General features: G+C 42.0%; 47 protein-coding genes (1 of these 47 running past the window's edge). 41 read left to right on the forward strand and 6 right to left on the reverse strand.

All coding sequences use genetic code 11. The annotated features are described in order from the left end of the window. From JOC33_RS17795 to deoC, 11 genes are all read left to right on the forward strand, one after another. A protein-coding gene (locus tag JOC33_RS17795; RefSeq protein ID WP_205093896.1) for a DUF3679 domain-containing protein crosses the window boundary here: on the forward strand, positions 1–51 show its final stretch. The gene continues 300 nt to the left of window position 1, outside the view; the window shows 51 of its 351 coding nt (coding positions 301–351); its start codon lies beyond the left edge, outside the window; the stop codon is at positions 49–51. A 127-nt stretch (positions 52–178) separates the two neighbouring features. Further along, complete coding sequence (lepA, locus tag JOC33_RS17800; protein WP_205093897.1) at positions 179–1,996, forward strand: translation elongation factor 4; 1,818 nt, start codon at positions 179–181, stop codon at positions 1,994–1,996. Positions 1,997–2,053: 57 nt separating this feature from the next. After that, entirely contained in the window at positions 2,054–3,193 is a 1,140-nt protein-coding gene (gene hemW, locus JOC33_RS17805; RefSeq protein WP_205093898.1) for a radical SAM family heme chaperone HemW, read from the forward strand. Positions 3,194–3,298: 105 nt separating this feature from the next. Next, complete coding sequence (gene hrcA, locus JOC33_RS17810) at positions 3,299–4,327, forward strand: heat-inducible transcriptional repressor HrcA (RefSeq protein WP_205093899.1); 1,029 nt, start codon at positions 3,299–3,301, stop codon at positions 4,325–4,327. A 131-nt stretch (positions 4,328–4,458) separates the two neighbouring features. Beyond that, the gene (gene grpE, locus JOC33_RS17815) at positions 4,459–5,031 is read left to right on the forward strand and encodes a nucleotide exchange factor GrpE (protein ID WP_205093900.1); all 573 of its coding nucleotides are present in this window, start codon (positions 4,459–4,461) and stop codon (positions 5,029–5,031) included. A gap of 104 nt (positions 5,032–5,135) precedes the next feature. Beyond that, complete coding sequence (gene dnaK / locus JOC33_RS17820) at positions 5,136–6,968, forward strand: molecular chaperone DnaK (protein WP_205093901.1); 1,833 nt, start codon at positions 5,136–5,138, stop codon at positions 6,966–6,968. 141 nt (positions 6,969–7,109) lie between these two features. Beyond that, the gene (gene dnaJ / locus JOC33_RS17825; protein ID WP_205093902.1) at positions 7,110–8,237 is read left to right on the forward strand and encodes a molecular chaperone DnaJ; all 1,128 of its coding nucleotides are present in this window, start codon (positions 7,110–7,112) and stop codon (positions 8,235–8,237) included. Positions 8,238–8,319: 82 nt separating this feature from the next. Then, entirely contained in the window at positions 8,320–9,261 is a 942-nt protein-coding gene (gene prmA, locus JOC33_RS17830; protein WP_205093903.1) for a 50S ribosomal protein L11 methyltransferase, read from the forward strand. A gap of 18 nt (positions 9,262–9,279) precedes the next feature. Further along, a complete protein-coding gene (locus tag JOC33_RS17835) occupies positions 9,280–10,032 on the forward strand; it encodes a 16S rRNA (uracil(1498)-N(3))-methyltransferase (RefSeq protein WP_205093904.1) in 753 nt (250 codons plus the stop codon). A 5-nt stretch (positions 10,033–10,037) separates the two neighbouring features. Next, positions 10,038–11,387, forward strand: a complete 1,350-nt coding sequence (gene mtaB, locus JOC33_RS17840; protein WP_205093905.1) for a tRNA (N(6)-L-threonylcarbamoyladenosine(37)-C(2))-methylthiotransferase MtaB — start codon at positions 10,038–10,040, stop codon at positions 11,385–11,387. Between the two features lie 157 nt (positions 11,388–11,544). Beyond that, on the forward strand, positions 11,545–12,216 hold the full coding sequence (gene deoC, locus JOC33_RS17845) for a deoxyribose-phosphate aldolase (protein WP_205093906.1): 672 nt from the start codon (positions 11,545–11,547) through the stop codon (positions 12,214–12,216). Between the two features lie 123 nt (positions 12,217–12,339). On the opposite strand, the gene JOC33_RS17850 is transcribed toward deoC, so the two are convergent. Then, positions 12,340–13,272: a Na/Pi symporter gene (locus JOC33_RS17850; protein WP_205093907.1), complete on the reverse strand. Its 933-nt coding sequence runs from the start codon at positions 13,270–13,272 to the stop codon at positions 12,340–12,342. Between the two features lie 232 nt (positions 13,273–13,504). Here JOC33_RS17850 and rpsU point away from each other — a divergent pair, with 232 nt between their 5' ends. The 24 genes from rpsU (at position 13,505) to JOC33_RS17970 (ending at position 36,549) form a co-directional block, all read left to right on the forward strand. Continuing rightward, positions 13,505–13,681: a 30S ribosomal protein S21 gene (gene rpsU, locus JOC33_RS17855; RefSeq protein WP_028783259.1), complete on the forward strand. Its 177-nt coding sequence runs from the start codon at positions 13,505–13,507 to the stop codon at positions 13,679–13,681. A 21-nt stretch (positions 13,682–13,702) separates the two neighbouring features. Continuing rightward, positions 13,703–14,149, forward strand: coding sequence for a GatB/YqeY domain-containing protein (locus JOC33_RS17860; protein WP_205093908.1), 447 nt, complete (start codon positions 13,703–13,705; stop codon positions 14,147–14,149). A gap of 217 nt (positions 14,150–14,366) precedes the next feature. Then, the gene (locus JOC33_RS17865; RefSeq protein ID WP_205093909.1) at positions 14,367–15,716 is read left to right on the forward strand and encodes an NfeD family protein; all 1,350 of its coding nucleotides are present in this window, start codon (positions 14,367–14,369) and stop codon (positions 15,714–15,716) included. Positions 15,717–15,718: 2 nt separating this feature from the next. Further along, positions 15,719–16,714: a flotillin-like protein FloA gene (gene floA, locus JOC33_RS17870; RefSeq protein WP_205093910.1), complete on the forward strand. Its 996-nt coding sequence runs from the start codon at positions 15,719–15,721 to the stop codon at positions 16,712–16,714. A gap of 28 nt (positions 16,715–16,742) precedes the next feature. Then, positions 16,743–17,240, forward strand: coding sequence for a hypothetical protein (locus JOC33_RS17875; RefSeq protein WP_205093911.1), 498 nt, complete (start codon positions 16,743–16,745; stop codon positions 17,238–17,240). Between the two features lie 75 nt (positions 17,241–17,315). Next, complete coding sequence (gene yqfC / locus JOC33_RS17880) at positions 17,316–17,597, forward strand: sporulation protein YqfC (protein ID WP_205093912.1); 282 nt, start codon at positions 17,316–17,318, stop codon at positions 17,595–17,597. A 25-nt stretch (positions 17,598–17,622) separates the two neighbouring features. Beyond that, complete coding sequence (gene yqfD / locus JOC33_RS17885; RefSeq protein ID WP_205093913.1) at positions 17,623–18,807, forward strand: sporulation protein YqfD; 1,185 nt, start codon at positions 17,623–17,625, stop codon at positions 18,805–18,807. A gap of 2 nt (positions 18,808–18,809) precedes the next feature. Beyond that, positions 18,810–19,787, forward strand: coding sequence for a PhoH family protein (locus JOC33_RS17890; RefSeq protein WP_205093914.1), 978 nt, complete (start codon positions 18,810–18,812; stop codon positions 19,785–19,787). A gap of 61 nt (positions 19,788–19,848) precedes the next feature. Beyond that, positions 19,849–21,987, forward strand: a complete 2,139-nt coding sequence (locus JOC33_RS17895) for an HD family phosphohydrolase (protein ID WP_239534287.1) — start codon at positions 19,849–19,851, stop codon at positions 21,985–21,987. 2 nt (positions 21,988–21,989) lie between these two features. Further along, entirely contained in the window at positions 21,990–22,457 is a 468-nt protein-coding gene (gene ybeY / locus JOC33_RS17900; protein ID WP_205093947.1) for an rRNA maturation RNase YbeY, read from the forward strand. After that, positions 22,432–22,812: a diacylglycerol kinase family protein gene (locus tag JOC33_RS17905; RefSeq protein ID WP_205093915.1), complete on the forward strand. Its 381-nt coding sequence runs from the start codon at positions 22,432–22,434 to the stop codon at positions 22,810–22,812. The genes ybeY and JOC33_RS17905 overlap by 26 nt, the downstream gene beginning before the upstream one ends. An 82-nt stretch (positions 22,813–22,894) precedes the next feature. Next, on the forward strand, positions 22,895–23,800 hold the full coding sequence (era, locus tag JOC33_RS17910; protein ID WP_239534288.1) for a GTPase Era: 906 nt from the start codon (positions 22,895–22,897) through the stop codon (positions 23,798–23,800). 92 nt (positions 23,801–23,892) lie between these two features. Further along, the gene (locus JOC33_RS17915; RefSeq protein WP_205093916.1) at positions 23,893–24,039 is read left to right on the forward strand and encodes a YqzL family protein; all 147 of its coding nucleotides are present in this window, start codon (positions 23,893–23,895) and stop codon (positions 24,037–24,039) included. 21 nt (positions 24,040–24,060) lie between these two features. Next, complete coding sequence (recO, locus tag JOC33_RS17920) at positions 24,061–24,813, forward strand: DNA repair protein RecO (protein WP_205093917.1); 753 nt, start codon at positions 24,061–24,063, stop codon at positions 24,811–24,813. Between the two features lie 451 nt (positions 24,814–25,264). Beyond that, complete coding sequence (glyQ, locus tag JOC33_RS17925) at positions 25,265–26,155, forward strand: glycine--tRNA ligase subunit alpha (RefSeq protein WP_205093918.1); 891 nt, start codon at positions 25,265–25,267, stop codon at positions 26,153–26,155. Then, positions 26,148–28,235, forward strand: coding sequence for a glycine--tRNA ligase subunit beta (glyS, locus tag JOC33_RS17930; RefSeq protein ID WP_205093919.1), 2,088 nt, complete (start codon positions 26,148–26,150; stop codon positions 28,233–28,235). The genes glyQ and glyS overlap by 8 nt, the downstream gene beginning before the upstream one ends. Before the next feature lie 82 nt (positions 28,236–28,317). Beyond that, complete coding sequence (gene ccpN / locus JOC33_RS17935) at positions 28,318–28,947, forward strand: transcriptional regulator CcpN (protein ID WP_205093920.1); 630 nt, start codon at positions 28,318–28,320, stop codon at positions 28,945–28,947. 31 nt (positions 28,948–28,978) lie between these two features. Continuing rightward, entirely contained in the window at positions 28,979–29,797 is an 819-nt protein-coding gene (locus JOC33_RS17940) for a pyruvate, water dikinase regulatory protein (protein ID WP_205093921.1), read from the forward strand. A gap of 416 nt (positions 29,798–30,213) precedes the next feature. Continuing rightward, the gene (locus JOC33_RS17945) at positions 30,214–30,678 is read left to right on the forward strand and encodes a YaiI/YqxD family protein (protein ID WP_205093922.1); all 465 of its coding nucleotides are present in this window, start codon (positions 30,214–30,216) and stop codon (positions 30,676–30,678) included. A gap of 35 nt (positions 30,679–30,713) precedes the next feature. Next, positions 30,714–32,534 carry a DNA primase gene (gene dnaG / locus JOC33_RS17950; protein ID WP_205093923.1) on the forward strand — a complete coding sequence of 607 codons (1,821 nt, stop codon included), beginning with the start codon at positions 30,714–30,716 and terminating at the stop codon, positions 32,532–32,534. Between the two features lie 36 nt (positions 32,535–32,570). Beyond that, complete coding sequence (gene rpoD, locus JOC33_RS17955; protein ID WP_205093924.1) at positions 32,571–33,689, forward strand: RNA polymerase sigma factor RpoD; 1,119 nt, start codon at positions 32,571–32,573, stop codon at positions 33,687–33,689. 420 nt (positions 33,690–34,109) lie between these two features. Next, positions 34,110–34,472 (forward strand): cytochrome c550, encoded by a 363-nt coding sequence (cccA, locus tag JOC33_RS17960; protein ID WP_205093925.1) that lies wholly within the window; start codon positions 34,110–34,112, stop codon positions 34,470–34,472. Positions 34,473–34,733: 261 nt separating this feature from the next. Continuing rightward, positions 34,734–35,438, forward strand: a complete 705-nt coding sequence (locus JOC33_RS17965) for a tRNA (adenine(22)-N(1))-methyltransferase (protein ID WP_205093926.1) — start codon at positions 34,734–34,736, stop codon at positions 35,436–35,438. Further along, positions 35,431–36,549 (forward strand): Nif3-like dinuclear metal center hexameric protein, encoded by a 1,119-nt coding sequence (locus JOC33_RS17970; protein WP_205093927.1) that lies wholly within the window; start codon positions 35,431–35,433, stop codon positions 36,547–36,549. The genes JOC33_RS17965 and JOC33_RS17970 overlap by 8 nt, the downstream gene beginning before the upstream one ends. 48 nt (positions 36,550–36,597) lie before the next feature. Here the strand turns inward: JOC33_RS17970 and JOC33_RS17975 are convergent, their stop codons facing one another. Next, a complete protein-coding gene (locus JOC33_RS17975; RefSeq protein WP_205093928.1) occupies positions 36,598–37,548 on the reverse strand; it encodes a 4-hydroxy-3-methylbut-2-enyl diphosphate reductase in 951 nt (316 codons plus the stop codon). Between the two features lie 163 nt (positions 37,549–37,711). Between JOC33_RS17975 and JOC33_RS17980 the strand changes: the two genes are divergently transcribed. Both JOC33_RS17980 and JOC33_RS17985 read left to right on the forward strand, forming a co-directional pair. Continuing rightward, positions 37,712–39,028 carry a DEAD/DEAH box helicase gene (locus JOC33_RS17980; protein WP_205093929.1) on the forward strand — a complete coding sequence of 439 codons (1,317 nt, stop codon included), beginning with the start codon at positions 37,712–37,714 and terminating at the stop codon, positions 39,026–39,028. A gap of 14 nt (positions 39,029–39,042) precedes the next feature. Next, on the forward strand, positions 39,043–39,936 hold the full coding sequence (locus JOC33_RS17985; protein ID WP_205093930.1) for a deoxyribonuclease IV: 894 nt from the start codon (positions 39,043–39,045) through the stop codon (positions 39,934–39,936). 284 nt (positions 39,937–40,220) lie between these two features. Here the strand turns inward: JOC33_RS17985 and JOC33_RS17990 are convergent, their stop codons facing one another. Next, on the reverse strand, positions 40,221–40,505 hold the full coding sequence (locus tag JOC33_RS17990; RefSeq protein WP_205093931.1) for a DUF2624 domain-containing protein: 285 nt from the start codon (positions 40,503–40,505) through the stop codon (positions 40,221–40,223). Between the two features lie 166 nt (positions 40,506–40,671). On the opposite strand from JOC33_RS17990, the gene JOC33_RS17995 reads away from it, so the two are divergent. Both JOC33_RS17995 and JOC33_RS18000 read left to right on the forward strand, forming a co-directional pair. After that, entirely contained in the window at positions 40,672–41,367 is a 696-nt protein-coding gene (locus JOC33_RS17995; protein WP_239534290.1) for a lytic transglycosylase domain-containing protein, read from the forward strand. A gap of 121 nt (positions 41,368–41,488) precedes the next feature. Next, positions 41,489–41,893 (forward strand): DUF4190 domain-containing protein, encoded by a 405-nt coding sequence (locus JOC33_RS18000; RefSeq protein WP_205093933.1) that lies wholly within the window; start codon positions 41,489–41,491, stop codon positions 41,891–41,893. 51 nt (positions 41,894–41,944) lie between these two features. Here JOC33_RS18000 and ispG read toward each other — a convergent pair whose 3' ends face one another. Together ispG and JOC33_RS18010 are read right to left on the reverse strand one after the other, a co-directional pair. Continuing rightward, positions 41,945–43,039 carry a flavodoxin-dependent (E)-4-hydroxy-3-methylbut-2-enyl-diphosphate synthase gene (gene ispG / locus JOC33_RS18005; RefSeq protein ID WP_205093949.1) on the reverse strand — a complete coding sequence of 365 codons (1,095 nt, stop codon included), beginning with the start codon at positions 43,037–43,039 and terminating at the stop codon, positions 41,945–41,947. Between the two features lie 111 nt (positions 43,040–43,150). After that, positions 43,151–43,510 (reverse strand): hypothetical protein, encoded by a 360-nt coding sequence (locus JOC33_RS18010; RefSeq protein WP_205093934.1) that lies wholly within the window; start codon positions 43,508–43,510, stop codon positions 43,151–43,153. Positions 43,511–43,637: 127 nt separating this feature from the next. On the opposite strand from JOC33_RS18010, the gene JOC33_RS18015 reads away from it, so the two are divergent. Further along, positions 43,638–44,270: an NfeD family protein gene (locus JOC33_RS18015; protein WP_205093935.1), complete on the forward strand. Its 633-nt coding sequence runs from the start codon at positions 43,638–43,640 to the stop codon at positions 44,268–44,270. Positions 44,271–44,406: 136 nt separating this feature from the next. Here JOC33_RS18015 and JOC33_RS18020 read toward each other — a convergent pair whose 3' ends face one another. Then, positions 44,407–44,898, reverse strand: coding sequence for a DUF1189 family protein (locus JOC33_RS18020; RefSeq protein WP_205093936.1), 492 nt, complete (start codon positions 44,896–44,898; stop codon positions 44,407–44,409). Positions 44,899–45,109: 211 nt separating this feature from the next. Here JOC33_RS18020 and JOC33_RS18025 point away from each other — a divergent pair, with 211 nt between their 5' ends. Continuing rightward, positions 45,110–46,741, forward strand: coding sequence for a Na/Pi cotransporter family protein (locus JOC33_RS18025; RefSeq protein WP_205093937.1), 1,632 nt, complete (start codon positions 45,110–45,112; stop codon positions 46,739–46,741). Positions 46,742–47,179: the final 438 nt, after the last annotated feature.

Here is a 47,179-nt window from a genome sequence, read left to right on the forward strand (position 1 = left end):
CTGTTCATTACCACAGTCGCTAAAATTGTAGAACCATTATTTGAAACATAATTGATCAGCTGGCCAGGTAACTTCAAATCCGGTTCCCTGGCTTTTTTGCTTTTCATTGAATAATGGGTTATCTATTGCTATAATCGAGGCTGGCTATCGTTCGTCATTATAGTAGGAGTGATTGAAATTGACTAGTAATAACAGACAGCAGCGCGTGCGAAATTTTTCGATCATCGCTCACATTGATCATGGAAAATCAACTCTCGCTGATCGTATTTTAGAAAAGACCAAGGCATTGACGCAGCGGGAAATGAAAGAACAGTTCCTTGATGCCATGGATTTGGAAAGAGAACGCGGGATTACAATTAAATTGAATGCCGTTCAATTGAACTATACACAAGATGAGGAAGATTACATTTTTCATTTGATTGATACGCCGGGGCACGTAGATTTTACATATGAAGTTTCCCGGAGCCTGGCAGCATGTGAGGGGGCAATATTGGTTGTAGATGCCGCCCAGGGAATTGAGGCTCAGACGTTGGCCAATGTTTACTTGGCATTGGAAAACGAATTGGAGATCATTCCGGTCATTAACAAAATAGACCTGCCAAGTGCTGACCCGGAACGTGTTAAACAAGAGATTGAGGACGTTATCGGCATTGATGCTTCCAATGCGATTTTGGCATCAGCCAAGGCGGGCAAAGGTATCGACGAAATCCTTGAACGGATAGTTTCAGATGTGCCTGCCCCTACCGGCGACATTGATGAACCACTTAAAGCCTTGATATTTGACTCGCTTTATGATCCGTATCGAGGTGTCATCGCTTATGTTTGTGTGAAGGAAGGCTCCGTAAAAGTTGGAGACAAAATTAAGATGATGGCGACCGGGAAAGAGTTTGAGGTGAATGAAGTAGGTGTATTCAAGCCGAAACCTTTCCCATTGGATGAGCTGACTGTAGGGGACGTCGGTTACTTAACTGCATCGATTAAAAACGTCGGTGACAGCCGTGTTGGTGATACAATCACCCTTGCGAAGAAACCGGCTGCAGAACCGCTCCCTGGTTATAAAAAACTTAATCCTATGGTTTTCTGCGGTATGTACCCTGTAGATGCCAATCGTTACAATGATTTGAGAGAAGCTTTGGAACGTCTGGAATTGAACGATTCCTCCTTGCAATATGAAGCAGAAACTTCCCAGGCACTTGGCTTCGGATTCCGTACCGGTTTTCTTGGCATGCTCCATATGGAAATCATCCAGGAGCGGATTGAACGTGAATTCGGTATTGATCTAATTACTACTGCACCGAGTGTTATTTATCAGGTCGCCATGACAGATGGAACGGAAATCCGAGTGGATAACCCATCAAAAATGCCAGACAACCAGAATCTTCAGGAAGTAAGGGAGCCATTTGTAAAAGCAACTATCATGGTGCCGAATGATTATGTCGGTCCAGTAATGGAAATCTGCCAGAAGAAAAGAGGCGATTTCAAGGACATGCAGTACATGGATGAAAATCGTGTCAATGTGGTCTATGAAATTCCGCTTTCCGAAATCGTCTATGATTTCTTCGATGCTTTGAAGTCAAAAACAAAAGGGTATGCTTCCTTTGACTATGAATTGATTGGTTATAAGCAATCAAATCTTGTGAAAATGGACATTCTGTTGAATGGGGATACCATTGATGCCTTGTCTTTCATTGTCCATCGGGACTTTGCTTATGAACGAGGCAAGCAAATCGTCGAAAAGCTGAAAAACCTTATTCCACGCCAGCAGTTTGAAGTACCTGTCCAGGCGACTATCGGCAACAAAGTAGTTGCCCGCTCAACCATCAAAGCAATGAGGAAAAACGTATTGTCCAAATGTTACGGCGGGGACATTTCGCGTAAACGTAAACTCCTCGAGAAACAAAAGGAAGGTAAAAAGCGGATGAAAATGGTAGGATCCGTGGAAGTCCCTCAGGAAGCATTCATGTCTGTATTGGAAATGGATGACGATGATAATTGATAATGGGAAACCGCAGGAATATTTCTTGCGGTTTTCGTCATGAAAGGCGGAAATAACATGCAGATTCCATCTGTATATATTCATATCCCTTTTTGTCAGCAAATTTGTCATTATTGTGATTTCACCAAGTTTTTCTATAATGACCGGCTGGCTGATGATTATTTGGAAGCACTTAGAGAAGAAATACATCACTATATTCCCGGGAACAAAGCAAAGCCTAGAACAATTTTTGTTGGAGGCGGAACTCCGACAGCCCTTAATCATGGTCAGCTGGAAAAGTTGCTTCAGATCATCAGCCAATATCATGATATTGCAGCGTGTGCGGAATATACTTTTGAAGCAAATCCTGGTGATTTGGATTTAGAAAAAGTTAAATTACTAAAATACTACGGGGTAAACCGTATTTCACTGGGAGTTCAGGTGTTCGATGATAACATGCTTGAAAAAATCGGCCGTCTGCATCGGGTGAAGGATGTCTATACTAATATTGACCGGTTGATTGGAGAGGGACTGACCAATATCAGTATAGATTTAATTTATGCTCTCCCTGGACAAACACTGACTCAATTTGAAAACACTGTGGACGAAGCACTGGCGTTTGACCTGCCCCATTATTCCTCTTATTCGTTGCAAATTGAAAAGAAAACTGTTTTTTATCAGCGGTATAAGCAGGGAAAACTTGCCAAACCTCCTGAAGAAACGGAAGCGAGGATGTACGAATTGCTTCAGGATAAAATGGAAGGAGCTGGGCTGAAGCAATACGAAATCAGTAATTTTGCCAAGCCCGGCTTTGAAAGCCAGCACAACCTGACATATTGGAATAATGATTATTATTATGGGTTTGGTGCAGGAGCCCACGGTTACCTGCCTGGCAGGCGGATTATCAATCTCCGTCCTCTTCCAGCTTATTTGAAGCAGGCGAATCAAGACGGATATCCTGTACTGCATGAAGAAGTGGTTGGACGTAAAGAGCAAATGGAAGAAGAAATGTTTCTGGGTTTAAGAAAAGCAGAGGGCGTATCGATCGACCGTTTTAAGGAAAAATTCGGGGATCCATTAGAATCGGTGTTTTCACAAGCTATCCCTCATTTGAAGGAACGTGCACTGATTGAAGAAAGAAATAGACACATCTTACTTACAGACAAAGGCAGGATGCTCGGCAATGAGGTGTTTCAGGAATTCTTGCTTGAAACATGAGGTGAAAAAAATAAATTCAAACTCGTTGACAATCAAAATCGCTTTTGATAATTTATTATTAGATTTAGCACTCGTTAGAAGAGAGTGCTAACAGAGGTGATCATCATGTTGACTGAGCGACAATTGTTAGTACTTCAAGTGATTGTTGATGAATTCATCCATACAGCACAACCAGTGGGTTCACGTTCTATTTCAAAGAAGGATGAAGTCACATTCAGTTCAGCTACAATACGAAATGAAATGGCGGATCTGGAAGAAATGGGTCTGATTGAGAAGACGCACTCCTCATCAGGAAGGGTGCCTTCTGAAAAAGGATACCGGTTCTATGTAGACCATCTGCTGTCGCCATTCAGGCTTTCTAAACAGGAAGTCAGATCTATTCAGGATGCTTTTCGTGATCAGATGCTGGAATTTGAGCGTGTCGTCCAGAAGTCAGCGGGGATCCTTTCAGAATTGACGAATTATACGTCCATCATTCTCGGTCCCGAAGTGTTCGACACGAAGCTGAAACAGCTGCAGATCGTCCCATTGACTTCGCAGACTGCTGTCGCGATTCTTGTGACAAACACGGGACATGTTGAACATCGTGCTTTTAATATCCCGGTTGAAATTGAAGCGGTGGACCTTGAGAAAATGGTGAATATCCTGAACGAACGCCTAAGTGGTGTTCCGTTAATCAAACTGCATGAGAATATTTTCCGAGAAGTCGGCGATTTGTTGAAAACACATACGCAGAACTACGAAAAAGCATTCAAGTACCTGCAGGCAGCATTGGTTGATGAGCAGCCTGCGAAACTTTATGTCGGAGGTAAGACCAACATTCTCATACAGCCAGAGTTTAAGGATCTTGAAAAAGTCCGTTCTCTATATTCCATGATGGAAAAGGAGAATGAAATCGCTCATCTTCTGAGAAGCACACATCCAGGGTTAAAGGTGCGCATCGGACATGAAAACGAAGTAGATGCCATGCAGGATTGCAGTCTGATTACAGCAAGCTATGTACTGGGCGATGATCAGGTTGGAACGATCGCTTTACTTGGCCCGACCCGAATGGAATATAATCGAGTCATTCAACTGATGCATGTCCTGTCCGGGCAAATGACAGAGACGTTCAAATCATGGTACCAGAAATAGTGAATAATTCAGGATAGAAGGATAATGGTGGGGTTTTCACTCCCATCGCTTCTTTTTGTCCTTTTACTTTTGTACGGCCGTTAAAAGTGTTATAGTCGATAACGGTGAACAGAATATAAGGGGGTGTCCACATGGCAAAGGACAACAAGCACGAACAGGAAGTAATCTTGGAAACAGAAGATAACGAACAGGAAGAAACCAGCCGGGAAGAGGAATTGGAACAGGAAGTCATCGAGGAAGAACAAGAAGGTTCGGATAGTGAACTCGAGAAGCTGAAACAGGAGAAGGATGAACTCCAGAACCGTCTGCTTCGTCTGCAGGCTGATTATGATAATTTCCGAAGACGTTCTTTGAAAGAACGGGAATCTGATCGGAAGTATAAATCCCAGGAGCTGGTCACAGAACTGGTACCCGTTCTTGACAATTTCGAACGAGCATTGAAGGTCGAAGTTTCTGGCGATTCTGCAAAGGGGTTCGTTGATGGTATGAAAATGGTCTACCAGCAGTTCAAAACTGCCCTGGAGAAAGAAGGAGTCGAAGAGATTCCTGCTGAAGGAGAAGAATTCGACCCTCACCTCCATCAGGCAGTAATGCAAGTCAGTGACCAGAGCTATGAATCCAATGTTGTTATCGAAGAGATGCAAAAAGGCTATCGCCTGAAAGATAGGGTAATCCGCCCTGCAATGGTTAAAGTGAACGAATAAAGGTTTATAAGTGGGTGCTCACCACTTGATAAAATAAAAACATTTCAATCATTGATTGTAAATGATGAAGTCCACATATAGAGAAAGAAGGAGGAATTTTTACCATGGGTAAAATCATAGGTATCGACTTAGGTACAACAAACTCTTGTGTAGCAGTTATGGAAGGCGGGGAATCAAAGGTAATTCCAAATCCGGAAGGCAACCGCACAACCCCTTCAGCTGTAGCATTCAAAAACGGCGAGCGTCAAGTAGGGGAAGTGGCAAAGCGCCAGGCAATCACTAACCCGAATACCATCCTATCCATCAAACGTCATATGGGTACTGATCATAAAGTGGAAGTGGAAGGAAAAGAATATACGCCACAGGAAGTATCTGCAATCATTTTGCAATATATCAAAGGCTATGCAGAAGACTACCTTGGCGAAACAGTCGACAAAGCGGTTATTACTGTTCCTGCTTACTTTAACGATGCCGAGCGTCAGGCTACGAAAGATGCTGGTAAAATTGCAGGCATTGAAGTAGAACGCATCATTAATGAGCCGACAGCAGCTGCTCTTGCTTATGGTATCGATAAAGAAGACCAGGACCAGACTATCCTTGTCTACGACCTTGGCGGTGGTACGTTTGATGTCTCCATCCTTGACATTGGAGAAGGAACATTTGAAGTTGTAGCAACTGCTGGTGACAACCGTCTCGGTGGTGACGACTTCGACCAGGTAATCATCGATCACATGGTTTCAGAATTCAAAAAAGAAAACGGCATCGATCTTTCTCAGGATAAAATGGCTAAGCAGCGTCTAAAAGATGCGGCGGAAAAAGCGAAGAAAGATCTTTCTGGTGTAGCCCAGACTCAAATTTCCTTACCTTTCATCACAGCAGGAGAGGCTGGTCCATTGCACCTGGAAATGAACTTGACTCGTGCCAAATTTGAAGAACTGTCTTCCGACTTGGTCGAGCGTTCCATGAAGCCGACTCGTCAAGCGTTGAAAGATGCTGGTATGTCTTCAAGCGAAATTGATAAAGTCATCCTTGTTGGTGGATCCACTCGTATACCGGCTGTACAGGAAGCCCTGAAAAAAGAAGTTGGAAAAGAACCATCCAAAGGTGTCAACCCGGATGAAGTAGTAGCTCTTGGTGCTGCAATTCAAGGTGGAGTGCTTCAAGGTGACGTAAAAGACGTTGTTCTTCTTGACGTAACCCCGTTATCTTTGGGAATCGAAACAATGGGTGGAGTAACTACAAAGCTTATCGAACGTAATACTACTATTCCAACTAGTCATTCCCAAGTATTCTCTACTGCAGCAGACAACCAGACAGCAGTAGACATTCATGTCCTTCAAGGGGAACGGGAAATGGCACAGGATAACAAAACTCTTGGCCGCTTCCAACTTACTGATATACCACCAGCACCACGTGGTGTGCCACAAATCGAAGTTTCTTTCGATATTGATGCGAACGGTATCGTTAACGTACGTGCCAAAGATCTTGGCACTAATAAAGAGCAATCCATTACTATTAAATCTTCTTCCGGGCTTTCTGAAGAGGAAGTAGATAAAATGGTAAAAGAAGCAGAAGAAAATGCGGAAGCGGACAAAAAGCGCCGTGAAGAAGTAGAATTGCGTAACGAAGCTGACCAAATGGTCTTCACTACGGAAAAAACATTGAAAGACCTTGGCGAACAGGTATCTGAAGAAGAGAAGCAACAGGCAGAATCAGCCAAAGACGAATTGAAAGAAGTACTTGAAGGTGACGATCTGGACAAAATCAGAGAAAAGAAAGAAGCCCTTCAGGAACATGTCCAAAACTTATCCGCTAAAGTATATGAGCAGGCAGCTCAACAAGCTCAAGCTCAGCAGGAAGCGCAAGGCGGAGACAGCAATGATGATGTAGTCGACGCTGATTATGAAGAAGTAAACGAAGAAGACGATAAAAAGTAAGCTGGTGTCAAAAGTCAAAGTCAGGAAACCCTTGGCTTTGGCTTTTTTCACGTAAGCTATTAAGAAAAAGCGATTTGTAACATTGCTTGAATCAATGTTATTATTAACTTTATGCAATAGTGCCGGGAGAGTGATCGTCAAGTGAGTAAGCGAGACTATTATGATGTACTTGGTGTTGGAAAAGACGCATCCAAGGAAGAAATTAAGAAGAAATATCGTAAACTTGCCCGCCAGTATCATCCTGACGTAAGTGATGAAGCTGACGCGGCAGATAAATTCAAGGAAGTAAAAGAAGCTTATGAGGTTTTGAGTGACCAGCAAAAACGCGCTCAATATGATCAGTTTGGTCATGCAGGTGCTCAAGGGCAAGGCTTTGGCGGTTTTGGTGGTGGAGCTGAAGACTTCGGCGGATTTGGGGATATCTTTGATATGTTCTTTGGCGGAGGCGGAAGACGTAGAGATCCGAATGCCCCCCGCAAAGGTGCCGATCTTCAGTATACGATGAATTTGTCCTTTGAAGATGCCATTTTCGGAAAAGATACAGATATTCAGATTCCTAAAGAAGAAGAATGCGAGACGTGTGATGGGTCTGGCGCAAAACCAGGCACCTCTCCGGAAACATGTCCTCATTGCCAGGGAAGCGGTCAGTTGAACCAGGAACAAAACACACCATTCGGCCGCGTAGTCAACCGTCGTGTATGTCACCACTGCCAAGGCAGCGGTCAGATAGTTAAAGACAAATGTAATTCTTGTGGCGGCTCAGGAAGAGTGACAAAGCGGAAGAAGATCCATGTAAATATTCCGGCTGGTATAGATGATGGTATGCAAATCCGGATAGCTGGTCAGGGCGAAGCTGGTGTAAATGGCGGTCCTGCGGGAGATTTATTTGTCGTTGTGCGGGTACAGCCGCATGAATTTTATGACCGAGAAGGCGACCATATTTTCTGTGAAATGCCAGTCACGTTTGCACAGGCAGCACTTGGAGATGAACTGGAAGTACCAACGGTTCATGGTAAGGTGAAACTTAAAGTCCCTGCAGGAACACAAACAGGGAAAACTTTCCGCCTAAAAGGTAAGGGTGCTCCTAACGTCAGAGGGCATGCTCACGGAGACCAGCATGTTAAAATTCGCGTGGTCACACCGCAGAAACTTACAGACCGACAAAAAGAATTAATTCGTGAGTTTAGTGAAATAAGCGGCAACGAATCGATCGATGAACAGCATGGTAACTTCTTTCAGAAAATGAAGCGTGCTTTCAAAGGGGAATAACCTCGTGACCACTGGACCATGTCCAGTGGTACATAGTATTGGCGTACACGGAGTCTGTTAAAAATAAATGGAGTTGATCGGTGTGAAGTGGTCAGAAATTTGTATCCATACTACGAATGAAGCGGTGGAACCTATTTCAAATATTCTGCATGAATCTGGAGCCAGTGGAGTCGTCATTGAAGATCCACAGGATATGCTGAAGGAAAGAGATTCTTTTTTTGGCGAGGTTTATGAACTTAATCCAGACGATTATCCAAAAGAAGGTGTTTATGTTAAGGCGTACCTTCCTGTTAACAGTTTTTTATCCGAAACGATCGAAGGGATCAAGCAATCGATTACTAACCTTGTGACGTATGATATTAATATTGGTACAAACAAGGTGACCATTAGTGAAGTAAATGAAGAAGACTGGTCGACTGCATGGAAAAAATATTACAAGCCGGTGAAGATTTCTGAAAAAGTTACGATTATACCGACATGGGAAGAGTATGAGCCAGTAAAATCTGATGAAGTCATCATTGAATTGGATCCTGGAATGGCATTTGGAACGGGAACGCATCCGACTACTATACTAAGCATTCAGGCAATTGAACGTCACATTCACAAAGACGATTTTGTCATTGATGTCGGTTCAGGTTCTGGTGTGCTGAGTGTAGCTTCAATACTTCTAGGGGCAAAGAAAGTATACGCTTATGATTTAGATGATATTGCGGTTAAGAGCACAGAAATAAATGCAGGGCTTAACCGGGTAGAGAATAAAGTAATCTCCAGACAGAATGATTTGCTTGACGGTGTTGCAGATCTAGAAGCGGATATGATCGTTTCAAACATACTTGCAGAAATCATTGTCCGTTTTACGGATGACGCGTATCGTTTATTGAAAAAAGGCGGGCTGTTCATTACCTCTGGAATTATCCAGGGTAAGAAGAACGAAGTAAAACAACGACTGGAAGAATCGGGTTTTACTATCGTAGAAGTGAACCAAATGGAAGACTGGGTGTCGATTATCGCTGAGAAATCGTAACTAAAGCAGGTGCATGTGATGCAACGTTATTTTGTAGACAAAGCTGATTGGCAGGGAGATAAGGTTACCATCCGAGGGGATGATGTCCATCATATTTCACGGGTAATGCGTATGGATGCAGGAGATGAAATAATCTGTACGCAATCAGGCGGGAAGGCAGCTGTCTGCAAAATAGCTGAATTGACTGCTGATGCTGTGATATGTAAGGTTGATTCCTTGATGGAAGAAAGTACTGAGCTCCCTGTAACGGTAACGATTGTCCAGGCTCTTGGCAAGGGAGATAAGCTTGAGACTGTTATACAAAAAGGTACTGAGCTTGGAGCAGATCAATTCATTCCCTACCAGGCGGACAGGTCCGTTGTAAAATGGGACAGGAAAAAAGCAGAAAAGAAAGCTCCGCGCATGCAAAAAATTGCCAAGGAAGCGAGTGAGCAGTCTCATCGCTTGAAAGTACCATCCGTATCAGGACTTCACTCCATCAATGAGATTTTAGCACTGAGCGACAACTATGATGTGAAAATTTTTGCTTACGAGGATGAAGCAAAACAGGAGGATTATCACTCTTTATCGAGTGTAATGGCAAGTATGTCTCCCGGTATGAGAATGATAGCAGTGATTGGTCCAGAAGGTGGATTTTCAGAAAAAGAAGTTCGCAAGTTCTATGAAGCCGGTTTCCAGTCAGTTCGGCTGGGACCGAGAATTTTAAGGATGGAAACAGCGCCTCTTTATTTATTGGCAAGTATTTCGTACCATTTTGAAGAATTGAGGTGAGGTAAATGCCTACCGTGGCATTTCACACATTAGGTTGTAAAGTTAATCATTATGAAACAGAAGCTGTTTGGCAGCTTTTCAAGGACCAAGGATATGAACGGGTGGATTTCAATCGTGAATCAGATGTTTACGTCATCAATACATGTACGGTAACCAACACAGGAGATAAGAAAAGCCGACAGGTCATCCGTCGTGCCATCAGGAAGAACCCTGACGGCGTCATATGCGTCACTGGCTGCTATGCCCAGACCTCCCCTGGGGAGATCATGGATATACCAGGCGTAGATATCGTAGTCGGAACTCAGAACCGAGTGAAAATGCTTGATTATATTGAACAATATAAAAAAGAACGTCAGCCGATCAATGGTGTTACAAATATCATGAAAAACAGGGTGTATGAGGAACTGGATGTTCCGTACTTCACTGATCGGACACGCGCATCACTTAAAATACAGGAGGGCTGCAATAATTTCTGCACTTTCTGCATTATACCTTGGGCCCGCGGCCTGATGCGTTCTCGTAAGCCGGAGGATGTCATCAGCCAGGCGCAGCAGCTCGTCGATGCAGGGTATAAAGAAATTGTTTTAACCGGAATCCATACCGGTGGATATGGAGAGGATATGAAAGATTATAACCTCGCCATGCTACTGCGGGAATTGGATGAAAAAGTTGTAGGCTTGAAAAGGATTCGAATTTCGTCCATTGAAGCAAGTCAGATTACAGATGAGGTCATCCAGGTTCTGAACGATTCAGATAAAATTGTCCGTCACCTTCATATTCCACTGCAGTCCGGTTCTGATACTGTATTGAAACGGATGAGACGGAAATATACGATGGAATTTTATAAAGAAAGAGTGGAACGGATCAAGGAAGCACTTCCTGATCTGGCTATCACCTCTGATATCATCGTGGGATTCCCAGGGGAAACGGAAGAAGAATTTATGGAAACTTATGAAGCTGTAAAAGAAATCGGCTATTCAGAGCTTCACGTGTTCCCGTTTTCAAAACGAACGGGAACACCTGCCGCCCGTATGAAAGAACAAGTCGATGATGAAGTCAAGCATGAACGTGTCCATCGGCTGATCGAGTTATCTGACCAGCAGGCAAAGACATATGCTTCTCGCTTTGAGAACGAAGTACTTGAGGTTATTCCGGAAGAAGAAGATAAGGATGGCCAAGAAGGTGTTTTCGTCGGTTATACAGATAATTATTTGAAGGTTAAATTCCGTGGCAGTGAGGATATGATTGGACAAATCGTCAAAGTGAAAATTACAAAAGCAGGTTATCCATATAATGAAGGCCAATTTGTCCGGATTATGGACAATCCTGATTTAAATGGAGCGACAGCAATATAAGTTCATGGAATAGGATCTGACATTTATGCAAGTTTTGCAGGGTCAGATCCTTTATTTATGGATGATGTATTGTTTGCAAGCTGGAAATAGAAGCGCCTTCATGCTATGATGAAGGAGATGTACGGACAACGTAATGTTATCAGAAAGGAAGAGCACTATGGAAAAAAATCTTGCTGAATGGATAGATCATACCCAGTTAAAACCTGATACAAAACAGAAAAAAATCGATGAGGTTTGCAGTGAAGCACGAGAATACAAGTTTGCTTCTGTCTGCGTAAATCCATACTGGGTAGAGCATTGTTATAAACAGTTAAAAGACACAGATGTTAAAGTTTGCACCGTAGTAGGGTTTCCGCTTGGAGCTACTACCACGGAAGTGAAAGCGTTCGAAACAAAGCAGGCTATTGAAAATGGCGCTACAGAAATTGATATGGTCATTAACGTAGGTGCTCTAAAATCCGGTGATCATGATTCAGTACAAAAAGATATCGAAGCAGTAGTCAGGGAAGCGGAAGGAAAAGCATTGGTGAAAGTAATTATCGAAACTTCTCTGTTGAGCGATGATGAGAAAGTCACAGCTTGTAAGCTGTCCGTCGATGCCGGAGCAGATTATGTAAAAACATCTACAGGTTTCTCCGGTGGAGGGGCAACAGTAGAAGATATCCGTCTGATGCGTAAAACGGTCGGTCCGGAGTTAGGTGTCAAGGCCTCCGGTGGCGTCAGAGATTATGAGTCGACAAAAGCGATGATTGATGCAGGCGCCACACGTATCGGAGCAAGTTCAGGCATCGAAATCATCAAAGGCGAGAAAGGTACATCTGATTATTAATGCCCAGCGGGCCTGTTCTAATTTATTAGAAACAGGCCTTTTTTTCACTTTATGAAAGTTTAACTTTGCTAAAAGATTAAAATATAAGTAAAACGGATACTTTCAGGCGACAAGCCAAGTTTTTTATGGCTTCCGGTCAAACATTTTCTTGAGGAATGTTTCAAATTGATGAATGAAGGGATAGAAAAGCGCTAAAGTAAACGTATTAAATAGAACCGCAAAATGAGCTAATTGCTGCGCAGGCTCATTTGCCAGCAGAGTGCTTATATCAGCCATGAAATCAATGAAAGGAAGCACGATTGCTACTCCGATAACGTTATACCAAAAATGACTGGAGGCCACGATACGCGCTTCTTTGTCCAAGGCAGCTCCTGCAATGGTTGCCGTGATACAAGTTCCGATATTGGCCCCTAATATTATTGCGATGGCAGAAGACATCGATATCAGCTCTTGTTGCAGCAGAGTGATTGTGATACCGAACATCGCTGAGGAAGAATGGATAAAACCTGTCCCTAACACGCCAAAACCGAATGCTGCAATAGCCGATCCATCCATATAGGCAAGCCACACTGCTGCACCTTTCCAATTTGTCAATTCATTAACCATTCCCCCAAAGTTTTCCAGGGCGAGAAAAATTACTGCAATTCCAAAAATGATGGTTCCCCATGCAAAGGATTTCTGATTTTTGATCAGTATCAATAAGACACCGATTACAAGGAAGAAAAGGTATGGGATATCCAGGGATAGACTGAGTATTTCTCCAGTTAATGTCGTACCTAAATTGGCACCAAGCATAATTCCGATCGCCTGCGACACTTTCATATGCTTGGTCGTCACCAGGCCCATTGCCAGCACGATAACGACAGAACTGCTTTGCAGGAGACAGGTTGTCATAAAGCCTGTACCAATACTGATAAGCGGGTTTTTGGAAAAATGGTATACCCACTTTTTCGTCCGGTGGTAGGATAGCTGGAACAATCCTATTTTCATGCATTGCAACCCGAATAAGAACATTAAGAGCAATACAGTTACTTTTGATATCAATTGAATGGCCATGGCAGCAACACCTCATAATACTATATGGGCATGTCCGGACAAACATGTCAGGAGTACAGAATATATCTGTAACATGCTATCTGTTCAAATTAATTCATCTTTACAGCCAGTTAATTCCACAAAAAAGTTGACCCTGATTAACCGTTATAATATAATTATCAAAGGCGTGATAGTGAAAAAGTACATGCCTGTAGAAGATACTTGCTTTATGCTTCGGAGGGAGGGAAATAGCATGTCAAAAACAACTCGCGTTCGTAAAAACGAGTCTCTTGAAGATGCTCTTCGTCGCTTCAAAAAGAGCGTATCCAAATCTGGGACGCTATCTGAATACCGTAAACGTGAACATTACGAAAAGCCTAGCGTACGCCGTAAGAAAAAATCTGAGGCCGCTAGAAAACGTAAATGGTAGAAGAAGAGGGTGCAAAGAGATATGTCATTACAAGAGCGCCTCAACCAGGATATGAAGCAGGCAATGCGAAATAAAGAAAAAGATAAATTGACAGTCATTCGCATGGTAAAGGCTGCTTTACAGAATGAAGCCATTAAGCATGGCAGAGGCGAATTATCTGAAGAAGAAGAACTTACTGTTTTAGCAAGAGAGCTGAAACAGCGGAAAGATTCCCTCCAGGAATTTAAAGAAGCTGGACGCGAAGATCTTGTAGAAAAACTTAACTTTGAAATTGAGATTTTACAAGCATATATGCCGAAACAGCTTTCAGAAGAGGAACTTGAGCAAGTCGTGCAAGAAACCATCACGGAAGTAGGTGCTTCCTCAAAGAAAGACATGGGGAAAGTGATGAATGCCATCATGCCTAAAGTGAAAGGTAAAGCCGACGGATCTCAAGTAAATAAGTTAGTTATGAAACATTTATCCTGAAGTTAAAAAATCTCCCTGGGTTCTGGGGGGATTTTTTTTAACACTTTAAGAAAGTTTAACTTTGTTAAAGTTTTAAAGTATAAGTAAAATTAAGGCTTGTCGTCATAAGGGCTGGCGACAAGCCAAGTTTTTCTAAATTATTTTGATGGTGTATGAAACTTATTACATTAACAAAACGTACATATAACAAGACGGTAAAAAAGAAAGGAGTAACCTCATGGGACGATTGCTCCGCAGTGTTTTTCTGATCTTGCTGCTGCTGGCTTCCTTAGTGCCTGTTTGGAATCATAGCGGGCAGACCTATGCAGCTGGGGAAGGGAAGCTCGTTTATATCATACCTGTGAAAGATAATGTGGAACGGGGGCTTGAGGCATTTTTAGAGAGAGCGACAACAAAGGCCAACGAAGCAGATGCAGATCATATCATCTTTGAAATTGCCACACCAGGAGGCAGGGTGGATGCTGCAGGGGCAATAGGTGAGATGTTTCAGGATTTAGATATACCGAATACGGCATTCATTACGTCAAGGGCTTTGTCAGCAGGTTCATACATAGCACTTAATGCTGACCAGATTTACATGAAGCCCAGTTCGACAATGGGTGCTTCAGGTGTAATTAATTCAGATGGTACGGCTGCTGATAAAAAAGCTCAATCTGCATGGATAGCAGCCATGACGGCAGCAGCAGAATCCAATGGACGCAATCCCCTATATGCAGAAGCCATGGCAGATCCTTCTGTCGATTTGCCGGAACTGAACGCTCCGAAAGGGAAGTTTCTGACACTGGATCCCAGTTCCGCTGTTGAAGTCGGCTATGCTGAAGGTGTCGTCTCCCATCGTACAGAATTGCTGCACGAACTTTCTCTGTCTGATGCTGAAATAGTGGAAACAAAACCTACCTTAGCTGAGAATGTTGCTAGGTTCCTGACAGATCCTGTAGTAGTTCCTATTCTTTTGTCAGTTGCCAGTCTGGGTTTGATTGTGGAATTGTATTCTCCCGGTTTTGGCATACCTGGAATAATGGGGCTGTTATCACTTATATTGTTCTTCTATGGTCATATAATTGCAGGTCTTGCAGGTTATGAAGCGATCATTTTACTTGTCTTAGGCATCATACTCGTTGTGGCGGAATTTTTCCTCCCTGGGGGTATTGCAGGAATTGCAGGAATAGCGGCAATTGTTGCGTCCTTGATGTTATCAGGTGCCGATACGGGGCATATGGCTATGAGTATTGGTATAGCCATGATTGTTTCCATTGTTGCATCCGTAATACTTTTCAAAACAATCGGGTTGGAAAAGGGGTTCTTCCGGCACATCATTTTGCAGGACGCCACCTCGACTGATAAAGGTTACGTATCTACTGTAAATCGTCTGGAACTTATTGGTCTTGAAGGAGAGACATTAACACCTCTCCGGCCATCTGGTACTGCAGTGTTTGACAATGAGCGCCTTGATGTTGTTACTGAGGGCGTTTACACCGCTGCAAAAACCCCTGTGAAGGTTATCAAGATTGAAGGATCACGCATAGTTGTGCGTGAAATCCATAAAGAAAATAATGAGGAGGAATAAAGATGGGTTTAGAACAATTAATGCCAATTATCATTATCGGTATCATCATCATCGTATTAGCAGTCTTATTTACGTTTATACCTGTTATGCTCTGGATCAGTGCACTGGCGGCAGGGGTAAAGATAAGCATTTTCACTCTTGTAGGAATGAGGCTCAGAAGAGTCATACCTTCCAGGGTTATTAATCCGTTAATCAAAGCCCATAAAGCAGGTGTGAATGTCGATACCAATCAGCTGGAAAGTCATTACCTGGCCGGTGGTAACGTAGACAGGGTCGTTAATGCTCTTATTGCAGCACAACGGGCCAATATTGAGCTGAGCTTCGAACGCTGTGCTGCCATTGACCTGGCAGGCCGTGATGTATTGGAAGCTGTTCAAATGAGCGTCAATCCCAAAGTTATTGAAACACCTTTTATTGCTGGTGTGGCCATGGATGGAATCGAAGTAAAAGCAAAAGCGCGTATAACCGTCCGGGCTAATATAGACCGTTTAGTCGGTGGCGCTGGTGAAGATACGGTTATTGCCCGTGTTGGTGAGGGGATAGTTTCTACAATCGGTAGTTCCTCCAGTCACGGTCAGGTATTGGAAAATCCTGATCGTATATCACAGAATGTACTCTCCAAAGGTCTTGATGCGGGGACAGCTTTTGAAATCCTGTCGATCGATATTGCTGATATTGATATCGGCAAAAATATTGGTGCAATCCTCCAGACTGATCAGGCGGAAGCTGATAAGAACATTGCCCAGGCAAAAGCAGAAGAACGTCGTGCGATGGCAATTGCCCAAGAACAGGAAATGCGTGCCAGAGTCCAGGAAATGCAGGCCAAGGTCGTTGAAGCAGAAGCGGACGTTCCTCAAGCTCTCGCTGATGCCCTGCGTTCAGGCAAAATGGGTGTAATGGATTACATGAATTACCAGAATATCAATGCTGACACAGAGATGCGTGGTACATTAGGGAAGTTGTCTAAAGAGGATAATGGGGAAGACGAGGACAAATAAGCGGACCACGTGTAAAGGAGGATGAGCCATGGGTGAAATCCTTGAATTAATTTTCGGTAACATCGTTATCATTGCAGCTATCATTGGAGGTATCATCAGCTGGGTGAGTAGATCAATGGGGGAAAAAAAAGAACAGAGTAAACCCTATCCTCCTTCCAATAATGCCCCTCGGCAAGCAGAGGGACAACAGAATAACGAAATGATGGAAGAAAAAGCAGAAGAACAGGCGAAGAGGTATTATGATCAGAAAGAGCGCCATATCAGAGATATAGCGGAACGAAGTATCGGGGATCCAACTGACGGATATGCGCAGAAACAAACAAAAGAAATGGACCCGCAATATTCTAACACTGAGGAAATGAAAAGATTCATTCCTGGGAAATCTTTAAATTCAGCTCCCCCTTCTCTTTCCATAGGCAAGAACCTGACCAGGAAGAAAGTGGCTGAGAGTATGGTGATGGCTGAGATTCTTGGACCGCCAAGATCAAAAAAACCTCATCGTTCCTTCTCAAGCCGGAATAATTAATGAAGCTGACGCACGGATTGTAGTGATACAATCCGTGCGTTTTTCGTATATATAAGGGAAGAGGGAGGGCGTAACATGAAAAAATGGCAACAACAGATACGAGGCTGGATGGCCAACTACTTGGAGCTTCCTTCTGATGTCATGTTGGATTTGCCCAGGGTAACGACGATTGGCGATTTTCATGTTTATATTGAGAACCATAATGGGTTGATGCATTTCTCTGAACAGGAAATACGCCTGAAGTCCCGTAAAGGGATTATTAAGCTTACTGGTGAAGGATTTGTCTTGAAATTAATGCTTTCTGAGGAAATATTGGTAGAAGGAAATGTGCAAGCAGTCCAATTCATAACCGATTGACTAGAACTAATTCAAGGAGGTTATTATGAAGCCATTGCAAGCAAGATTTTTGAAAGGGACGATTAAACTGGTCATCCTAGGCCCAAACCCTGAATTATTTATCAATAACTGTGCCAGACAAGGGGTGATCATATGGGATGTTAGGAAGCTGAAAGATGATAAACTGTCTGCATGTATATACTTGTCCGATCTGCATAAGGTAAAGCGGATAAGAAAAGGATCTCAATATAAGGTAGGCTTGAAACGTGGACAAGGACTTCCTTACGTCTTACAGGCCATTTCTAATCAAAAGCCTTTATGGCTGGCATTTTTACTTACTGCATTCCTTCTTTTTATGATATCAAATATTGTATGGTCCATTCATATAGAAGGGCTTCCACAGGAATTAGAAACGAAAGTAGAAAAACAACTGAAACAATATGGTGTAGAGCCCGGAGCCATTACTTTCCGGCTGGATGACACAGCAGCCATCCAACAGAAACTGTTAGACGATATACCGGAATTACTCTGGATCGGTGTGCAAAAGAAAGGGACAGCCTATCTGTTCGAAGGGGTGGAGAAGACATTAGTTGATAAAGAAGAAGAAAAAAGCCCTGCTCATCTTGTTGCCGCCAAAAAAGGTATGATTATTTCCATGTATATTGAAAAGGGCAAGCCGATGGTAGATATTCACGATTTCGTTAAGAAAGGGGAAATTCTTGCCTCAGGTCAGTTGGACGAACGTGATACAAAGCTTGTCCGAGCGCAGGGAAATGTCTTCGCTGAAACATGGTACCGCTTGGAAGTGTCCGTACCTATGAAGGAAACGCTGCACACCACTACCGGCAATAATGAACAACGTTATCATTTAAGAATCGGCAGTTTTGAATTTCCTGTATGGGGTTGGGGAAAAATAGAGTATTCGCTTGTTAAAAAAGAAGAAGATTCCAGCCAATTAAGTATTTTTTCGAAAGAACTACCTTTTTACTGGAAGAAGTCCACCTATTATGAAATGAATCGGCTGGAAAAGAATAGGACAAAAAAAGATTCTATCAGAATAGCCAGGCACCAGGCCAAAATGGATCTGTTAAAACGCCTTCCAGAAGATTCAAAAATCGTCCAAGAAAATATTTTGCACGAAGAAGTGGACAGTGGTAAAGTAAAATTAATCCTATTCGTTAAAGTCCACGAAAATATTGCGGTTACTAAGAATGTCAATCAAGGAGTTTGAGTATGCAGGAAGATTTGAAAACCATTGATATCCAGCTGGATAATGCTACAGAAGCACTATCATTGTTTGGGACGGAAGATAGAAATTTAAAACAAATCGAAGAATTATTACAGGTGAATATCATTACACGCGGCGAACATGTCAGCGTTTCCGGAAGAGAAGAGCGCGTCAGGCTAGTGGAAGAAATCCTCCATGCACTGCTGGCTATCATCCGAAAAGGTCTAAGTGTAACTGTCCGCGATGTGGTATATGCTGTAGAGCTTGCCAAAAAAGGCAAAATAAACCAGTTTGAAGCATTATTTGAAGATGAAATTACTCGTAATGCCAAAGGGAAATCCATCAGGGTGAAAACATTAGGGCAGAGGGGCTACGTAGCTGCTATCAGAAACAATGACCTCGTTTTCGGTATTGGTCCGGCAGGTACTGGGAAAACCTACCTGGCAGTGGTCATGGCGGTCAATGCGCTGAAAAATGGACAGGTCAAGAAGATCATACTCACTCGCCCAGCTGTAGAAGCAGGCGAGAGTCTCGGCTTTTTACCAGGTGATTTAAAAGAAAAAGTCGACCCGTATCTGCGCCCGTTGTATGACTCTTTACATGATGTCCTGGGAGCAGAGCATACGGCACGGCTGATTGAACGTGGCACAATCGAAATTGCTCCACTTGCTTATATGAGAGGCCGGACTCTCGATGATGCTTTTGCAATTCTTGATGAAGCGCAGAATACTACACCAGCACAGATGAAAATGTTTTTAACACGGCTTGGTTTTGGTTCAAAAATGGTGATTACCGGGGATATCACCCAAATCGACCTGCCTCGAGGAGTGAATTCTGGTCTTCGCGAAGCCGAATTCAGATTGAAGGGTGTCAAAGGCTCTTCTTTTATAAGACTGGACCAAACGGATGTCATCCGTCATCCACTTGTCCAAAGAATCATTGATGCTTATGAAGTGAATGAAGGGGAAAAACAGACAGAATAAGGCCCAAATGCCTACCGGGGTCTTATTTCTGTATATCATGAAAAATTAAAGAGGTGAACTGATGAATAAAGCCTTATGGAAGAAATGGATGCAGAGCCTTAATCGCCAGCAAGGCAGAGGAAGGTTGTTATTCCCTGCTTTATTGATTGGTTCCTTCTTTTTTATTTTCATGCTCTCGAATGTTTATACGGAAACGTACGATATAAAGAAGTTTTCTATTTCCGAGGCTACAATTCGTTCTCCAATTACAATTGAGAATGTCAAGGAAACAGAGCGCTTGAAAAGAGAAGCATCCCAGGCCGTTCAGGACTATTACTCAAATTCAGTGAAAATCACTGAGGAACGGGTTGGTTATGTAGATGAAGTATTTGAAGCTATTGATACGTTTGAGCAGAAAAAAACGGATGATCACGCTACAGTCATGACGGCGGAAGAAAAAGTACATAAACTCCATCAGTTACTTTCACAGGAAATCATCATGGAAATGCAGGAGAAGTCTTTAAAAGCAATTGTAGAGGCTGAGCATTGGGAACAGAGGCTTGCTCATCAGCTATTGAAAACATCCCTGTATGATAGGTTTAACCAAGGAATCAAAGCGGAAGAAGTAAAAGAAGCAGAACAGCAGCTCAAGTCGAGCCTTCGTTATGCAAGCCTTGATGGGAATCTGAAGAAGGCTGTGATTGACCTTGGCCAGGCTGCTATAGTGACAAATTCTTTTTTCGATAATGTAAAGACTGCCAGAGCTCAGGAGCAAGCAGCATTGAATGTCGAACCTGTAACGATACGGGCAGGAGAAATAATTGTTTCTGAAGGTGGCATGATTACTTCGGATGTTTATGAAAAACTTAAACTAGTTGGTTTATTGGATAAGGAAAGGAATTTATATCCGCTTTTTGGCTTAGGGATACTTACTTTACTGTTGTCTTTCCTGATTTTGTACGAGCTGTTACGATTAGCACGCTTAAAGGTTCTGAAGGTTCAGCATGTTGTTATAGTCGTGACTGTTTCAATATCGATGACAGCCTTAATGAAGCTGGTTAGCATCTTTTCTAATGATGTAAACAACTACTTTTACCTTGTTCCATTAGCTTGCGGTGTCATGCTTTTGAAAATGTTGGTTGCTGAGCGTATTGCAATCATGATGGCATGCATCTTTTCGTTGCTGGCCTGTTTTATTTTTAATGGTGAAATCCCTGGCACTCTTCACGCTGAAGCTGGAATATATTATGGGATGTCACAGCTGGCAGCAATAATACTTCTTCACAATCTGAAAGACAGGCTGGCGATACTGAAAGCAGGGGCAGGGCTGGCAGTGGTTAATATTTTGGTTGTCCTGCTATTTTTGTTTTTATCTTTTGAAAAATATTCTTGGACAGGTATACTTTTACAGAGTGGATTTGCTGCAATCTCTGCTTTTCTGGCTTCTGTTCTTACACTAGGGCTGCTTCCATTCTTTGAAACGGGATTCGGTGTATTGACGGATACTAAGCTTCTGACACTTTCAAACCCTAACCATCCGCTTCTTCGTAAAATTTTAACCGAAGCACCAGGAACTTATCATCATAGTGTAATGGTAGCCAACTTAAGCGAATCTGCCTGTGAAGCAATCGGTGCTAATGGACTATTAGCGCGAGTAGCTGCATATTATCACGATTTGGGTAAAACAGTCAGGCCTCATTTTTTTATAGAAAACCAAATGGGGATGAAAAACCCACATGATTTTTTGTCTCCGGAAGATAGTGCAGAAATAATCATTAATCACCCTTATGATGGTGCTGATCTTTTAAAGAAAAAGAAAATGCCACAAGAAATAATAGATATCGCTGAACAGCATCACGGTACAACATTACTTAAATATTTTTATTACAAAGCAAGAGATGAAGAAGGAGAAGTATTAGAAGAGTTATACAGGTATCCTGGACCAAAACCTCAAACAAAAGAAGCGGCAATCCTGTGTATTTGTGATTCTGTCGAGGCTGCTGTCCGATCGTTGAACGAACCCACAAATGCTAAAATAAAAGATATCATCACCAAAATAACAGAGGATCGTTTATCGGATGGTCAGTTGGACGAATGCCCCCTGACATTGCTCGAACTGAACAAAATACAGCAGGCTATTTACGAAACACTGCAAGGTATATTCCATTCTCGGATACAATATCCCACAAAGACAAAAAAGTTGGTCAAGGAGGCTAAATAATGTTGCAAATAGATTTTCATGATGAAACCAATTCGGTCGGGGAAGATCAAATCGACCTTATCCAAAGGATTTTAACGTTCGCTGCAGATAAAGAAGAGTTGACAGCTGAAGCTGAAATTTCCTTGAATTTTGTCAATAACTCAGAGATACAGGAATTAAATAGAAACTACCGCCAGAAGGATACACCTACGGACGTCATTTCCTTTGCAATGCAGGAACGAGGAGAAGGAGAAATGGAAATTGTCGGGGAAGAGGTTCCCTTGATTCTCGGAGACATCGTTATTTCTGTTGACAAGGCAATAGAGCAGGCGAAGGAATATAATCATTCCCTAGAAAGGGAATTAAGCTTTTTGGCACTCCATGGCTTTCTCCATCTGCTTGGCTATGATCATATTGAAAAGGCGGATGAAAAAAAGATGTTTCACAGACAAGAGGAAATCCTGCATGAATTCGGCCTCAAAAGAAATTAAAAGAAAGCGTTGGATCGGTTTTCGTTATGCTTGGAACGGGATAAGGGAAGCTACTGTCGAACGTAATATCAAAATCCATCTTTGCGCTGCAGTACTGGTGGTTTTCATGTCTTTTTGGCTGGGTCTTGCCGCAATAGAGTGGGTATGCATCTTGACGATCATAGCGCTTGTCCTTTCACTTGAAATGATTAATACAAGTCTGGAGAGAGCAATGGATTATCTGGCACCGGAAGTACATCCACTTGTTGGAATAGTGAAAGATATAGCAGCAGGCGCTGTCCTTGTAGCTGCTTTCTTTTCCCTGATTATCGGGATAATTATTTTCCTTCCTAAGCTGTTGGAGATTTTTGGATAAAAAATAATGAAAGCTTTTGTCGACTATGTGAAATCGCTTTAAAAATATAGTAAAATGAGAAATACCAGATGGAGGAAATATAATGGAACAGACATTCAAATCAGGCTTCATAGCAATTATAGGAAGGCCTAACGTAGGAAAATCAACATTCATGAACCGTGTTATCGGGCAGAAAATCGCAATCATGAGCGATAAGCCTCAGACAACGAGAAACAAGATTCAGGGAGTTTGGACCACAGATGACGCCCAAATAGTATTCATCGATACCCCAGGCATTCATAAACCGAAGCATAAACTTGGGGATTTTATGGTTAAGGTGGCTGAACATTCGTTGAATGAGGTGGATGCAATTATGTTCATGATCAATGCCGAAGAAGGTTATGGAAGAGGAGACCAATTTATTCTCGATCGCTTAGAGAATGTAAATAAACCGGTTTTTCTGATCATCAATAAATTGGATCGTGTCCATCCCGATGATTTACTGCCTCTGATTGACCAGTATCGTGAGAAATATGACTTCGCAGAAATCATACCAATCTCAGCACTGGAAGGAAATAATGTTTCTCATTTGATGGATGTCTTAAAGGCTCAACTGCCGGAAGGTCCACAGTATTATCCGGAAGATCAGGTGACAGACCATCCAGAAAGGTTCATAATCAGCGAAATGATCCGTGAAAAAGCCCTCCATCTTACACGAGAAGAAGTCCCGCATTCAATCGCTGTTGTCATTGATGGGATTGAGCATCGTGAGAAAAAGGAAACAGTCTATATTCAGGCTACCATTGTCGTTGAACGCTCATCCCAAAAAGGAATTATCATCGGAAAACAAGGAAAAATGCTGAAGGAAATTGGTCAGCGTGCCCGGGAAGACATTGAGACATTACTTGGGACGAAAGTATTTTTGGATTTATGGGTGAAGGTACAAAAGGACTGGCGGAATAAACAGCTGCAATTAAGTGAATTTGGTTACCGGGAAGACGAATATTAATACATGGTAATTATTTATATTCATGCTTTCCTTTCTCGAGAACATCCTAAATACTGAAGCGTCATTTAAAAACGTGAAAGGCGGTGTTTCTTATGATCGACCTGTCTTGGAAAGTGTTCAGCCAAACCGGGAACATAGAGACGTATCTGCTCATTAAAGAGATGGAGAAACAAACGCTGGTGGAAGAGGAAGAAAGTGAGTCAGAGGAAACAGTTCCCGGCTCAGAATCTAACTTCTAGATTATAGAAAAGGTGACGACTTTGTTTGAAAAAATCGAAGGAATAGTCCTGCGCACGAGGGATTACGGAGAGACACATAAAATTATTTCATTGTTCACTCGTGAAAAAGGCAAAATCGGGGTAATTGCCAGAGGGGCTAAAAAGCCCAAAAGCCGAATGGCTTCTATTACACAACCTTTCATACATGGTCAATTTCTAATTCAGTCAGGCAAAAATCTTGGAACACTTAGTCAAGGTGAAATGCTGACCTCGCTGAGGGGCGTCAGGGAAGATATCATCAAGACTGCCTATGCTTCCTATCTGGCAGAATTAACTGATAAACTTCTCGATGAAAAAATCACGGATATTTTTCTATACGAGCAGTTCCTTCAATCTTTGAATTTAATCGCAGATGGAGAGGACGCCGAGGTTCTGACAATGATGTATGAATTGAAATTGTACAAAAAAGCAGGATATTCCCCGCATTTCAATGGATGTGTGAATTGCGGTACGGGTGAGGGCCCCTTCTCTTTTTCCATTCAAGAAGGGGGTTTTTTGTGTCCGCGCTGCAAACATCTGGATCCCGAAGCTTACGGGCTGACAGATAATATTGCCAGACTTCTGAAGCTGTTTTTATTTGTTGATGTCTCCCGTCTAGGAAACATTTCTGTGAAAGAGGAAAATAAGAAAAAGCTCCGCATGTTGATAGACGCCTATTATGATTATTATGGCGGTGCTTTTATTAAATCAAAAAAGTTTTTGAAACAACTCGATATGTTCAAAGGTGACGTTTGACAAATCAATTACTATTAAGTATGATGCTATTACCAATAATACATGTGCGAAGAGGGGAAGTAGTAGCTGCAAAACCAGGCACTAGCGAGTCTGTGACGGTGGAAGACAGACGCTGAGGCTGCAGTGAAGGCGTTCCTGAGCAATTCGATTAAAGAGGCTCTCTTTTGTGGAGCAAATAGGGTGGAACCGCGGGTATACCCCGTCCCTATGCCAGGAAATGTGGCATAGGGACGGGGTATTTTCAATTGTCCAGGAAATTATAAAAATGGATGGTTGTGGAGATTCTTATTGAGGGTTTTCTGCCAGCTGCAGCGCCTGCCCCCTCGAGGTCTTAAGCCGATCCTCTCTGTGACAAAACACGTCACGGCGAGGCTTGACTTAAGCTGATCGGGGGTAAACCAGGCGCTTCCGCTTTTGTTCTTGCACGTAAAACTGAATGGAGGTAGCTAAAGTGAATATACAGGATATGATTTTAACCTTACAAAAGCATTGGTCAGAACAAGGGTGCTTACTTATGCAAGCCTATGATGTTGAAAAGGGGGCTGGTACGATGTCTCCTATGACACTGCTTAGAAGTCTTGGACCGGAGCCATGGAATGTCGCTTATGTGGAGCCATCCAGACGTCCGGCAGACGGTCGTTATGGAGAAAACCCAAACCGGCTGTATCAGCACCATCAGTTTCAGGTTATCATGAAGCCCTCTCCGGATAATATTCAGGAACTATACTTAGATTCATTAAAAGCACTTGGTATCGACCCGTTGAAACATGATATCCGTTTCGTTGAAGATAACTGGGAAAATCCTACACTAGGTGCCGCAGGCCTTGGCTGGGAAGTATGGCTTGATGGTATGGAAATAACCCAATTCACCTATTTTCAGCAAATAGGTGGACTGGAAGCCAAACCAGTTTCGGCAGAAATAACTTATGGACTGGAACGTCTGGCTTCATACATTCAGGATAAAGAGAATGTGTTTGAGCTGGAGTGGACAAAAGGGGTGACCGTCGGGGATATTTTTCTACAGCCTGAAGTCGAGCATTCTACCTATACTTTTGAGGAATCTGATACAGATATGCTTTTCAACCTGTTCAGTATTTATGAAAAAGAAGCGGCACGTTCAATGGAAAAAGGACTTGTGTTCCCTGCTTACGATTATGTATTGAAATGCTCACACACATTTAACCTATTAGATGCCAAAGGAGTCATTTCCGTCACAGAACGGACTGGATACATTGGCCGCGTACGTACACTTGCAAGGAAGATTGCTAAAACCTATGTAGAAGAAAGAGATCGACTCGGTTTTCCGATGTTGAAGAACAAGGAGGTCCCTGCAAATGAGTAAGACAGCTTTATTTGAAATCGGTCTTGAGGAGCTGCCGGCAAGGTTCATTGACGATGCACTAGTACAATTAAAAGAAAAAACGAGCGCATGGCTGGATGAACTCCGGATCCCTTATGATTCTATTTACGCGACTGCCACTCCTCGCCGCTTGACCGTCAAAATAAATGGACTGGCCGAAAAACAGCCAGATCAAGAAGAGGAAGCAAAAGGTCCTGCTAAAAAGATAGCACTGGATAGTGACGGAAAGTGGACAAAGGCAGCTATAGGTTTTACAAAAGGGCAAGGAAAAATACCTGAGGATATTTATTTTAAAGAAATTAATGGAACAGAATATGTGCATGTGAACAAATTCATTGAAGGGCTCGCTACGATAGAACTGTTAAGTGAGTTCAAAGAAATTATACTTTCTCTAAACTTTCCGAAAAATATGCGGTGGGGTAACAGTAAGCTTAGGTATATTCGCCCGATTCGTTGGCTGGTAGCCTTATACGGTAAAGAAGTAGTCCCATTCACGATTGAAGGGGTGGAAACGGATCGGAAGACATCTGGGCACCGGTTTCTCGGAAAGGAAACAGAAATTGCCGATGCGGAGAATTATGAAGCTGCCCTGACTGAACAATACGTTGTTGCGGACTTAGAAATGCGTAAGAACATGATCAGCACACAGATAAAACAAATGGAAGATAAACAAGGGTGGAAGATTCCTGTCGATGAAGATTTACTGAATGAAGTCGTCAACCTGGTAGAATATCCTACAGTCTTTCACGGAAGTTTCGATGGTGACTTTTTAGAAGTTCCTGAAGAAGCATTGATTACCTCCATGAAAGAGCATCAACGTTACTTTCCTGTCCGTTCCTCATCAGACGAGTTACTCCCTCATTTCGTTGCAGTGAGGAATGGGAATGAAGAATATATCGCTAATGTCGCTAAAGGTAATGAAAAAGTGCTTCGTGCCCGGCTTGCTGATGCGCAGTTTTTCTATCAGGAAGACCAGAAATTATCCATAGAAAAATGTTTGGAGAAACTTGATCGAATGGTGTTTCAGGAAGATCTCGGAACGCTTGCAGATAAAGTAAAACGAACGAAAGAAATAGCTGCAGGTATATGCAATCATCTGCGTGTGGATAAAGGTACAAAACAGCAAACAGAACGTACTGCAGAACTTTGCAAGTTTGACCTCGTTACCAACATGGTAGGAGAGTTTCCGGAATTACAAGGGATCATGGGTGAGAAATATGCCAGGATTTTTGGTGAAGATGAAACAGTTGCCAAAGGGATAAATGAGCATTATATGCCTCGTCAGGCAGGTGGTGAGCTCCCGGTAACAACACCGGGAAACATCGTCAGCATAGCAGATAAACTTGATACGATTGTTGGGTGCTTCACTATCGGCATTATTCCATCAGGCTCCCAGGATCCTTATGGATTGAGACGCCAGGCCATCGGTATATTGCAAATGCTGGAACAGCAAGATTGGGATGTTAAACTAGAAAAAATCCTGACCATTGCTACAGATGTTTATGCAAAGGTTAAACTTCCTAATAAGAGGGAAGAGAAAGATATTACGGAGGATCTGAACGAATTTTTCCGTTTACGTGCAAGTTATTTGCTGCGCGGGGAAGGAATTGAAGCCGATGTTGTGGAGGCAGTGCTTTCTAATGGTATTCAAAATGTACCAATGAAGAAAGCCACAGCCCGGTTACTGGCTGACAAACGGAATGAGGTTGCCTTCAAGAATACACAGGAAGCATTAGGAAGGGTACTGAATATCGCCAGGAAGAGTGAAGGCGGTGCAATAGAACCTTCTCTGTTCGAAAATGATACAGAGCAAAAACTGTTTGATAAGTATAATAAAATCAGAGAGGTATACGTGGATTCACTTAAAAAATGTAATCCAGACGCTGCTTTGGCTCATTTGACTGAATTGACTGAACCGATCCATGCCTTTTTCGACCACACCATGGTGATGGCAGAGAATGAGAAATTGAAAAAGAACAGACTGGCGTTGATGAAGCATATTGCTGATGACATCCACCTTTTAGCTGATTTAAATGCTATTCAATGGAAACAGCAGTATTAAACTCTTCTTCTTTTCCCCTGCACTAAAATGAGCTATAATGATGTAATAGTATGTCACAGTCAGCGATCAGGGTGGTGAAAGGGTGGAACTTTCAAACAGGCAAGAACAGATAATTGAAATAGTCAAACAGAATGGGCCGATTACAGGGGAAAACATTGCTGATAAATTAGATTTAACCAGAGCGACGCTTCGACCGGACCTGGCAATATTGACTATGGCAGGTTTCCTTGATGCACGGCCACGGGTCGGATATTTCTTTACAGGAAAAACCGGATCGGAATTATTAACTGAAAAGCTGAAGAAATTTAAAGTCCAAGAATACCAATCCATACCCATTGTTGTAGAAGAAGATGTTTCTGTATATGATGCTATTTGTACAATGTTTTTAGAGGATGTAGGAACATTGTTCGTTGTTGATAACAAGTCTCTTTTACTCGGTGTATTGTCCAGAAAGGATTTATTACGTGCCAGTATCGGCAACCAGGATTTATCATCCATCCCGGTACACATCATCATGACGCGAATGCCTAACATTACGGTATGCAGAAAAGATGACCTCTTACTGGATGCTGCCCAGAAATTGATTGATAAACAGATAGATGGTCTTCCTGTAGTCAAAGATGTTGAAGCAGGCATGGAAGTAATAGGAAGAATTACAAAAACCAATATGACCAAAGCATTAGTGGAACTTGCACGTGATGAGCATCTTTAATTGGTATGGCAGAGAAGGAGGGGGAATCGGAATGGAGAAGCCTATGATTTTCGTCATCTCCGATTCAGTAGGAGAAACAGCAGAACTTGTTGTAAAAGCTGCACTGAGTCAATTTGACGATGGTCCATATGAGCTGCAGAGAATACCTTATGTAGAAGATAAGGAAACTCTGGAAGAAGCAGTGCAACAGGCTAAAGAAAAAAATGCATTAATCGGTTTTACTTTAGTTATACCCGAGCTTCGGGAGCACCTTTTGGAACAAGCCGATAAGAATGGACTGGAATGCATTGATATCATGGGTCCGATGATGGATGGCATGCATCGTTTTTTTCAAACAGAACCGCGGCTGGAACCAGGCTTGGTCCACAAACTGGATGAAGACTATTTCAAGCGAGTGGAAGCGATTGAATTTGCTGTCCGTTATGACGACGGAAGGGATCCCAGAGGGATATCAAGAGCAGACATTGTTCTTATAGGTGTATCCAGAACTTCTAAGACACCTTTATCTCAATACTTGGCGCATAAACGGTTGAAAGTAGCAAATGTTCCAATTGTCCCGGAAGTTGAACCGCCGGAAGAATTGTTCCGTGTCGATCCAAAAAAATGTATAGGCCTTAAGATCAGTCCAGAAAAGCTAAATGATATCCGGAGAGAGCGGCTTAAGGCATTAGGTCTAGGCGATCAGGCAAGCTACGCAAATTTGGAGAGGATCAAACAGGAGCTGGAACACTTCAATAATATAGTTGAGAAAATAGGTTGTGATGTAATTGATGTTTCTCATAAAGCTGTCGAAGAAACAGCAAATGTGATCATCAACAAATTGAGAAATGGATTCGGAACTTCCAATTGAAATAATTGAACAAAAGCGGAAGCGCCTTGCCCACCCCCGACCAGCTTAAGCCAAGCCTCGCGGTGACGATTTTTGTCACAGAGAGGATCGGCAAAAGACCTCGAGGGGGTAGGCGCTGGAGCTGGATGGGAAACCCGAAAAGGGTTGTTCACCTCCATCCACTTATGTATTCCTAAATAAAAACAAGAAAATAAAATCGCGCCAGCAGTCTTTGCGGGGCGATTTTCCTTTGGAAATATGCCAAAAAAGCAAAAAAATACAAAAAAAGTAGTGACAAATGCTTGTCAGATGTATTATAATGTTTTTTTGTGTAAAAATGTAAGATAAATGAATAGAGAAACACCATGAAACTATTCTGAATAATAAAACATTAACGAAATAGGAGGATTCTGCTTAAGCTTGTAGAAATTATGATAATGCTCGAATATAGAGTGAATATTTTTGTAGATGCAGATAGTTGTCCTGTGAAAGAGGAAATTGACCGAGTTTGCTCATCTCATTGCATTACTCCTATCTATGTGGCGACTATTAATCACTATAGTCCGGTACAATCTCAAGAAAACTGGAAAATAATCGATGATGATGACCAGGCTGTCGACCTTTATATTTTGAACAGAGTCAAAAAAGGTGACCTGGTTATCACACAGGATTTAGCCTTCGCTGTCCTGTTAACTGCACGTGGAGTTTATGCCATGACACCGCGAGGTAAACTTATTAGTGAGGATGATGCTGATGAAATTTTACTGCGGAGGCATCTGCGTCAGAAGAATCAGAGAAGCGGGAAGAGGATTAAAGGGCCGTCACCGTTTCATGAGCAAGATCGGTTGAAATTCCAGGTGAGGCTGGATGAATTTTTGTCGAAGGATGAAGGTATTTACTAGAGTTTCTAGAATAACTTTTAAATATGGTGATTAAAATGGCTGGACACATCCCGGAGGAAACCATAGAAGAAATCAGGAAATCCAACGACATCGTTGATGTAGTCGGTGAATATGTCCAACTGAAAAAGCAGGGCAGAAATTATTTTGGTCTTTGCCCATTCCACGGAGAGAAGACGCCTTCATTCTCTGTTTCTCCGGACAAGCAGATTTTTCACTGCTTTGGATGCGGAAAAGGTGGAAATGCTTTTACTTTTCTGATGGAGCTTGAGGGATATGATTTTCTTCAAGCGGTGAGTCACCTGGCGGAAAAAAGCGGGCATCAAATATCGGAACAAATAGCCTCAAGAGAGCAGGCTTCTCCTAAAAATGAAGAAGACCAAAGCATCCTCGAAGCACATCAATGGCTTGGAAAGCTCTATCATCATTTGTTGAAACACACGAAAGAGGGAAAAGAAGCCTTGGACTACTTAATGTCCCGTGGTTTTACAGAAGATATGATTGATCGCTTCCAACTTGGTTATGCCCCGAATTCAAAAACATTTGTGGTAGAGTTCCTGGAGAAAAAAGGCTTCCATAGTCAACTGATGGCTAAAGCAGGATTGCTAAGTGTAAATGATTCCGGAGAATACACAGACCGTTTTCGAGGGCGTGTGATTTTCCCGATCCGTAACCACTTGGGTAAAACTGTGGCTTTTGGCGGGAGAAGTATCAGGGATCAGGAGCCTAAATATTTGAACAGTCCTGAAACTTCTCTGTTCCATAAAGGAAAGCTTCTGTATAATTTTGACCTGGCCAGAAGTGCAATAAGGAAAGAAGAGTCCATTGTACTTTTTGAAGGTTATGTGGATGTAATATCTGCTTACCAGGCAGGGGTACAGAATGGTGTAGGAACATTAGGTACTTCCATAACGGAGCAACAGGCGAAGCTGATACGGAGATATGTGGAACAAGCGATTATCTGTTATGATGGCGATAAAGCCGGTATCGAGGCAACTGTAAAAGCATCCCGTCTTTTAAAAAACACTGGCTGCAGCGTGAAAGTGGCACGACTTCCAGATGGCATGGATCCCGATGATTTCATTAAAGAATTTGGAGCAGAGCGATTTTTGAGGGAAGTCATCCAAGCCAGTGATACTTTTATGGCTTTTATGATGCGTTACTTGAGGAGAGATTATAACCTCCAATTAGAAGGGGATCGCATTGCTTATGTCGAAAAAGTAGTCAAGGAGATAGCAGGCCTTGATAAGGCTATTGAAAGAGAGCATTATTTACGAGAACTTGCGAATGATTTTGAGCTCTCATTAGAAACACTTAAAACAGAAACACTCCAGTACAGGAAGAAAAGTGGATACAAGCAGGATAGCCAAAGCCAGAAAAACTATTCTGGCAACACATGGAATAACACCTCAGAAAAGAAACTGCTGCCTGCTTTCCACAATGCTGAACGTACTTTAATTGCATATATGTTGAAAGATGCGAATATCGCAGATAAAGTCCAGGATGAGCTAGGCGGAGGCTTCAATATCAACGACCACCAGGTGATTGTCACTTACTTGTATGCTTATTATGAAGAAGGCAATGAACCTGATGTCAGTCACTTTGTTGAAATGCTTCCGGACAATGGTTTGAAAAGCCTGGTTATCAAGCTTGCGATGATGCCTGTCCAGGATGAAATATCCGATCGCGAAATCAATGATTATATCCGGCTGATCCGTACAGAGCACAGTGATAAGCAGGGTATAAAGTCATTAGAGGAGCAGCAGAAACAGGCTGAGCAGCAAAACGATCCGATCAAGGCAGCTGAAATTGCCATGAAAATAATACAGTTGAAAAGGCAACTGAAAGGTTCATATTAAAGATAGTCGTGGATTTGTTTGGAAGGAGGGGGACTCATGGCAGATAAGCCATTACGTTCAAAAGAAGCCGAAAGCGAACTTACGCTGGAACAAGCTAAAGACCAATTGCTTGAGATGGGGAAAAAGCGTGGAGTTTTAGCATATGAAGAAGTTGCTGAAAGATTATCCAGTTTCGAACTGGAATCGGAGCAAATGGATGAATTTTATGAGTACCTGAATGAGCAGGGTGTAGAAGTAATCGGGAATTCAGAGGAAGACCCTAATATGCAACAATTAAATAAAGAAGAAGAGTTCGATCTAAACGATTTAAGTGTTCCGCCAGGTGTGAAAATCAATGATCCTGTACGGATGTACCTTAAAGAAATAGGGCGGGTGAACCTTCTGTCTGCCAACGATGAAATCGACCTTGCCCAGCGTATTGAGGAAGGTGACGAGGAATCAAAAAGACAATTGGCAGAAGCTAACCTCAGGCTGGTTGTTAGTATTGCAAAACGCTATGTAGGTAGAGGAATGCTATTCCTGGATCTGATTCAGGAAGGGAACATGGGTCTGATCAAGGCAGTAGAAAAATTCGACTATCGTAAAGGGTACAAGTTCAGCACCTATGCTACTTGGTGGATCAGACAGGCTATTACTCGTGCTATTGCTGACCAGGCTCGTACTATCCGGATACCTGTCCATATGGTGGAAACGATCAATAAATTGATTCGTGTCCAGCGTCAATTGCTGCAGGATTTCGGAAGAGAACCGACACCGGAAGAAATCGGTGAAGAAATGGAGCTTTCTCCTGACAAAGTAAGAGAAATTCTGAAAATTGCCCAGGAGCCTGTATCGTTAGAAACCCCCATCGGGGAAGAAGATGACTCACATCTTGGCGATTTCATCGAAGACCAGGAAGCGACATCTCCATCTGATCACGCTGCCTATGAGCTGTTGAAAGAACAGCTTGAAGATGTCCTGGATACACTTACTGACCGTGAAGAAAACGTACTAAGACTCCGTTTTGGACTCGATGATGGACGTACACGCACCCTTGAGGAAGTCGGGAAAGTCTTTGGTGTTACACGGGAGCGTATCCGTCAGATTGAAGCAAAAGCCTTGCGTAAACTGCGTCATCCAAGCCGCAGTAAACGGCTGAAAGACTTTTTGGAATAGAATTTTTGAATATGAGGCCAGGAGGCAATGGGGTTTGTTCATTGACTTCTGGCTTGTATATTGAGTATTTACAATGTGAGTATGGTTACTTTCTAATAGTTCTGGCTAAAGAAGGTTACAATATGGAAGAAAGTGTAGATTCTCATTACTTGTCATTTATTTTACTGAAACGGCTTTCATTATGCAAACAGTCATTTTGTCGATTTATGTTTTTGATGTAGTTGCAGCTTTTTTTAGAGACAAATATCTATATCTTTTCTAGGGTAATCAGAATAGTCACTTGCCTATTACTACTGTGGGCATCGTTTTTGTAACTTTTTTACGTTATCTCTTTTCTATCTATGAAATTTACAGTAAAATAAGTGTAGTTTGTATTTTAGAGAATGATCCTGTGGGAATACATAAGGAGGAAATGAACATATGAGAAGAAACCCAGTCATCCCATTCGCAATCATCGCAGTATTAGGGATCCTAACTATGTTTGTCATTTCTTGGGTCGGTGTTGACCAACACAAAGCAATTGAAAATGGTGGAAAAGGCGGAGGAGAAGAGCAGGCTGCCTCAACAGATCCAGAAGCTATCTTCAAAAACAACTGTGCCAGCTGCCATGGAGCAGACTTGTCGGGTGGTACAGGGCCAAACCTACAGAAGGTTGGAAGCAGATACTCCAAAGAACAAATCAAGGAAATAATTATCAATGGTAAAGGACAAGCTATGCCAGCAGGTCTGATTCCAGCTGAAGAAGCCGCAATTGTTGCGGAATGGTTGTCGAAAAAGAAATAATGAAAAGATAAAGCTTTCTGGATTTTTTTCAGAAAGCTTTTCTTTATATGAAATGGTTCTTTTAAAACCCTATAAAACATTTTACTTGGAACAATGGGCGTTATTATGTCGGTGCCACAAGAATTCATATGGAGCGGATGCCTCCAAGCCGTTTGTGCTCGAGTATTATTAATTGTCTGATCAATAAAAAGGTATCTGGCCATGGCAGGCGTTTTGTCAGGTCAGATCTTTAGTTTTACAGAGATAAGGATGAGGAAAAGGATGAATGAACAAGTGTTATCATTACGTTTGCAGGTAGTGGCGGACCAATTGCCTGCTGGAGCAAATTTCGCTGATATCGGATCTGATCATGCGTATCTGCCTTGTTATGTCTGTTTGAATGATTCAGATGCAAAAGCGATTGCTGGCGAAGTGAATGAAGGGCCATACCAAAGCGCTCTGCGAGAAGTGAAGGAACATAACCTGGAAGGACGTATATCTGTCCGGAAAGGCGATGGCTTATCTGTTGTGAAGCCTGGGGAAGCGGAGCAGGTGGTTATTGCGGGAATGGGAGGTACTTTGATTGCTGAAATTCTCGAGAAAGGAATAGAGGTGCTTGACTATACAGACAGGGTCATCGCCCAGCCGAATGTTGATGCAAAATCGGTCCGAAAATGGCTGATAGCCAATGGATTTCAAATAACCGGTGAAAAAATAGTAGAAGAAGGAGGGCATATATACGAGATAGTCATCGCCGACCGCTCTGAAGGTTATCATAATGATACATTTTCTGAGCGGGAATTATACTTCGGTCCTTTTTTATTGAAAGAGAAGAGTGATATTTTCAGAAAAAAATGGGAAGAAGAGAACCAGAAGCTGAAGTACGTCTTTTCACAAATGAGGAAAGCATCTAAGCCTGACAATCAGAAACTTGACCGTATACAAAAAGAAATAAAATGGATTGAGGAGGTTCTGGAAAATGGCTGAAACAATTACTGTTGCGCAAATCATTGAAACTTTTGAGCAATGGTCCCCTAAACGGCTTGCATTTGACTGGGACAAGGTTGGTCTACAGGTCGGGACACATGATAAACCTGTTAAAAAGGTGATGGTTACCTTAGATGTAATGGAAAATGTTGTGGATGAAGCAATAGAGAAACAGGTTGATCTGATCATTGCTCACCACCCGGTTATTTTCAAGCCTTTAGAGAAAATCGAAACAAATGACCCTAAGGGCCGTGTAATAAAAAAACTGCTGGTAAATGATATTGCTGTCTATGCAGCTCATACGAATCTCGATATAGCTGAAGGCGGGGTCAATGACGCACTGGCAGAAACACTAGGCATTACCAGTACAAGACCTTTCCTTGAAACAGAAAAAGACAACTTAATCAAGCTTACTGTGTTTGTTCCGGAGGATCACGAAGAAACAGTAAGGCAAGCAGTCCATGATGCAGGTGCAGGGCACATTGGAGATTATAGCCACGCATCCTTTACAATGCCGGGTAAAGGAAGATTTATGCCTACTAATGAAGCGTCTCCTTATATTGGGAAAGCTGGTGAACTCGAGATTGTCGATGAACGGCGGATTGAGGTCCTGCTGCCTCAGTCTAAACTTGAGAGAGTACTTCATGCCATGAAGGAGGCGCATCCATATGAGGAAGTTGCGTATGATATCTATACATTGCAAAACGCCGGGAAACCATTTGGTGTCGGAAGGATCGGAACCCTTCCTAAGCCACTGAGGCTTAAAGATTTTTGCGAACAGGTGAAGAAAAAACTCTCTGTACCAGCACTGCGGGTTATCGGAAATCTTGAAGATACCATTGAGACAGTAGCTATCTTGGGGGGAAGTGGAGAAAAATACATCCAGCATGCTAAAACTCAGGGAGCTGATGTGTATATTACAGGAGATTTAACGCTTCATCCTGCCCAGGAGGCGCTTGAACTTGGAATAAATGTCATCGACCCAGGTCATCATGTTGAAAAAGTGATGAAACAGGCTGTTAAGAATTATTTAGAAAATAGTCTAAGTGAATATAACGTGACAGAAGTCATTGTTTCGGAGTCGAACACAGAGCCTTTCCAATTTATCTAACAAAAAAAGAGGTCTGACCAGTATCATACTGGTCAGACCTCTTTAGTTTTAGGCTTTTTTCTTCGTTTTCACTTTAGGAAGGATTTTTTTCTGTTCAACTTTCGATTCTCTTACCCATGTATTTTCATCTTTTGGATCAAAGCTTTCGATAAAGCGGATAACCTCTTTTGTAATGGGGGTGGGTGTTGATGCGCCAGCAGTAACTGCGACTTTTTCGACACCTTCCAGCCATTCGAGCTCAATTTCAGAAACATCTGCAATACGGTATGCCTCTGTGCCGGCGATTTCCTTAGAAACCTGGGCCAAACGGTTGGAGTTATTGCTTCGTGGATCACCTACGACAAGAGTTAAGTCAGCATCCTTAGCCTGCTCAGAGACAGCTTCCTGACGTACCTGAGTAGCCATGCATATTTCCTGATGCAGCTCAACTTGTGGATATTTTTCTTTAATTTCCTGCATTACATCATAGACATCCCACTGGCTCATGGTTGTCTGGTTGGTTACCAGAAGTTTGTCGTGAGTGATTTGAAGCTCAGCAACATCCTCTTCTGTCTGTACAAGGTGGACCTTCCCAGGAGCAACACCTACAGCACCTTCAGGCTCGGGATGCCCTTTTTTACCGATATAAATAACTTCATACCCTTCAGCAACTCGATCTCTGATCAGGTTATGGGTATTAGTAACGTCAGGGCAGGTAGCATCAAGTACAGTCAGTCCTTTTTCTTCAGCCCGCTTTTTCACTTCGGGTGATACCCCGTGGGCGGTGAAAATTACCGTACCATCATTGATGCCTTCTAATATATCTAAACGGTTTGATCCATCAAGCGTTTTAATCCCTTGTTCTTCAAAAGCTTCTGTTACATGACGATTGTGCACAATCATTCCCAGTATATAAATAGGTCGTGGTAGATTGGGGTCTTTTGACGCGTTCTGGGCAATTACCATGGCATCAACCACCCCATAGCAATAGCCGCGCGGTGCGATTTTTATTACTTCCATGCTTGCATTTCCCCCTCTGGTTTAGAAAAAAATAAATGAACAACACTTTTATTATAAAGGGAATTGCACGTGATGACAAAGGGATCGATTACTCCTATCGTGCATTTCCTCCCACTCTTTATTATAATAGGTAGAGAAGTTCGATAAATAAAGGAGTTAATACATGAAAAATCATGAGTTCAATCAATATGCGATTCACCCTGTTGTCAGTGAAATAATCGATAAATATGAGTTTAAAAAGCCGACTCCAATTCAGCAGGAAGTTATTCCAGCGGCTTTGCGTGGCGAAAACATCATTGGCCAGTCCCATACTGGTTCAGGTAAAACTCTTGCATATCTATTGCCGCTTTTTAATAATATCGATGAGACAAAAAGCCAGGTGCAATTTGTAGTAACAGCGCCGACAAGAGAACTTGCGATCCAGATTTATGATGAAGTACGGAAATGTATTCACTATGCGGATAAAGAAAACCGCTGGCGTGCCAAATTGTTGATTGGCGGAACGGATAAGCATAAAACCATGGAAAAATTGAAAGATCAGCCGCATATCGTAGTAGGCACACCTGGGAGAATCCTTGACCTTGTCAAAGAAGAAGCCCTGGATTTATATCATGCTAACGCCTTTGTTCTGGATGAAGCTGATTTGATGCTTGATCTCGGCTTTATTGAAGACGTGGATCAAATATTGCTGCGGATGGACCAAGAGGTTCAGACATTGGTATTTTCAGCAACCATACCGGAAAGGCTGCAGCCTTTCCTGAAAAAATATTTGACCAATCCTACTTATGTAAAAATTCAAGACGACACACCATCCCCGGCATCTATGGAGCACCGCCTTATCCCTTTACGTCATCGTTCAGAAGCGGAGATTATTATCCGGATATCAGAAGTTATCCAGCCTTATCTGGCAATCATTTTCACAAATGGAAAAGAACTGGCTGATAAGCTCGCCCAAGAGTTACAGGAAAAAGGAATGGAAATCGGTCTTATTCATGGTGGACTTTCCCCACGAGAAAGAAAACGTGTACTAAAAGAGATTCAAAACCTTCGTTATCAGTACATTGTAGCGACTGATCTTGCATCCAGGGGAATAGATATCAAGGGAGTAAGTCACGTCATCAATGCCCAATTGCCCAAAGAAGAGGAATTTTATATCCACAGAGTAGGACGTACGGCGAGGGCGGGTCTTGCTGGAACAGCTATCAACCTTTATCATGAGGATGATCTGCCGCTTATCCAGAAGCTCGAAAAGAAAGGTTTGAAGTTCGATTTTTATGACATTCGTAATGGGGAGTGGAAAGAAGTCAAGGCCCATGACGAGCGTCAAAAACGCGAAAAGAAAGAATCCGATATAGAAAAACAGGCATGGAATCAGGTAAAGAAGCCGAAGAAAGTGAAGCCCGGTTACAAGAAAAAAATGAAACGGCAGGCAGAGAAAAATATCAAAAAAATAAAACGTAATAATTATAAAAAGAAATAACAGAGGTGTAGGAAATGCTGAAAATAGGTTCACACGTTTCAATGAAAGGGAAAAAAATGCTCCTTGGCGCCAGTGAAGAAGCCGCTTCTTATCAGGCAAATACATTCATGATTTATACAGGGGCACCGCAGAATACCAGGAGACGCCCTATCGAAGAGCTTAATATCGAGGCGGGCAGGGAGCACATGGAAGCAAATGAAATTAATGATATAGTCGTTCATGCTCCTTATATCATTAACGTAGGTAACACTACAAAGCCAGAAACTTTCCAATTAGGTGTAGACTTTTTAAAAAATGAAATCATCCGGACGGAAGCGCTCGGGGCAGCGCAGATTGTTCTCCACCCTGGTTCACACGTCGGCGCCGGAGCAGATATGGGGATAGATAAGATCATTAATGGCTTGAATGAAGTGCTCCATAAAGACCAGAAAGTACAGATAGCATTGGAAACAATGGCAGGAAAAGGATCAGAGTGCGGTCGTACGTTTGATGAACTTGCCAAAATCATTGATGGAGTCGACCTGGATGAAAAATTGTCAGTCTGCCTGGATACATGTCATATTCATGATGCTGGTTATGATGTCGTTAATGATTTTGATGGAGTGTTGAATGAATTCGATAAAATTATCGGACTGGACCGTTTAAAGGTCATTCATGTTAATGACAGTAAAAACGAACGAGGAGCGAGAAAGGACAGGCACGAAAATATCGGGTTTGGCCATATCGGGTTTGATGCGTTAAGTTACGTTGTACACCATCCTCAGTTAGAAGACCTTCCAAAGGTCCTGGAAACGCCATATGTAGGAGAAGATAAAAAAAATAAAAAGCCGCCTTACAGATTTGAAATAGAAATGCTGAAGGAGAAGAAATTCGATCCTGGTTTAAAAGAAAAAATAATGCAGCAGTAAAAAAGTCACCGGTCTCTTAGAAAGAGGCTGGTGACTTTTTTTGTGAAAAGGTCTTAATCCAATCCTCTCTGTGACACAAAAACGTCACGCCGAGGCTTGGCTTAAGCTAGTCGGGGGTGGACAAGGCACTTCCGCTTTTATATCATCCAGTTCCAGCGCCTGCCTCCTCAAGGAAACTAATGCATTCATAAAAGGATGAATACGAGTTTTTCTAAATGGAATAATTTACTTTCTTATTAACCCACAGACAAAACAGTATGAAACGAAACATATGATATGAACTTTTAGTTAAGCAGGTGTCCAACACCATGTTCCTTAGCGACACGGTGAAGAATACGATTCACATTGCTTGCAGTCTTCGGACTTGTTATCTGGGCTAATTTTTTCAGCATTATCATTCGTTCATCCGTATTGAACGGGTTATAGGAATTTCGCGACAATTCATGGATGATTTGCTGGGCTTCTCTTTCGGAAATAGTTACATTGTACATTTTACTGTATTTCAACACATCTTTAACGGTTAACTGTTTCAGCTTTTGGGTAACTATATGTTGTGCCAGGTTTTTCAACTTAGCAGTCCTCCCTCATATAGGCTCTAAGCTAATTTATTCCTACATAACTGGAAACGTGTATGGTAACAATTGTTAAATGAAATATATCGATTGAATTCTCGGTTGGTGTCGTTTATCATCAGCAAACGAGACTCGAACTCTAATGATAAAAGAGGTGAACCAATTGAATAATATAAAAAATATTACCCACATAGGTATTGTTCTCCTTTTCTTAGGAGGGATTATCACCTATGTTGCCGGCTATAATAAAAATAATGAAGCATCCGCTGAATTGGGAAAACAAACTGGATCGGAACAAGTCCAAGCTTTGACAGCCCAGAAAAATCCTTTATCTCTGCCACCAAAAGAATCACAGGTCACCAAATGGAAAGAAATGAAACTGACCGCAGAAAGACTGGTGAAGGAGAGTAATGGAAATTTCAAAAAATCGTGGGCGCTATACTTGGTACGAGAAGCCAAGCGTCACAATATAGACCCATTTATTGTCTATGAACTGTTAAAGGTAGAAACTGGGGGAACTTTCAATCCAAAGCTTGTCGGTCCACAAACGGAATATGGACGTGCCTATGGAATGGCTCAGTTTATGAAGAATACTGCACCTTGGATTGCAGATATGGCTGGGCTTCCTTACAAAGAAGAATTATTGTTTGACCCATATTATTCCATGCAGCTATCGATGACATACCTCAATTTCCTGCATGACCAATATGGGAATTGGAACGAGGCGCTAACAGCCTATCATCGGGGGATGGGCGGATTAAAAAATTATAAGCAGGAAAATGGTCATGCAAGGAGTTGGTATGCCGTAGAGATACAGGATAAAGCAGAGTTACATCCGTCTTTCGCTTCTGCAAAATGATGTTCCTGTATATTCGAATAGTACCAGGAGAGCCAGAAAATGGCTCTCCTCTTTTTTTATATATTGAAGGGTATTGGCGAACAATAATAAGGAATCTCCGTAAAGGAAAGAGGGTGTTACCATGGATGATTCCACAAAGCGCTCAACCTATGATGAGGTCGAAGATACAGATCATTATGGAGATGAAACGATGAGAGACAAGGAAGGCCTTGTCCATTACGATGAGAATTATGATGAAAAAAGACATGAAGAAGAATTTGCACAGGAAATGGCAATCCCGAATGAAACCCTTCAATCAGAAGAGCGGGAAACAGATATGCAGTCAGATGTGCAGACAGGCTTCGGCTGGCTGGCATTGATTCTTGCAGGACTGTCCTTTTTCATGGCTCCTGTCCTATTAGGGGGAGCTGGCATCGTATTAGGATTTATGGCTAAACGCAGAGGAGCAGACACGCTGGGTAATACAGCGATATTCCTCGGTGCCGTTTCCGTAATCTTATCTCTTTTTATAGCCCCATTTGTATAAGTGGTGGCTGATAAAGAAAAGTGAGCCCTTACACGGGGCTCACTTTTTGTATTATACTTCTTGTTTTTCCTGCTCTTTTTTATAATGTTCTTCTGCCAATTTGTCGACTTCTTTTTTCAACTCTTCCACCATGATATCTTCCGGAACCTTCCGAATGATTTCTCCATGACGGAATAATAGTCCTTCGTTACGTGCTCCTGCAATTCCTATATCTGCTTCTCTTGCTTCTCCAGGTCCATTAACCGCACATCCAAGGACCGCTACTTTGATTGGTGCCTTAATTGTCTGGATATATTCCTCAACTTCATTGGCGATGGAAATCAAATCGATTTCAATTCTCCCGCATGTAGGACATGAAATCAATGTAGCTGCATTTGAAGCAAGGCCAAATGATTTCAAGAGTTCCCGTGCCACTTTAACTTCTTCCACGGGATCTGCACTTAATGAAATACGCAATGTACTGCCAATACCTTTACTTAGTATCGCCCCTAGACCTGCAGCACTTTTTACTGTCCCGGCAAAAAGTGTACCTGACTCAGTAATACCGAGGTGAAGGGGATACTTGATTACTTCAGCAGCTTTTTCGTATGCTTCGATAGCCAAATTAACGTCAGAGGCTTTCAAGGATACAATAATATCATGGAAATCCAGATCTTCCAGGATTTTAATATGGTGTAAGGCACTTTCTACCATACCATCTGCAGTGGGATAGCCATATTTCTTAATAATATGCTTTTCCAAAGAGCCCGCATTTACACCAATCCGGATCGGAATCCCTTTTTTCTTCGCTGCATTTACCACCGCTTCTACTTTTTCGCGGCGGCCAATATTTCCGGGATTGATTCGGATCTTATCCGCACCGCCTTCGATTGCTTTCAAAGCCATTTTATAATCAAAGTGTATATCAACGACAAGTGGGATATTGATACGTTTTTTTATTTCAGGGATAGCATCGGCAGCACGATCGTCAGGACAAGCCACCCTTACAACCTGGCAGCCGGCTTCTTCTAACCGATGGATTTCATTAACCGTTGCTTCTACATCATGAGTTTTCGTAGTAGTCATGGACTGGACGACGACTTGGTCCTCGCCTCCAATTATTAAATTACCGACTCTTACCGGCCGGGTATCTTTTCTGTGCGTGATCGCCATAGTGAAACGCTCCTTTGTTTGTTCGCTGGAAGTTGATATGGCATATTTTAAATACCATCTTTTATTATAATAGCTAAAGGTTGAAATGAGAAGTAAGAGGGCTAATTAACTTCCATTTACTTTTACATCATACATTGGAAAATAATAAACGTGATCTATCTTAATGGCCGAAGGATCTGTACCTGGGTTCAGACGGACAAAATCCTGAAGCATCATTTCGATGGAATATACGTATTCCCCATTATGCAGCTTTTCCATGATGGAAAGGACAGTATCTCCAGATTTAATTTTAACAGGTACTTTCTGATCGAATCTTAGCGGTGGTTTCTTTATCTCCGATTGATTAGGTGTAATTGTTTCTTCTGGAGTCTTTTCCTTTCCTTTTATCGTAACACCCGACGTCAAATCTTTGTACAGGCTCATCAGAAGCAATACAATAAATATGAAAATCGCAGCCTTTTTCACTTCAACCCCACCTTAAAAAAGATTATGTATAGGTAATTCTATTTTTAATAAAAACTTTCCTTTCGTAATGAAACTTATTTTTAGTTGAAACGTAAATATAAATATAGCTATGGGAGGGCGTGGGCATATGGGAATCTTAGAATATGACTGGATCAGCTTTCTAATCACCTTTTTAGGCACGTTATTTTTAATTGGGGAATTGCTCGTCAATATGCGTGGTGGGTTCGGGGTTGTTGGGCTCGGTTTTATAATCGTCTATTTCTATTCCTTTTTATCTCCAGGCATGTTTGTCATGATGCTGTTTATATACATCATTGGACTACTCTTGATCATTATAGATGGGAAAGTGTTGAATGATGGTACCCTTGCAACTATCGGTACAGTGCTTATGTTGGCGGCTGTCGGGTTTAGTTCGCCGAATTGGGTAGCGGGTCTGTATGGGGTAATTGGTGTGCTTCTTGGAGGAGCATCATCATTTATATTTTTGAAAGTGTTCAAACGGCGGGAGATGTGGACTAAAATCGCTTTAATTGATCAGTTGTCGTCTGAAGCTGGATATAATACGATGAATGAACACTACAAATCCCTTATAGGAAAGAAAGGAACCGCACTTACTGATATGCGTCCGGTGGGGACAGTCCGTGTAGATGGAAAAGAATACAGTGCTGTAACAAACGGACAGTGGATTCAACAAGGTACTTCCATTTTTGTAGAGAGTGTAGATGGAACAAAGATATTAATTAGAAAACTTGAGGAATAAAAGAATGATCCATTCCAGGCAGATTTACTGGAATGGATCATTTTTTCACTTTAAGAAAGTTTAACTGTGTTAAAAGATTAAAGTATAAGTGAAACTAAGGCTTCGCTATAAGGACCTGGCGACAAGCCTGGTTTTTCTATTGTGGAACTTTACTAGTCGATAAAAGTGTAAGAACAAGGCAGGCAGGGAAGTACAACCATATGAATGCGGATGTGGTCATAGATAAAGCTTCTAATAATACAAAAATAATGGTCGGTCCTGTAATTGCATAACAGCAGATGTTCCATTGCTGTTTGTAATTAATCCTTCTGCGAGTCATTTTCCCGTAAATAAGGTTGATTCCAGCCAGTAGGGAAACAATACATAATAACAGGAAAGACGTGGCCAAATAGATGAAGGGTGTAAAAACAATAATGAAAACCCCGCTCGAAACACCTTTCATGATTTCTCCTAAAGTGCCCTCAGGTCCATTCAAAGTAGTGAGTATCATACTTGTCAAAACAGGTATCATCAACAAAAGACTGAGATAAAATAAGTACCCTAAAGCCTGGCCGATCGGCTTTAAGCGAAATGCACTTATCATTTTGAAATGGTAGAAACATTTAATCATTTGCTGTGTTTTACTCATGGGTATTCTCCTTTACATTCTTTTCTATCTTAGAACACGGCGAAAGAAGGGACAAGTAAAACATACCAATATTTACTTTGGTTTAAGCGAATGTAAATTTAGTGTAAATTTTGTCGGTTTTCCTTTACAAATGTTTTGGCAACCATTAATAATGGTAGAGGTGTTTATATAGCTTAGTAATAATCTTGGATGAAAAAGGGGTGGCGAACCATTGGAATTTGATGTACAGCAAATGATATTCCAATTTATTGGTGGCCTGGGTATTTTCTTGTTCGGCTTGAAATACATGGGCGATGGTCTTCAACGAATTGCAGGGGACAATTTAAGAGACATCTTAGATCGATTTACGAAAAACCCATTTCTAGGTGTTATATCAGGGGCTTTAATAACCGCACTTGTCCAAAGTAGTTCCACCACGACGGTTTTGACAGTAGGTCTGGTTAACGCGGGATTCATGACCTTCCGTCAGGCAATCGGTGTAATTATGGGGGCAAACATCGGGACAACAATGACAGCCTTTATTATCGGGATTGATATTAAAGCTTATGGACTGCCAATCCTGGCTGTCGGTGCATTCATGATTTTCTTCTTCAAAAACAAAAAAGTTACCTACATTGGACAAACATTATTTGGACTAGGGTCCTTATTTTTTGGTTTGGAAACGATGAGCGGTGGTATGAAGCCGCTGCGTTCCCTTGAGGCATTCACAGATTTGACTGTAAACATGAGTCAAAATCCACTTCTTGGAGTTTTAATTGGTACGGTGTTTACTGTCATTGTGCAAAGCTCCAGTGCAACAATCGGTATTCTGCAAGAGTTGTTTGGAGAAGGACTTGTTAGTATTCAAGCGGCGTTACCGGTTTTATTCGGGGATAACATCGGTACAACCATTACAGCTGTTTTAGCTGCTATCGGAGCATCTACTAGCGCGAAACGGGCAGCTGGTGTACATGTTCTATTTAATTTAATCGGTACCACAGTTTTCTTATTATTGTTAGTTCCTTTCACACATTATGTTGATTGGTTGAGAGGAGTGCTAGACCTTAACCCGGAAATGACTATTGCATTTGCCCATGGTTCTTTTAATATCCTGAATACGATTGTTCAATTTCCGTTTATTGCGGTATTAGCTTGGGTTGTTGTTAAACTGGTTCCTGGTGAAGATACAATTGTTGAATCAAAGCCTCGCCATCTTGATCCGATTTTCATTCAGCAGTCTCCGACGCTTGCATTGGACCAAGCTAAAGAAGAAGTGCTTCGTATGGGTGAATATGCATATAAAGGTTTGGAAGAAACGAATGCTTATTTAAACAGCGGACAGCAAAAACATGCGGAAGTTGCCTTACAGCTGGAAGAGGCACTTAATAACCTTGATCGCAAAATTACTGATTATCTGGTTATGCTGGCGTCTGCTCCTTTAACTGATGAGGAAGGCCATAAGCATTCTGCGTTGCTTGATTCCGTAAGAGATATTGAACGGATCGGCGACCATTTTGAAAATATCGTAGAATTAATTGACTATAAAATTTCCAATAAAGTTGATTTGACCGAACAGGCGAACGAAGATTTAAATGATATGATTAATTTGACTCTCATGACCGTTAGACAGGCGATTAAAGCTTTAGAAACAATGGATAGGGAAGAAGCGCTAGCCGTTGTTCAAAAAGAGGATCAAATTGACCAAATGGAAAGAACATATCGTAAAAAGCACATCATTCGTTTGAATGAAGGTGCCTGCTCTGGACAAGCTGGTATTGTCTTTGTCGATATTATCAGTAACTTAGAGCGAATCGGTGATCACGCTGTAAATATTGCAGAAGAAGTATTAGGTGAAAGTAAATAATATAAAAAGAGCGCATCTGTCTCTGTGCAGTTGCGCTCTTTTTATAGTAAAAGCTGGAGAGAAATTACTTTGTTTATTATGAAAATATGCTTGAATGAAGCGGAAGAACATGCTATATTATTTCTGTCGTTAATATCCGTTAGCTCAGCAAAATAAGTAATTGACAAGCTTTCTTTTCCGTGTTATATTATATTTTGTCGCTTCAGTGGACATGCAATTGAATGTTATTGAATTTACATATAATAAGGCATTGCGAAGAGTGCGACGTCACTGCAGAGCATGCAACACGACGAGCACATAGATAATTGATTATAGCTCAATGATTTACATATTAATATTATTTCACCGTAGCTAAGCCGAAGCATCTTGAACTAACTCCCTGGAAGGCTTTGCGAGGAGTGCGACATCACTGCAGAGCATGCAACACGACGAGCACAT

The sequence above is a fragment of the Thalassobacillus pellis genome (assembly GCF_016908295.1).
Taxonomy (GTDB): Bacteria; Bacillota; Bacilli; order Bacillales; family Halobacillaceae; genus Thalassobacillus; species Thalassobacillus pellis.

Coding starts and splice junctions, on each gene's coding strand:
- JOC33_RS17850 (WP_205093907.1), bottom strand. CDS start 13,272: ATGGCCATTCAATTGATATCAAAAGTAACTGTATTGCTCTTAATGTTC.
- JOC33_RS17965 (WP_205093926.1), top strand. CDS start 34,734: ATGAATGAACAAGTGTTATCATTACGTTTGCAGGTAGTGGCGGACCAA.
- JOC33_RS17975 (WP_205093928.1), bottom strand. CDS start 37,548: ATGGAAGTAATAAAAATCGCACCGCGCGGCTATTGCTATGGGGTGGTT.
- JOC33_RS17860 (WP_205093908.1), top strand. CDS start 13,703: ATGTCATTACAAGAGCGCCTCAACCAGGATATGAAGCAGGCAATGCGA.
- JOC33_RS17905 (WP_205093915.1), top strand. CDS start 22,432: ATGAATTCGGCCTCAAAAGAAATTAAAAGAAAGCGTTGGATCGGTTTT.
- JOC33_RS17895 (WP_239534287.1), top strand. CDS start 19,849: ATGAATAAAGCCTTATGGAAGAAATGGATGCAGAGCCTTAATCGCCAG.
- yqfC (WP_205093912.1), top strand. CDS start 17,316: ATGAAAAAATGGCAACAACAGATACGAGGCTGGATGGCCAACTACTTG.
- JOC33_RS17875 (WP_205093911.1), top strand. CDS start 16,743: ATGGGTGAAATCCTTGAATTAATTTTCGGTAACATCGTTATCATTGCA.
- rpsU (WP_028783259.1), top strand. CDS start 13,505: ATGTCAAAAACAACTCGCGTTCGTAAAAACGAGTCTCTTGAAGATGCT.
- deoC (WP_205093906.1), top strand. CDS start 11,545: ATGGAAAAAAATCTTGCTGAATGGATAGATCATACCCAGTTAAAACCT.
- JOC33_RS17945 (WP_205093922.1), top strand. CDS start 30,214: ATGCTCGAATATAGAGTGAATATTTTTGTAGATGCAGATAGTTGTCCT.
- yqfD (WP_205093913.1), top strand. CDS start 17,623: ATGAAGCCATTGCAAGCAAGATTTTTGAAAGGGACGATTAAACTGGTC.
- hrcA (WP_205093899.1), top strand. CDS start 3,299: ATGTTGACTGAGCGACAATTGTTAGTACTTCAAGTGATTGTTGATGAA.
- JOC33_RS18000 (WP_205093933.1), top strand. CDS start 41,489: ATGGATGATTCCACAAAGCGCTCAACCTATGATGAGGTCGAAGATACA.
- cccA (WP_205093925.1), top strand. CDS start 34,110: ATGAGAAGAAACCCAGTCATCCCATTCGCAATCATCGCAGTATTAGGG.
- hemW (WP_205093898.1), top strand. CDS start 2,054: ATGCAGATTCCATCTGTATATATTCATATCCCTTTTTGTCAGCAAATT.
- JOC33_RS17985 (WP_205093930.1), top strand. CDS start 39,043: ATGCTGAAAATAGGTTCACACGTTTCAATGAAAGGGAAAAAAATGCTC.
- floA (WP_205093910.1), top strand. CDS start 15,719: ATGGGTTTAGAACAATTAATGCCAATTATCATTATCGGTATCATCATC.
- dnaK (WP_205093901.1), top strand. CDS start 5,136: ATGGGTAAAATCATAGGTATCGACTTAGGTACAACAAACTCTTGTGTA.
- JOC33_RS18015 (WP_205093935.1), top strand. CDS start 43,638: ATGGGAATCTTAGAATATGACTGGATCAGCTTTCTAATCACCTTTTTA.
- JOC33_RS17835 (WP_205093904.1), top strand. CDS start 9,280: ATGCAACGTTATTTTGTAGACAAAGCTGATTGGCAGGGAGATAAGGTT.
- JOC33_RS17915 (WP_205093916.1), top strand. CDS start 23,893: ATGATCGACCTGTCTTGGAAAGTGTTCAGCCAAACCGGGAACATAGAG.
- grpE (WP_205093900.1), top strand. CDS start 4,459: ATGGCAAAGGACAACAAGCACGAACAGGAAGTAATCTTGGAAACAGAA.
- JOC33_RS17970 (WP_205093927.1), top strand. CDS start 35,431: ATGGCTGAAACAATTACTGTTGCGCAAATCATTGAAACTTTTGAGCAA.
- JOC33_RS17980 (WP_205093929.1), top strand. CDS start 37,712: ATGAAAAATCATGAGTTCAATCAATATGCGATTCACCCTGTTGTCAGT.
- mtaB (WP_205093905.1), top strand. CDS start 10,038: ATGCCTACCGTGGCATTTCACACATTAGGTTGTAAAGTTAATCATTAT.
- rpoD (WP_205093924.1), top strand. CDS start 32,571: ATGGCAGATAAGCCATTACGTTCAAAAGAAGCCGAAAGCGAACTTACG.
- JOC33_RS17890 (WP_205093914.1), top strand. CDS start 18,810: ATGCAGGAAGATTTGAAAACCATTGATATCCAGCTGGATAATGCTACA.
- JOC33_RS17940 (WP_205093921.1), top strand. CDS start 28,979: ATGGAGAAGCCTATGATTTTCGTCATCTCCGATTCAGTAGGAGAAACA.
- glyS (WP_205093919.1), top strand. CDS start 26,148: ATGAGTAAGACAGCTTTATTTGAAATCGGTCTTGAGGAGCTGCCGGCA.
- JOC33_RS17865 (WP_205093909.1), top strand. CDS start 14,367: ATGGGACGATTGCTCCGCAGTGTTTTTCTGATCTTGCTGCTGCTGGCT.
- era (WP_239534288.1), top strand. CDS start 22,895: ATGGAACAGACATTCAAATCAGGCTTCATAGCAATTATAGGAAGGCCT.
- dnaG (WP_205093923.1), top strand. CDS start 30,714: ATGGCTGGACACATCCCGGAGGAAACCATAGAAGAAATCAGGAAATCC.
- JOC33_RS18020 (WP_205093936.1), bottom strand. CDS start 44,898: ATGAGTAAAACACAGCAAATGATTAAATGTTTCTACCATTTCAAAATG.